We start from the raw sequence: 55,443 nt of genomic DNA, 5'->3' as shown, positions 1-55,443 counted from the left end.
TTGATAGCCCATAACGCGACCTTCGATATGGGATTTATCAATGCCGAGCTGAACCGCCTCGGACATCCGCCGATCCATAATGATCGCGTTGTCGATACGCTGGCATTGGCGCGTCGCAAGCACCCGATGGGTCCGAACTCGCTTGATGCTTTGTGTCGGCGTTACGGCATTGATAACAGTCATCGCACCATGCACGGGGCGCTTCTTGATTCGCAGCTGCTTGCTGAAGTTTACATTGAGCTTATTGGCGGCAAACAAACGGCGCTTGGTCTGACAGTTGCTGACCAGACAAAAAACCGGAACGAGGCAGGAGAAACCGCAGCGATCGTTGTTATGCAACGCAAGGTGGCTTTACCCTCACGGCTAAGCGAAGCAGAGAAGCTTGCACATGCTGCCCTTGTGTCCAAGCTCGGGGAAAAAGCCATCTGGAACGAGCGCATCGAGGCGCAATAAAAAACCCGGGAGCAAGCCCGGGTTCAATTATTTGTCTATCAGATTTAGCTGACTTTAGCCTTGGCCTGTTCCTCAGCCATGCGCTGCTGGAACATCTGGGCGAAATCGATCGGATCGATCATAAGTGGAGGGAAACCACCATTGCGGGTAGCTTCAGCGATGATCTGGCGTGCAAAAGGGAATAGCAGGCGAGGGCATTCGATGAAAAGCAATGGTAAAAGATGTTCTTGAGGGAAACCTTCAAGCCGGAACACGCCACCATAAACCAGCTCTGCATTGAACAGGACTTCGTTGCCCTCCGCAGCTTTCGCGGAAAGAGTCAGAACGACGTCAAAATCATTCTCAGCAATAGGATTGGCATTTACGTTAACGTTGATGCTGATGCCAGGGGCCTTGTCACGCGGGCGCAGCGACAGGGGCGAGCCTGGGCTTTCGAAGGAAAGATCCTTCACATACTGCGCCAGGATATTCAGGGTCTGTGGCTGGACAGTACCGTTGCCATTGCCGTTTTCTGCGTTCTCATCAGCCATTGTCTGGAAACCTTTTACTGTTGTATCCGCCGTAGCGGTCTAGAAAATCAATGGTGGCTGGCTAGCATGTGTTGTTTGGCGAGGCAAGCTGCCCGCCCTAATCCTATTGTCCCATATATTCTGGAGTCCTACTTATCAGGTTTCCAGGGTGACTCGGGATCAGGCTTGCTCGAATAATCTTCTGGATCGAGATCAATGACATCTTCCTTGATCCGTGTTTGTCGTGCACCGGCTGGCCGCCCGCCTCCGGAACTTACGACGACAACTCTGTCGCTGATGCAGCGCCAGCCCAAATCACGTACCGCCGGGATGAACAATAGCAGGCCAATAATATCGGTGATGAAACCGGGGATGATCAGCAGCAAGGCGGCAAAGAATAGCATCACGCCGTGGACAAGCTCTCGCTTTGGAGAACGACCAACAGCCGTTTCCTCGCGTATTTTCTGGATCAGACCAAATCCTTGCAGACGAAGCAGGAATATACCGACAAACATCGCCAGGATAATCAGACCGAGGGTTGCCAGAACGCCAATCTCGTTTCCGACGATGATGAAGCCGGCTATTTCCAGAAATGGCAGCGCCAGCAGGAACAGAGGAATAAGGGATCGCAAACTATTTTACCTTTCAAAGGGCATATCCGGCTATTATGCATAGCTCGTGTCAATTTCATGCCTATATAGGTAAGCGTGAAGAATATTTGTATGATTGCAATTGGCAATCTATATGTTTTTGATATTTCGACGAAAGATCGAAAACGGAAACGAACATCTGGATGAGTGGCAAGCGATATGGAATATCTGGACTTTGGAACAATCTTTTTCTTCGTGGCGGCTGTGGTGATCTTCCTGCAGTTGCGCAAAGTCCTTGGTCGTCGCACTGGAAGCGAACGGCCTCCCTTTAATCCATATACGCGGAATACGGAAGTCGATGACAAGGCGAAGTCGGGAGACAACGTCGTTTCGCTGCCAAGACGCGGCGAGGTCAAAGAGAATGATTTTGAGAAAATAGACGCTCTTGCAAAGCCGGGTACGCCATTAAACGATGGTTTGCGGGCAATCCAGTCAGTAGACCCGACATTCGAGCCAGGAAAATTTCTTGACGGTTCCAAGATGGCTTATGAAATGATCGTCATGTCATTCGCCGATGGTGATCGTAAAACCTTGAAATCCTTGCTGTCGAGAGAAGTTTTTGACGGCTTTGTCTCAGCCATCACCGATCGCGAGTCGCGTGGGGAGAAGGTCCAGTCCTCCTTTGTCGGTATCAATAAGGCCGAAATTATCGGCGCCGAGATGAAGGGCAATGAATCCCATATAACTGTCCGCATTATCAGCGAACTTATCTCAGCCACGCTGGATCAGGATGGCACGGTCATTGATGGCGATAAGGAAGCTGTCGTTGAAGTGAAGGATGTATGGACTTTTGCCCGAGATACAAAATCCAAAGATCCAAACTGGAAGCTCGTGGCCACTGAAGCTGAAGACTGACCTTATCTGAGATCATAGAATATGTTATCGCCCCTGCTGCAACCGGTGGACTTTGATAATTGCCCCGGTTGGGAGGCTGATAACCAGCTTGAAGCATTCACGGCCTTTAGACGCTCTGCCCATCGCGTTCTGGAAAAGCCTTATAAATCCGGGTCACTCGGCATCGCATTTGAAGCGTTGGAGCCAATTTTCGCTGATTCACGTGAAACAATTGTCGAAACAGATGCGCAAGCTCGACAGTTTTTTGCCAGATGGTTCCGACCCGCTTTTATAAAGCCCGACAATTCGCCGAAAGGTTTCGTTACCGGATTTTACGAGCCGGAAGTTGTTGCCTCACCTGTTCGCTCTCAAGAATTCGCTATTCCTTTTCTGAAGCGCCCTGCCGATCTCATCGATATCGATGATAGCAATCGGCCAGCGGGATTTGATCCGTACTTCGCTTTCGCGCGGCAGACACAGGAAGGGCCTGTTGAATACTTCGACCGCCAATCTATCGAGAGCGGTGCTCTTGATCGGCAGGGATTGGAAATTGCTTTTGTGCGCAGTTTGGTCGATGCGTTCTTTATCCACGTTCAAGGTGCAGCGCGGCTTAAAATGCTTGACGGGAGTCTTCGCCGCATAACCTATGCGGCTAAAACCGGACATCGTTTTACGGGCGTCGGCAAGATATTGCTCGATCGCGGTGAAATCGAACCCGAAAACATATCGATGCAGTCGATCCGCAAATGGCTCGCAGATAATCCCGGGCAAGCGCAGGCACTCCTGTGGAACAACCGCTCTTACATTTTTTTTCGAGAGGCGCCGGTTGACGATAAAAATCTTGGGCCCATAGCAGCAGCGAAGGTGCCGCTCATGGGTGGTCGCTCCATGGCGATCGACCGGTTGCTCCATACATTTGGCACTCCATTCTATATTCATGCGCCAGACCTGACAGCGTTTGGAGGCAATGGTTTTTCTCGTCTTATGATCGCGCAGGATACGGGCTCGGCAATTGTCGGATCCGCCCGGGGCGATCTCTTTGCCGGCTCCGGCAATGAAGCTGGCGAGATAGCCGGTGTTGTTCGTCACGATGCGGATTTCTATGCGCTGGTGCCTCGCAGCTTGGTAGGTTCAAGCCAATGAAAAAGAGGGCATCATCAGAATTTGCCACGCTTGAAGACCGGATACTTTGGGAAACAGTTGCCAAGACAGCGCGCCCTCTCAAGGGCAAAGATAGGCCGATATTCTTGGCAGATGAAGTCGATGAAGTTGGCCAGCAGCAACCTTCTGCGCCGGAAAGACCAAAACAGCAGGCACCCGTATTTCCGGTAAAACCGGCACCCAAACCGCATCTTCTTCATCCGATCGACAAGCCTACCCATAAGAAAATTGCCAAGGGGCGTGTGATCATCGAAGGTCGCATTGATCTCCATGGGCTGACGCAAAGCGAAGCTTACGGTTTGCTGCTCGGCTTTCTCCAGCGTGCTCATCTGCGCAAATTGCGCCATGTGCTGGTCATCACGGGTAAGGGTTCATCATTTGGCAGCGATGGCGTGCTTCGCCAAGCCGTGCCCTTATGGTTTACGACCCCGGCATTCCGCATTCTGGTCAATGGCTATGAGGATGCTGCCCGCAATCATGGCGGGACCGGAGCGATTTACGTCCGTCTACGGCGCGAGGCACCATGACACCTTTCGGTCAAAGGCTGCGGGAGTTGCGGCAGGAGCGCAATGTCTCGCAGAAGGACATGGCAAAGGCCATAGGTGTTTCTGCGGCCTACCTTTCGGCGCTTGAGCACGGGCGTCGTGGCCAACCCACTTGGGACAAGCTTCAGCGTATTATTCAGTACTTCAATATCATCTGGGATGAGGCGGAGGAATTGCAGAGATTGGCGTTGATTTCGCAGCCTCGGGTGATCATTGATACAGGCGGACTTGCGCCATCCACAACAGAGCTTGCAAACCTGCTGGCTATGCGGATTGAGGATATGGATTCCGAGACTGCACAATTGTTTATCGACAGGCTGAAATCGTTGCCAGATAAGCGCAAACGGTAAGCGAGGTTGCTGTAAGCTCTAGAAAAGCGCTTTAAGCTGTTTAATCTTCTCGTTGACAAGCCAGCCATAGTAGTTTTCTTCCGGCATTTGCAGGGCTTCACCATTGGCTGCACGCTGTGCATTGATATTGGCAAGCGTCCGCGCTCGCGCATCTGCGCCGCCTGTATTATAGAGCGTCGCCGTCAGCCCAGGATTCCCGGATATATCGAAATCGGCAATTCGCCGGTAGGCATCGATAGAGTGTTTCAATGTTGCAGCCATGTAGGGCAACGTCAGGTCAGGATCCATGATTGTTTTGTAAACTTCGCCGGCATTGTCTGCATCAAGACGGGGTAGCCCGGAATAACGATTGACCATATCGGTCATCTGCAATGCGACGAGCGGACTGAGCTGTCCCAGGCCGAAGCTCTGGCCGGCATAAAATGGTTGGAAGAAAACCGCGCTTAAACGATTGTTGGGGTAGCTGATTCCGCCGACATTCTTGCCACGAAAGCTACTATCCCAGACATTCTCCCGGCATTCCCAAAGGCGTAGACTGTCCTTGAACCTGTTGCATTCGGCAAACTGAGGTCGCTTGACGAAGTCGCCAATATTTTCGCCTTTATAGTCAAAGTTGAGGCCTTGTTTCAGATAGGAAACCGCCTTGACGTAATAGGTCTGCAGCCTGTCATAGGCATCAACATTGTAGGTGTGTTCGCCGATAAGGGCACCAGCGACATGAACCGGATCAATACCATAAGTTCTGGAAACGCTGGCTATCTTTGATCGCAATTTTGAGTCGCTCTTCAGCAGGCCGTAAATTTTTTGATATTTGGCCTCGTAAGTCGTGTTCATTTCGCGTGTCCGCTTGGCAGACGCGGCGGGAACGCCAGGCTGACTTGCATTGCGATTGCCCTCCGGCACCACTGTTACAGCCAGTGCGGATTGGGCAGTTGCGGAGAACAGCAGAATGCAGCTGCCTGCAAAAAGGCAAAGGGTTCGTTTCATCATCGATCCAGAAATCCAGTCAGGAGCCCGCAATAGCGGCTTGTTCAGGCGAAAGCCAGAAAAACCTCCATCCGGATGTCAAGTCTGTTCACTGTGTGGGAACTGGGCAACTCATGTCGCCTTCCTCGCACTTCAAATAGGATTTCAGATCTTCGATGCGTGAAGCAGTCAGACCGTTCAAACATATCGACTGCAACATGGGGTATACGCTGCCATCCGCACTTCCCGATGTTGAGAAATTGCACTCGGCGTCACGAAAGGCAACTCTTATTTGCAATGCTAAAGAATGAAACCGCGAAAGATCGGCGTTCTTGGCCATATCGCCGATGGTCTCGCGTACATATTTGGCATCAACCGTGTACTCGGCGCCGGATTTATCCGGCGCGTTAAACGAAATCTCGTCAAGCACGCGCTCCATGACCGTCTGAAGGCGCCGCGCTCGATATTCTCGATGGTCGAATTGAGATCAACAGCAATATCGGCCAAATGCATCAATTGCGTCATCGGTGATATCGATGTTTGACCTCCTCGGTCGCCATCAACGCAATATACTGCTTGAGCAGGCTCGCTTCGGCTCCGTCAGAATGCGGCGCATGTCATCACGGGTAAGGGCACTAAGCTCTACTCGAATAGGCGAGGCGGCCCTGCAATTCCGGCAAAAAGGTCGGAGGGTTTGGACACAATGGAACGCACCTGACGCGATAATAACAGGATGTGGTCAGTTTTGATCGGCCGTACTTGGTTGCGACCGTCGTTCCTTCCACCCAAGCCTTTTGAGCAGTCACAAGCAGTTTCGTTGTTTGCGCATCGTCTTTCAGGCGAGCAGTAATCTGTCTGTAAAGCGCATTCAACTGGGTGTCTGAGTGCTTATAGGTATTGCTGTAGCATGCGTTGAGATCCGCTTGGCTGCTATTAGGCTTGTCACAGGATTCAGCCGAAAGGGCAGCAGGCACGGGCGTGAAAAGTATGATGAGTGTCAGAAGGGATTGCAAGAAACGCATGGAATATCTCCTGTTTCGACTCGCCCATTAAACAAGAAATCGCAATGGTTTCCCATTGCGATTTCTCTTATTTGCAATGCTAAAGAATGAAACGCGAAAGATCGGCGTTCTTGGCCATATCGCCGATGGTCTCGCGTACATATTTGGCATCAACCGTGTACTCGGCGCCGGATTTATCCGGCGCGTTAAACGAAATCTCGTCAAGCACGCGCTCCATGACCGTCTGAAGGCGCCGCGCTCCGATATTCTCGATGGTCGAATTGAGATCAACAGCAATATCGGCCAATGCATCAATTGCGTCATCGGTGATATCGAGTTTGACCTCCTCGGTCGCCATCAACGCAATATACTGCTTGAGCAGGCTCGCTTCCGGCTCCGTCAGAATGCGGCGCATGTCATCACGGGTAAGGGCACTAAGCTCTACTCGAATAGGCAGGCGGCCCTGCAATTCCGGCAAAAGGTCGGAGGGTTTGGACACATGGAACGCACCTGACGCGATAAACAGGATGTGGTCAGTTTTGATCGGCCCGTACTTGGTTGCGACCGTCGTTCCTTCCACCAGCGGCAGCAGATCGCGCTGCACGCCTTCACGGGATACACCAGCCCCCATGCCGCCATCGCGCGCCGCAATCTTATCGATCTCGTCCAGAAAGACGATACCGTCATTCTCGGCTGAACGAAGTGCTTCCTGTGTGATCTGGTCTTGATCGAGCAATTTGTCAGACTCGTCATTGATCAAGACGCCGTAGGACTCCTTAACGGTGGTTTTGACTGTCTTGGTGCGTCCGCCCATGGCTTTGCCAAGCATGTCACTGAGATTGAGAACGCCGATATTTGCCCCGGGCATGCCGGGCAGTTCGAAGCTTGGCGAGCCGGAGTCTGCAATCTCGACCTCGATTTCCTTATCGTCAATCAGGCCATCACGTAGTTTTTTGCGGAAGCTGTCGCGGGTTGCAGGGCTGGCAGTCTTGCCGACCAGCGCATCGAGCACACGCTCTTCCGCATTGACATGGGCCTTGGCTTTCACATCTTCACGCTTCTTCTCACGTATAAGCCCGATGGAAACCTCGACCAGATCACGAATAATCTGTTCAACGTCACGGCCGACATAGCCGACTTCGGTAAATTTGGTTGCTTCAACCTTGATGAATGGCGCACCGGCAAGCTTGGCGAGACGGCGTGAGATTTCCGTTTTGCCAACGCCAGTCGGTCCGATCATCAAAATGTTCTTTGGCATGACCTCTTCACGCATCTGGCCTTCCAGCTGCTGGCGGCGCCAACGGTTACGTAACGCGATAGCAACGGCACGTTTGGCATCGTTCTGGCCGATAATATAGCGATCAAGTTCAGAGACGATCTCTCTTGGAGAAAATGTTGTCATTGGATTCTCGTTTCTTCCTGCCCGTCATCGGGCCATATTTCCAAATTATCCCGCGCCAGCATCAGGGCAGGACCATAAACTGATGTCCTCGTATCAAATGCCGCGAACCCAGCCTTTTCATAAACTCTGATGGCCCGCTTATTAGCCGGGTCCGGATCGACGATCACGCGGGGCACGCCTTCTTCGAAAAGCAGCGATACGAATTCATCGATCAGCCGTGCACCATGCCCTTGACCGATAAGGTCCGGTTCACCAATCATCAGGTCGATCCCAAGTGTTCCGCCCGGCTGATCCTGATAGGGATGATCGTCTTCAAGGTGCGGATCATAGGTTTGCAGATACCCGATAGGTTCTTCACCAAGCATAATGATGAATGGTTCGACCGAAACACTGTCCATATGATCCGTGATATCCGCCAGTTCCTTTTCAGGATCTTCGTTCCACCACTCAGCCACATGCGGCTGCGCCAACCATTCCGAAATCATATTCAGATGGCGCGGTTCAACCGGAATGAAGCGGTAACGAAACTTCTGTCCGGATTCTGTTTCAGGCGGCATCGAGTGTCTCAAGCGTTACGCTCGTATTTGTGTAGATGCAGATGTCTGCTGCGATCTCCATGGCACGGCGGGCAATTTCTTCCGCGCTCTTGTCTGTATCGATCAACGCCTTTGCGGCAGCCAGGGCAAAGTTGCCGCCGGAGCCAATGGCCATCACGCCATATTCAGGCTCCAACACATCGCCATTGCCGGTAAGGGCAAGTGTAACGGATTTATCGGCGACCAGCATCATGGCTTCAAGGCGGCGCAGATAACGGTCTGTGCGCCAGTCCTTGGCAAGTTCGACGCAGGCGCGCATCAATTGATCGGGATATTGTTCGAGCTTGGACTCGAGCCGCTCGAGCAATGTGAAGGCATCGGCAGTTGCACCAGCAAAACCGGCGATGACATTGCCTTTACCGATGCGGCGAACCTTGCGGGCATTGCCTTTCATTACGGTATTGCCGAGACTGACCTGACCGTCGCCAGCAATGACCACCTTTCCATCCTTGCGAACGGTTACAATGGTGGTTCCATACATGGTTGAGGGGTTGTGTTCTTGCATATTAACTCCTTAAGCGCGTTCGCCTGTACCCCAATTACAGCAGTGCAGCGAACCCCTTCTGTCCCATCTATGTATGACGCTGCCGCAGAAATGCAAATGAGTCTATAACCCTAAGCCATCAAAGCATTTGGAGATTCGGCAATCGTGTTTTAGAAGGCCACAATTAAAGGTATTTCTCCAAGCGGGATAGAGGCATGACAAGCGTCAGCACACGTGAAGCGAAGGTAGAGCGGACAACCAAGGAAACCAGCATTGCCGTGTCGGTCAATCTGGATGGCACCGGTGCGTTCAATATTGCAACGGGCGTCGGTTTCTTTGACCATATGCTGGAGCAGCTTTCGCGGCATTCGTTGATTGACATGGATATCAAGGCCAATGGCGATCTGCATATCGATGATCATCATACTGTTGAGGATACAGGCATTGCCATCGGCCAGGCCATCGCCAAGGCTCTGGGCGAGCGAAGGGGCATTAACCGTTACGCGTCACTCGATCTTGCCATGGACGAAACTTTGACGCGTGCAGCGCTGGATGTGTCGGGTCGTCCCTACCTGGTTTGGCATGTAAAATTCTCGGCACCCAAGATCGGTACGTTTGATACCGAACTGGTTCGGGAGTTTTTCCATGCTTTGGCGCAAAATGCCGGCATTACATTGCATGTCGCCAATCTTTACGGCGAAAACAATCACCATATTGCCGAGACCTGCTTCAAAGCCGTGGCTCGTACGTTACGGCACGCAATAGAAACCGACCCGCGCCAGAAGGATGCTATTCCTTCAACGAAGGGCAGTTTGAAAGGCTGAGTCATGGCCAGCTTTGTTGTGCTGACGCCGCAGTTACGTAACGGTCAACCGGACGACGACCGCACAGTTTTCATCCGTGACGGGTTTGCCTGGTTGGGGTTCATTTTCCCCGTGCCGTGGCTCCTCCTGCAGCGCTTGTGGTTTGAGGCCGCATTGGTATTCGTGGCAACCATCATTATCTCGCTGGTAGGCAATTATACTGAACATGCAGGTCTCGCGGCCATCATTACAGCGCTGCTTTCCCTGTTTGTTGGGCTGGAGGCGAGCCGTTGGCGTTATGCAAAGCTTGAACGCAAGGGTTTCGAGCAACGTGCGGTTATTGATGCAGCGAGCGCAGATGATGCTGAGATTGCTTATTTTTATGGCGATGATTTTGTTGCCGAGCCATTGAGCGAAGCGGCGCCAAAGACCGATCAATTGACCTTCCGTTCAAGCACTGCACCAGCGCTTGGCGGAATGGTCGGGCTCGTCAGCCATCGCGGAGAGAACTGAACATGCGCGTTGCGATCATCGATTATGGTTCGGGCAATTTGCGCTCGGCCACAAAGGCCTTTGAGCGTGCGGCTTATGAGAACAGTATCAATGCGACCATTGATTTGACGGCAGACGCGGAACGTGTGCGAGCAGCCGATCGCATTGTGCTCCCCGGTGTTGGTGCCTATGCTGATTGTCGCCGCGGGCTTCATGCTGTGGAGGGCATGGTTGAGGCCATTCATGAGGTGGCCATTGAAAAAGCCCGCCCTTTTCTCGGTATCTGTGTTGGCATGCAATTAATGTCGTCACGCGGACTGGAAAAGACCATTTCCACCGGGTTTGACTGGATCAAGGGTGATGTCCGCGAGATGGTGCCGTCCGATCCAGCTTTGAAAATCCCGCAGATCGGCTGGAATACCATTCGTTTGACGCGCCCGCATCCATTGTTCGACGGCATTGAAACCGGGCCGAAGGGGCTGCATGCCTATTTCGTCCACTCCTATTTCCTCGACGCAGAAATAGAAAATGATGTTCTCGCGGTCACTGATTATGGTGGGCCAGTCACCGCAGCAGTTGCCAATGACAACATGGCCGGAACGCAGTTTCATCCGGAAAAGAGCCAGGCGCTCGGCCTTGCCCTTATCGGTAATTTCTTGAGGTGGAATCCATGATCCTTTTTCCGGCGATTGATCTGAAAGACGGAACATGCGTTCGGCTGAAGCTTGGCGATATGGATCAGGCAACGGTCTACAATACCGATCCCGGGGCGCAGGCGAAGGCATTTGAGGATCAGGGCTTTGAGTGGCTGCACGTCGTTGACCTCAATGGTGCTTTTGCCGGCGAGTCGGTTAATGGCGCGGCTGTTGAAGCAATTCTCAAGGCAACAAAAAATCCGGTGCAGCTTGGCGGTGGTATCCGTACGCTCGAACATATCGAAGCCTGGCTGGCAAAAGGCCTTTCCCGCGTCATTCTGGGCACGATTGCCGTGCGTGATCCGGCGCTGGTTATTGAGGCTTGCAAGCGTTTCCCGGGCAAAGTGGCTGTTGGTATTGATGCCAAGGGTGGCAAGGTTGCGGTTGAAGGTTGGGCGGAGGCGTCAACGCTTGGCGTCATTGAGCTTGCAAAAAAGTTTGAGGGCGCTGGAGTAGCGGCGATCATCTACACGGATATCGACCGGGACGGCATTCTGGCTGGAATCAACTGGGAATCGACATTGCAACTTGCAGAGGCCGTTTCCATTCCGGTCATTGCATCGGGTGGTTTGGCATCAATAGCCGATATTGTCCGTATGACCATGCCCGATGCCCGCAAGCTCGAAGGGGCTATTTCGGGCCGCGCACTTTATGACGGCCGTATTGATCCTGAAGAGGCGCTGGATGTGCTCCGGCAGGCACGGGAGCGCGCCGCATGACCCTGAAAGCACGCGTTATTCCCTGTCTGGATGTGAAGGATGGGCGTGTCGTAAAAGGCGTCAATTTCGTTGATCTTATCGATGCCGGTGATCCTGTTGAGGCAGCAAAAGCCTATGATGCCGCAGGAGCGGATGAACTCTGCTTCCTCGATATTACGGCTTCGTCAGACAATCGCGAGACAATCTTCGACGTTGTTGCCCGCACGGCTGAGCAATGTTTTATGCCGCTAACGGTTGGAGGCGGTGTGCGTACCGTCGCTGATATCCGTAAATTGCTGCTGGCGGGAGCCGACAAAGTATCGATAAACACGGCTGCGGTGATCAATCCTAACTTTATCGCTGAAGCCGCTGACAAATTCGGCAATCAGTGTATCGTCGTGGCAATCGACGCCAAAAAAGTATCGACTGCGAATGAGCCGGATCGCTGGGAAATTTTTACCCATGGCGGACGTCAGGCAACCGGTATTGATGCCGTCGAATTTGCCCGCAAGGTTGTTGACCTGGGCGCGGGCGAAATCCTGCTGACTTCCATGGATCGTGATGGCTCAAAGATTGGCTACGACATACCTGTTACTCGCGCCATTGCCGATGCCGTTCGCGTGCCGGTCATTGCGTCCGGAGGTGTGGGCAATCTCGATCATCTGGTTGAGGGCGTCAAGGAAGGCCATGCATCGGCAGTCCTCGCTGCATCCATCTTTCACTTTGGAACCTATACGATAGCGGAAGCGAAAGCGCATATGGCGGCGGCGGGAATCCCTATGCGGCTCGACCCTGTGCGTTAATTGGAGAGTTTTGATGAGCGCATTCACCTTGGCGGACCTGGAACGAATTATTGCCACGCGCGCCAGCTCAACGGATATCAAATCTTACACGGCCAGTCTCTATGCCAAAGGCATCGGCAAAGCCAGCCAGAAGCTTGGTGAAGAGGCGGTAGAAACGGTCATTGCCGCCGTTTCCGGCGATAGGGACGGTGTTGTTTCCGAGAGCGCGGATTTGCTTTATCATCTGCTGGTGGTCCTTGGAATTTCCGGGATCAGGCTAGATGAGGTTCTGCAGGAGTTGCAGCATCGGACAAGCCAGACCGGACTTGAGGAGAAAGCCGCGCGGGGGCAGGGCTGATCATGTTCAAGGGCGCGGCAAGCGGAAGGTATGCGGCCATAGCTGTGGAGGGCGACGTCGTGGATCAATTGGCACCCAGCGAGTTCTCTCCCTACCGCTTTTTCAGCGCGGACCGTTGGGCCGAGTTTCGCGCCGACACGCCGATTACCCTGACCTATGAAGAAATCAAGCGTCTGCGTTCATTGAACGATCCGATCGATCTTGATGAGGTCCGCCGGATTTATCTTTCGCTCTCTCGTCTGCTTTCGGCTCATGTCGAGGCAAGTCAGTTGTTGTTCTATCAGCGCCGCCAGTTTCTCAACACGGGCGATGCATTCAAAACCCCCTTCATCATTGGTATTGCGGGATCGGTTGCAGTGGGCAAATCAACCACTGCACGTGTGCTGAAGGAGCTTCTGGCACGCTGGCCCTCAAGCCCGAAGGTCGATCTCGTTACGACGGACGGGTTCCTTTACCCAAATGATGTTCTGCGTGCCAAAGGTCTGATGGAACGCAAGGGGTTTCCGGAGAGCTATGATGTCGGCATGGTGTTGCGGTTCCTCTCGCAGATCAAGGCGGGCCAGCGCAACGTCAACGCTCCGCTCTATTCGCACCTGACCTATGACGTGTTGCCGGGTCAGTTTCAGACTGTTGATGCGCCGGATATCCTGATTTTTGAGGGTATTAATGTACTCCAGGTGCGCGACTTGCCGGAGGACGGCAAGATGGTCCCATTCGTTTCAGACTTCTTCGACTTCTCGATCTATATTGATGCGGATGAAGAGCAAATTCACAAATGGTACATTGATCGTTTCATGCGCCTGCGTGAAACGGCGTTCAAGAACCCTAGCTCGTTCTTCCATCGCTATTCGACAATTTCCGATGATTCTGCCAGAGCAATCGGTGAGAGTCTGTGGGCAAACATCAACCTGAAAAACTTGCGCGAGAATATCCTGCCGACAAGGCCGCGCGCGGACCTTATCCTGCGCAAGGGCGACAATCATCTTGTGGAAGAAGTGGCGCTCAGGAAGCTGTGACGCGCCTGAGCGTTAGATTGATCCGGCCAGTGCTTTTCAGCAAAGTGGACGTTCCCGGATAAATGCGATCTACCCCATGAAATGCCAGTCGACCCTCGCCACCCAGCACTACAACGTCGCCACTTGAAAGCTTGATGGATTGCGTTGCGTCTTTGCGGTTGGTGCCACCAAAGCGAAAGAGACATGCGTCTCCCATGGAAACCGAAACAACGGGTGCCTCAAGATTCTGCTCATCGCGATCCTGATGAAGGCCCATTTTAGCGGCTTCAGAATAGAAATTGATCAAGCAGGCCTCAGGAGGTTGCGGATAGTTGCCGACGCTTTGCCATAGTTCGAGTAGCTGTTGCGGGATCACGGGCCAAGGCTGCTGCGTGACCGGGTGCACGGCTTGATAACGATAGCCTCGGTCTTTATCGGTAACCCAGCCGAGAGGGCCGCAATTGGTCATGCGCACGCTCATTTCCTTGCCCGTCCGTGGCATTGCCGGGACATAAAGCGGAGCTGCGGCTACGACCGCACGAATTTCTTCCAGCAATGCAATCTGCTGCTGCTGGCTGAAATAGTCGGGAAAGTAGCGAATGCCCGGTGCGAGCAGTAGCATTGGCTTGCAACCTTAAAAACAAACCCGGCACCATGCACCGGGTTTGCGGGTTATAAAGCTTAGCTTAGCTCAGTTCAGGGATACGCAGGACCTGGCCTGGATAAATCTTGTCCGGATGGCTGAGCATAGGTTTGTTGGCTTCAAAAATGAGCGTGTTCTTCGCGCCCTTGCCCTTTCCATACTGGGACTCGGCGATTTTCCAAAGATTATCGCCCTTTTTCACCGTATAGAAGACAGGTTCCTTTGCGACAGAGCCCGTTGTGGTTTGATCAACCGTCAGGCCGCCTGTATCCACTTTGGAAACACCGAGCGAGTTGCCGACCGCAATGATCGCTTTTTCGAGGATTTCCTGGTTGGTCACATTGCCCTTGAGTACGGCCTTGTCACCTTCTACTACCACCTCGACATTATCAGTACCGAGCTTGTGGGAATCGAGTTCTTTCTTGAGTGCTTCAGCGCTTGGCTCTTCATCGCCAATACCGATTTTCTTGCCTACGGATTTTACGAAATCAAATAGTCCCATGACTGGCTCCTTGCTGATCGTTCAAATCGACAGGCAATGTTGTGACATTTCATGCCTGTTTTGGAAAGGATGATTTGAACCCGAACCATAACGCAGCTTTGAGCGAATTGATCCCAGTTAATCGCCCTGAACCTTGCCGCGCATTTTTTTCACACCGGAACGGCCTGATTTTTCTTTCAGGCGGCGCTCTATCGAACCCTTTGTGGGCCGAGTTTTTCTGCGTGGCGGCGGCGGTGGTTCTGCAGCTTTTGCAATCAGCGCCACCATACGCTCGCGTGCGTCCTGACGGTTGCGCTCCTGTGTGCGAAAGCGGTTTGCTTCGATCAATATTTCGCTGTCTTTGGTTGCCCGCTGACCAGCAAGGGCGATGAGCCGTGCCAGTACCTCTTCCGGCAAGCCGGCCCTCACTGCGTAGAAGCGCAGTTGAACGGCGGTGGAGACCTTGTTGACATTCTGGCCGCCGGGACCTGCCGAGCGAATAAAATTCTCTTCCAGATCGCTCTCGTCGATCCAGATTCGGTTGTTGATTTTTATGCGGCTACGGCTTTCTTCCATTTTTACAGACCAATCAAATGCTTGTCGGTTTGGTGAGTACTACATATGATATCAGTCAGATACTTATGTTTTTTGAACTGCTGGATAGATATAATGATACATTCTTATGTTGCTTATATTGATGAGTCTGGAGATGATGGTCTCGATAAATTTCGTAGCCCCGGAGGTAAAGGCGGGGCGTCAAGCTGGCTTGTAATTTCAGCGTGTATATTTAGACAGGCACACAGCCTTGAAGCGGTGAAATGGCGTGACGAAATATCCTCCAAGATACCTGAAAAGAAAAGCAGATCACTTCACTTTGCAGAACTAAACCACAATCAGAAAGTTGTTGTGACTGAGGTGCTTGCGACGAAACCTATCCGCGTATTAAGTGTACTTACTGCCAAAAAAACCATACCAAAGGGTATTTATACAGAGAAAAATCAGCTCTATTTCTATATGACTCGTTATCTCATTGAGCGAATGTCATGGATGTGCCGAGATTTAAGGCCTCAAGTTCCAGAAGGCGATGGTAGGGTAGCAATTACCTTTTCAAGGCGTGGTGGAATGTCTTATCAGAACTTTAGAAGTTATCTGGGAAAACTTCGGGAAGCAAAATCAGACGACGTAAAAATTCACTGGCCTGTCATCGATATTGATTCAGTCGATGCACAGGATCACGCTAAAAGCGCCAGTTTGCAGCTAGTGGATGTCGCCGCCTCAGCGTTTGCCTCGGCTGTTGAGCCCAATATCTATGGTAATTGTGAAATGCGATATGCCAGAAATTTGAAACCGATAACTTATCATAGAAAGGGGAACTACCTGAGCTATGGCATCAAGCTAGTTCCCAAATATGAAGACTGTAGCTTAAATGGGGAGCAGATGAACTTCATCGCGCAATTTCAATAAAAATGGCAGCCCCCCGGCCCATAATTGCGATTTCTCGCCTGCAATCTCGCGAATGCTTTGGGTTTTTCCGGCGCATGACTGCCAAAAGAAATATAGCAGGTCGATAACTTGTTTTCAAGTAGGGTGTAAAAAATAGACATATGAATCAAATAGTTATGAGAAGAACGACTAACTCATTGTTTTGAATCGTTTTTTATATTCATGTCTGACTATGTAAGATAGGATGCTGCCATTAGAATATTAGCATCCTATCTCAATTTATAAGGAAGCTTACTCTGCTGCAACTGGTGTGTGCGGGGCAGCTGCCTTGATATCACTGTCGACATGGCTCTCGAACTTGTCGAAGTTGCGGATGAACATGTCGACAAGCTTGTTCGCCTGGGCGTCGTAGCCCGCCTTGTCTGCCCAGGTTGAGCGCGGATCGAGTATGGCGTTGTCGACACCGTTTACCGAAACGGGTACTGCAAAACCGAAGTTTGGATCCGTGCGGAATTCAACATTCTTCAAGGAACCATCCAAAGCGGCGGACAAAAGTGCTCGCGTTGCCTTGATCGGCATGCGCTTGCCAACACCATAGGCCCCGCCGGTCCAACCCGTATTCACCAGCCAGCAATCAACGTTGTGATCCGCTATGAGTTGGCGCAGCAGATTGCCATACTCCGAAGGGTGCCGGGGCATGAATGGTGCACCGAAGCAGGTCGAGAATGTCGCTTCCGGTTCCGTTACACCACGCTCGGTACCGGCAACCTTCGCGGTGTAACCGGAAAGAAAGTGATACATTGCCTGCGCAGGCGTGAGCTTGGCAATGGGTGGCATAACGCCAAAAGCATCGGCCGTGAGCATGATGATATTCTTCGGATGGCCCGCCTTGCCGGTCTTCGAAGCATTGGGAATGAAATCGAGTGGATAAGCGCAGCGTGTATTCTCGGTCAACGAGCCATCATTGAAGTCGGGCTGGCGTTTGTCATCCAGAACGACATTTTCCAGAACTGTGCCAAAACGTTGTGTTGTTGCGAAAATTTCCGGCTCGGCTTCTGCGGAAAGACGAATGGTCTTGGCGTAGCAGCCGCCTTCAAAATTAAAAACGCCGTGCTCGCCCCAGCCATGCTCGTCATCGCCGATCAGTGTGCGTGTGGGATCGGCTGAAAGTGTCGTCTTGCCGGTACCGGAAAGGCCAAAGAACACCGCGGTATCGCCATCAGGGCCCTCATTGGCCGAGCAATGCATAGGCATGACGCCTTTTGCCGGCAGAATATAGTTGAGCGCTGTAAATACGGACTTTTTCATTTCGCCGGCATAGGCCGAGCCGCCGATCAAAACGATAAGGCGCTTGAGGTCGACAGCAATGACCGTCTCTGTCCGCGTACCATGACGCGCCGGGTCGGCGCGGAAGGATGGCAGGTCGATAATTGTCATCTGCGGAACAAAATCCGCTAAAGCCTCGCGTTCCGGACGAATGAGGAGATTGCGGATGAATAGGGAGTGCCACGCAAACTCGGTGATGACACGCGTATTAAGCTTGTAGTCTTCATCAGCCCCGCCAACGAGGTCCTGAACAAAGAGCTCCTTGCCCTTTGCCTGCTCCATGAAATCGGCATAGAGCAAGTCGAAAGCCTCCGGTGACATAGCCGAGTTATTGTCCCACCAGACATTGCCTTCCGTTGATGCGTCGCGAACAACGAATTTGTCCTTGGGGGAGCGGCCTGTATGCTGACCCGTGCGGGCGACAAGCGCACCTTGAGCCGTTAATACAGCTTCGCCGCGGCGCAATGTTTCCTCATAGAGTTCGGCAGTCCCAAGATTGTAATAGGCCGTCGAAACGCCCTTTAAACCTGAGTTGCCGAGCGCGATTGCCGCGTTGTGGATGCCGATCTCTCTAGTCATCTGTCCGCCATTGTTTAAGAAGGTGCATGGGTCAAACTTTTGGTTAATCTCATTCCATATGTTCAATGTAGAATGCGACTGGAATTGGTCAAAAGCAGAAAAATCAAACAGTTTCAAATGTTTAATCGATTTAAAGATTTTAATTTTTTTTAAATCGGTTTAATTGAAGTCGCTTTCAGTCGCCTTATTTACCTGCAAAAATCACCTGTAAAAGTGATTGGATGACAAGGTTTGCGATCTGTGCCACATTTTGTACCTAATTTGTCCGGCACAAGCGCACAGGTTTGTAGCACACAGGAAGGCAGGGCATGAGGGAAGTACCCGCAATGCAGACTATTGCGCTCGTCGATGACGATCGCAACATTCTGACATCCGTATCCATCGCACTGGAATCGGAAGGCTATCGCGTAGAGACCTATACAGATGGTGCCTCGGCGCTGGATGGACTGACCGCACGTCCGCCCAACCTCGCGATTTTCGATATCAAGATGCCGCGTATGGATGGCATGGAACTTTTACGCCGCTTGCGTCAGAAATCAGATCTTCCGGTTATCTTTCTCACGTCGAAGGATGACGAGATTGACGAACTGTTCGGTTTGAAGATGGGCGCGGACGATTTTATTACCAAGCCGTTTTCACAGCGCCTTCTCGTCGAGCGCGTGAAGGCAGTTTTACGCAGGGTTGCCGCGCGGGAAAGCACCGCCAAGCCGGGCAGCGTACAGGCCAAGTCACTGGAGCGTGGCCAGTTGGTCATGGATCAGGAGCGTCATACCTGCACGTGGATGGGTGAGCCTGTAACACTGACAGTTACCGAATTCCTCATTCTGCATTCTCTGGCACAGCGCCCCGGCGTTGTGAAAAGTCGTGATGCCTTGATGGATGCTGCTTATGACGAGCAGGTCTATGTTGATGATCGTACGATCGACAGTCACATCAAGCGACTGCGCAAGAAGTTCAAGGTCGTTGACGACGATTTCGACATGATTGAAACGCTGTATGGCGTGGGTTATCGCTTCCGCGAAACCTGAAAGAAGGCGCAGCCTGCTTTCAAAGCCGCGTGATCGGCTGTAAATTGGGTTGTCTCGACGTGATATGAGTGCGATGAGACAACCTGATCCGGATGTTTTGAGGCAAAAATGGTAGCCGAACTGCGACGCGGCAATATTACGCGCAAGAGCGCCGTCATGCGCCGGAAGCGTTCGCTTGCCCTGCGTCGGCTGTTCAAGCCGCTCAATCGTGTTTTCGGCAACTACCTTTTCTCAAGCCTGACACGGCGCATCCTTTTCTTGAACCTTGCCGGTTTGGCAGTGCTGCTCTCCGGCATCATGTACCTCAATCAATTCCGCGACGGGCTGATTGATGCGCGTGTCGAGAGCTTGATGACACAGGGCGAAATTATCGCTGGTGCAATCGCTTCATCGGCCACGGTAGACACAAACTCCATTGCGATTGATCCGGAAAAACTGCTGGAACTCCAAGCCGGGCAAAGCATCACACCTTCCCCCGATGTGCTCGATAATCTCGATTTTCCCATAAATCCAGAGCGCGTGGCGCCTGTCTTGCGCCGGCTGATTTCACCCACGCGCACCCGCGCCCGCATTTATGACAGGGATTCGAATCTCTTGCTCGATTCGCGTCATCTTTACTCGCGCGGACAGGTTCTTCGTTATGACCTGCCACCCATTGACGGGGAAGAGCCCAGTTTTTTCGAGCGCCTTACCAATCGCATGACACGGCTTTTGCGCCGAAGCGATTTGCCAATCTACCAGGAATTACCCGGCGGTAATGGCTCATCCTATCCGGAAATCGTCAAAGCCTTGACAGGACAGCCGGCAACTGTCGTGCGCATGACGGAAAAAGGTGAGCAGATTGTATCTGTTGCTGTGCCGATCCAACGTTTTCGCGCCGTGCTCGGCGTTTTGCTTTTGTCGACCGAAGGCGGTGACATTGACAAGATCGTTCAGGGCGAGCGTTACGCAATCATCCGTGTGTTCACGGTCGCTGCGCTGGTCATGGCCATCCTTTCCCTGTTTCTGGCCTCGACAATTGCCAATCCGCTGCGCCGTCTTGCTGCCGCGGCAGATCGCGTCCGCCATGGTGTGAAAAACCGCGAAGAAATTCCTGATTTTTCCGAACGACAGGACGAAATCGGGCACCTTTCCACCTCGATACGTGACATGACCAATGCGCTCTATGCGCGGATTGAATCGATCGAGAGCTTTGCTGCCGACGTCAGTCACGAGTTGAAGAATCCGCTCACATCCTTGCGCAGCGCCGTTGAAACCTTGCCATTGGCGAAGAATGACGATTCTCGCAAACGGTTGATGGATGTCATTCAGCATGATGTCCGCCGCCTTGATCGCTTGATAACGGACATCTCCGATGCATCAAGACTTGATGCCGAGCTCGCCCGCGAAGATTCCGAGCATGTGGACCTCAAGTTCCTGCTGGGCAACCTGGTTGTCGCTGCGCGCGAGGTCCGCCGAAACAAGAAAGACACACGCATTGAGTTCGTGGTGGACAAGCTACCAAATAACCGAAAGGGATTTTTTGTCGTCGGCCATGATTTGCGCCTGGGCCAGGTTGTATCAAATCTTATTGAAAACGCGCGCTCGTTTGTTCCAGTTGAAAGCGGTGTCATCACGGTCACGCTACAACATTTGGGCGACAGAATTCGTATACTTGTTGAAGATAACGGTCCAGGTATTCGCGTCGAACAGATCGACCGCATTTTCGAACGCTTCTATACGGACAGGCCCGCAGGCGAAGCTTTTGGACAGAATTCCGGTCTCGGCCTGTCGATCAGCCGCCAGATCATCGAAGCCCATGGTGGCACCTTGAATGCCGAGAATATTGTCGATCCGAACAATCCGGAGAATTACCTCGGCGCACGGTTTATAGCTGTTTTGCCGGTTGAGGCATAAAATGGCTTGTGAATTGATCCATGCCACTGCTGTCGTGGTTGGTGATCGGGGTATCATAATCATGGGGGCCTCCGGTTCCGGCAAATCTTCGGTTGCCAATGCCCTTTTGCAAAGAGCTTCTGCCGAGGGTCGATATGCAGCATTGGTTAGTGATGACCAATGCTTTGTGCGCGCAGTTTCCGGACGACTGATTTGCTCTGCTCCTGATACACTGCGTGGCGGAATGGAAGTGCGCGGCTCAGGACTGCATGTGTTTGCCTATGAACCATGTGCAGTGATTCACCTTGTGGTGCGTCTGGTTGAGACCGCGCATGTCGTGCGATTGCATGAGAACACCCATATGCAACTACAAGGTGTCGCAATTGCCCATCTGGACCTACCTGCGGGTGAAGTTGAATCTGCCTGCCGTTCGATTGAAGCGTGGTTATTCAGACCAGAATGGAAAAATAAGCTGGTTGATTCAGCGGGTTAACCAGTTATCCTGCGATAAAATGACTGACTGCCATGTGGATGACATTTTCTGCTTGCCTTCGCGATTCGTCCTGCCAGAATGCGACACCTGCCAAACGGGGCATTTTAGGGCGCAGAAAAAGCCTACTCTTAAACGGGCTGGCGCGACAGGAGCAGTTTCAGAATGATCGGACTCGTGCTTGTGACGCACGGAAGACTGGCCGAAGAGTTTCATCATGCGGTAGAGCATGTGGTCGGACAGCAGGAGTATCTGGAGACCGTCTCGATCGGTGCAGATGATGATATGGAGCAGCGTCGGCGTGACATCGTTGATGCGGTTGTTCGAGCTGACAATGGTTCCGGCGTCATTATCCTCACTGACATGTTCGGCGGAACACCGTCCAACCTTGCAATCTCGGTAATGGAGGCTGGACGCGTGGAAGTTATCGCTGGCGTTAATCTCCCAATGCTGATCAAGCTTTCCAGCGTCCGGCTTACGAACGACATGGCGGCCTCCTTGAAGGAAAGTCAGGACGCGGGACGCAAATACATCAATGTCGCCAGCCAGGTGCTGACAGCCAAATAGAGGTCGTAAATGCGTCTGACTGCGGAAACGACTGGCACCTTTAATGCGGAAAATGCGCTCGTTGAATTGTTTGAAATCGTTAACAGGCGTGGGCTGCATGCGCGTGCATCTGCAAAGTTCGTTCAACTGGTTGACGGTTATGATGCCCATGTGCGTGTCGAAAAAGACGGAATGACCGTTGGCGGCACCTCAATCATGGGGCTGATGATGCTGGCAGCTTCGCCCGGATGCTGCATCAAGGTCAGTGCGTCCGGTCGTCAGGCGTCGGAAGTAATGAAAGCGCTTGGCGTGTTGATTGCGGATAAATTTGGCGAAGAAGCCTGATCTTCGCCCGCTCAAGCTTTTCTCATAATTGTACAGGACACTTATGCTTGCATATGCACGCATAAGGATTTCTTTATATCCCATTGTGTGCGGATTGCATATCTGCTAGTCAAGCGCATCTCCGGCGGTCTGAAAACTTGGGCCTTGCCGATCCAAATAACAAAGACGGAGCTGAAAAAAGATGGCCGATAAGCAGGATTATGTCGTCAAGGACCTTGAACTGGCCGCATGGGGCCGCAAGGAAATGGATATTGCTGAAACCGAAATGCCTGGCCTGATGGCCAGCCGTGAAGAGTTCGGCAAATCGCAGCCACTCAAAGGTGCGCGCATCACCGGCTCGCTGCACATGACAATTCAGACGGCGGTTCTGATCGAAACTTTGCAGGAACTGGGTGCGAAAGTGCGCTGGGCATCGTGCAATATCTTCTCGACCCAGGATCATGCTGCCGCAGCCATTGCTGCAACTGGCACGCCGGTTTTTGCGGTTAAAGGCGAGTCGCTCGAAGAATACTGGACTTATACGGACCAGATCTTCCAGTGGCCGGATGGCGAACCATCCAACATGATTCTTGATGATGGCGGCGACGCTACAATGTATATCCTGATCGGCGCACGTGCTGAAGCTGGCGAAGATGTTCTTTCGAAGCCGGAAAGCGAAGAAGAGGAAATCCTTTTCGCACAGATCAAGAAGCGCATGAAAGAAACTCCGGGTTTCTTCACCAAGCAGCGCGATGCGATCAAGGGTGTAACCGAAGAGACCACCACCGGCGTCAACCGTCTCTATCAGTTGCAGAAGAAGGGCTTGCTGCCTTTCCCGGCAATCAACGTTAATGACAGCGTTACCAAGTCGAAGTTCGACAACAAATATGGCTGCAAGGAATCGCTGGTTGACGGTATTCGTCGCGCAACCGACGTGATGATGGCAGGCAAGGTCGCTGTCGTGTGCGGTTACGGCGATGTCGGCAAAGGTTCAGCTCAGTCGCTGCTGGGCGCTGGTGCCCGCGTCAAGGTTACGGAGGTCGATCCGATCTGTGCATTGCAGGCTGCCATGGATGGATTTGAAGTTGTGACGCTCGAAGATGCAGCGCCGACGGCAGATATCATCATTACCACAACCGGCAATAAGGATGTTATCACCATCGACCATATGCGCCTGATGAAGGATATGGTCATTGTTGGCAATATCGGTCACTTCGACAACGAGATTCAGGTTTCGGCGCTGCGCAATCTCAAGTGGAACAACATCAAGCCACAAGTTGACATGATCTCATTCCCGGATGGCAAGCGCCTTTTGCTTTTGTCAGAAGGCCGTCTGCTAAACTTGGGTAACGCTACCGGTCATCCAAGCTTCGTCATGTCCGCTTCCTTCACCAATCAGGTTCTGGCCCAGATCGAGCTTTATAGCCGTGGTGATCAGTACAAGAATGAAGTCTATGTCCTGCCGAAACATCTCGACGAAAAGGTTGCGCGCCTGCATCTCGACAAGCTCGGAGCGAAATTGTCGGTCCTTTCAGAAGAACAGGCTGCCTATATCGGTGTGACTCCCAAGGGTCCATTCAAGTCTGACCACTACAGATATTGATATAGTCTGAATATACCTACAATATATAGAAGCCGGAGAATCGACAAATTCTCCGGCTTTCTTTTTTGCGCATAGTTCTTCCCGTCGATTCCCTCAAGGTTTATTGTAGTGATTCGGGGTGACGTTGCTCTTGATGGGCCAAATGGCGACAAGCCGGATGGAAAAGAGCAATTGGCATTCGTCTGGATGGGGCTGCGACGGTTGATATGAGAATGAGAGCGGATGTCCGCAGTGAAGATGCAGCGCACAAACGATCGGTGCTGAGCAGGCTGCAAACCCGGGCATTGAGCGCAGTTTCCGCGCTGCCGATCCTTTTGACTGCTTCTTTCTCCGCTCGCGCTGAAGATGTACTTGGCCTCATTGATGCTCCCTTCGGAATGAAAGTCGGCACATTTGAAGTTGTGCAATTCGCCATGTTTCTCGGCGCCATGGGCGCGGCATTGCTTTCCGCTGGTTGGCTCATTCGCGAACGCAGCCGCATTGCCCATGAGAACCGCCATTTGCGCGATAAAGTCGCTGACCTCAATGTTACGGTTCAGCGCAATGAGGCTCTGCTCAATCTGAAAGATCAGCGTGTGATTGTCTGGGAAGGCAATTCTCCAACCCCAGCACTCATCGGAAGCTTGCCGCCTGAAATCGGCGTGCCGGAAAGCCGCTCGCTTTTTCTGGCATTTGGACGCTGGTTGCGCGTGGAATCCGTTACACTTCTGGACCGATCAGTATCGGCATTGCGCGAGAAAGCGCGCCCTTTCGACATCGCAATCGAAACATCGAAGGGCGCACCGCTCGAGGTACAGGGCCGCACGTCCGGCGGCTATGCCATTGTGCGCTTTATCAATCCCGGTGAAGTTCGTGCCGCGCAGGCGCTCCTTAAAACCGAGAATTATCATTTGAGCGAAGCCGTTGCGACGCTACGTGGTTTGCTGGATGCAATCGATATGCCGGCTTGGAGCCGGAGCAGCGAAGGTCAGTTGAACTGGGTCAATCTGGCCTACGCCAAGGCTGTCGACGAGCGTGATCCCAACAGCGCGGTTCGCGAAGGGCGTGAGCTTTTCGGCGTTCAGGCGCGCGAGCGGATAGAGCGCGACAAGGCGTTGAATCGTAAATTCCACGATCAGCTATCGACCGTGGTCGGTGGCGACAGGCACGTTTTCAGCGTTACTGACATTGCCGCAAGCACTGGATCTGCCGGTATGGCAATCGACATCAGTGAAGCCGAATTGATCCGAGAGGAATTCAAGCGAACTGTTCTCAATCATTCGGATACGTTGGATCAGTTGAATTCCGCCGTGGCAATGTTTGATGCCAATCGCAAGCTGCAATTCTTCAATCAGGCCTTCGCCAAGCTGTGGGGGCTCGAAACGCCATTCCTTGAAAGCAATCCTGACAATGCCATGTTGCTCGACCGTTTCCGCAGTGATGGGATACTTCCCGAACAGCCGGACTGGCGTCGCTGGAAGGAGCAGGTTCTTACCGCCTATCATTCAATCGAATCGCAAGAATATGTCTGGCATCTGACCGATGGCCGCACGCTGCGCGTCATCGTCAATCCCCAGCCGAAAGGTGGCGTTACCTGGGTCTTCGAGAATCTCACCGAAAAACTTGAGCTGGAAAGCCGTTATAATACGCTGATCAAAGTGCAGGGACAGACGCTGGATTATCTTGCAGAAGGCGTTGCGGTGTTCGGATCAGATGGAAAAGTGCGCCTTGCCAATCCGGCATTTGCATCCCTGTGGTCACTCAAGAGCGAGCAGGTAGCAGAAGGCACGCATATTTCTGCGATCCGCCGTGTATGTGAACCCGTTTCCGATGCGGAAAACTGGGAGTCCTTCGTAACCACAGTCACCGGCTTTGATGATGAGCGCCGCTCGCTCTCCGGCCAGATAGAGCTGACAACCGGCAAAATACTGTCCTACGCAACGGCACCCCTGCCCAATGGTCAGACCATGTTGACCTTTGTTGATGTGACCGATTCTGTTCAGGTCGAGCGCGCGCTGAAAGAAAAGAATGAGGCGCTGGAGCGTACTGACGAGCTTAAGAATGATTTTGTCCAGCATGTCTCCTATGAACTGCGTTCGCCGCTGACCAATATTATGGGCTTCACGGAGCTTCTTCAAACCCCCATGACCGGGCCGTTGAACGACCGTCAACGGGACTACCTTGATCATATCGGCACTTCGTCCTCGGTGCTGTTGACCATCGTGAATGACATTCTTGATCTGGCAACTGTGGATGCGGGGATCATGGAACTCGATATCAGTGATGTTTCCGTAACCGATGCAGTCACTGTTGCTTCGGAGAAGGTCGCGGAGCGGCTCAAGGAACATAATATCCTGCTCGACACCCGTATCGAGACCGGCACAGGCTCATTCCGAGCCGATGCGGCCCGTATCAAGCAGGTGCTCTCCAATCTTTTAAGCAATGCAGCAAACTATGCTCCCGAAGGCAGCACGATTACCCTCAAGTGCTGGCGCGAACAGACGCAAATGGTCTTTAGCGTTATGGATAATGGCCCCGGAATGCCGGATTATGTGCTCGACAGCATCTTCAAGCGCTTTCAACCTTATCCAAATGGCGGGCGCAAGCGTGGTGCAGGGCTGGGCTTGTCGATCGTGAAGGGCTTTGTCGAACTGCATGGTGGAACAGTTGATATTAGCAGTTCTGCAGGCAAGGGCACGCTGGTCACCTGTCGATTCCCGCTGGAGGCACGGACCTTCAGCATTGCTGCCGAATAGTCTGAATGACCTCGTTTTCTGTAGAGCTTGCGAGTGCTGAAGACACGGCACGCTTGGGCCAAGATGTTGGTCTGTCGCTACGCAAAGGAGATCTCGTCACATTGAGTGGCGATCTTGGCGCAGGAAAATCGACATTTGCCCGTGGTCTGATCCGTACGATTGCCGATAACGCGAATTATGATGTGCCAAGTCCAACCTTCACGATCGTGCAATCCTATCCGGAATTGCGACTGCCAATAAGCCATGTCGATCTCTATCGCCTTTCCACTGCCGATGAGATTGACGAGCTTGGCCTCGATGAGGCGCTGCTTGATGGGGCTGTGCTGGTGGAATGGCCCGAGCAAGCAGAAGGATTGTTACCCCAGGTCAGCATGAGCATTACATTGCAGGATCACGGAAGTGGCCGCAAAGCGATCATTGAAGGCCTGCCGGATGTTTTAGCGCGACTAGAGCGTTCTTTGGCCATCCGTACGTTTCTGGCCAAGTCAGGATTGGCAAAGGCCGAACGGCGATATTTGCTGGGCGATGCATCCGCTCGGGGCTATGAAACCCTGTCAACGGGAAGCGGCACGCCGCTCATCCTGATGAACTCCCCTTATAATCCGGGCGGCCCGATCCTACGCGATGGGAAAACCTATATGCAGATTGCGCATCTTTCTCAGTCAGTGAATGCTTTCGTGGCCTTGGATCGTCTCTTGGCATCGAAGGGGTTTAAGGTTCCGCAAATCCATGCAGAAGGTTTGGAGCACGGTTTTCTTGTCCTCGAAAACCTCGGCAATGAAGGTATTGTTGACGAAAGTGGAGCGCCCATCTTCGAGCGCTACGAGGCTGCTGTGCGCTCACTAGCCAGACTTCATCAACAGTCATGGCCGCAAGATATCCCTGTAGGAAATGGAGCCACGCACCGGCTGCATCATTTCGACCGGGATGCCATGATGATTGAAGTGGAGCTTTTGTCAGACTGGTACGTGCCGCGGATGAACAAAACTCCTTTAGATGCTGACCTGAAGCAGGGTTATATCGCCGCATGGGACAATGTATTTAGTCAGCTAAGTGATGTTGAGAAAACTCTGCTTCTGCGAGATTTCCATTCGCCCAACATTCTGTGGCAGGCCGATAAGTCCGGCATGAATCGCGTGGGTTTGATCGATTTTCAAGATGCGATGATCGGTCCTGCTGCCTATGATGTGGCCTCTCTCGTCATGGATGCGCGTGTGACGATTGAGCCTGAGATGCAGGATTCATTGCTTGCTGCCTATGTGGAAGAGCGTCGCGCGGGAAGCAAGGCTTTCGATCAAGCAGGCTTCAGCAAAGCTTTTGCCATTATGGCAGCGCAGCGAAACGCCAAGATTCTCGGCATATTCGTTCGGCTCGACGAGCGTGACGGCAAACCTTTTTACCTGAAGCATCTTCCGCGTATCCAGACCTATCTTGAGCGGGTTATCGATCATCCGGCTCTGGCACCGATCAAGGATTGGTGCGAGAAGAATGGAATACTTGCTCGAAGGAATAAAGCATGACGCCTCACACTGCTATGGTTCTCGCTGCTGGCCTCGGTAAGCGCATGGCACCGATAACGAATTCCATGCCTAAGCCGCTGGTAAAGGTAGCCGGCAAACCATTGATCGATTGGGGGCTGGATTCGCTGGTTAATGCTGGCGTGCCCCGCGCTGTTGTGAATGTGCACTATCTTGCCGATCAACTTGAAGCGCATCTTGTGGAGCGCACTTCGCCAGCCATTCAAATCTCTGATGAACGAGAGCAATTGCTCGACTCCGCCGGGGGCATCATCAAGGCGCTGCCACAAATCGGATCTGAACCTTTCTACGTTCTGAATGCTGACACCTTCTGGACCGATGGCGACAAACCCAATCTTGTTCTGCTCTCCGAAGGATGGGATGATGCGCGCATGGATATTCTTTTGATGATCGCACATATGGATCAGGCTGTCGGGCGTGAAGGCGGCGACGATTTCAGCATGAGCGATAGCGGTCAATTGCGCCGTTTGAAGCCGGGTGAAACATCGCCTTATATTTATGCCGGAGCGGCGATCATCCATCCGCGCATTTTCGCAAATGCTCCGTCCGGCAAAGTATCGTTGAACCGCTATTTCGATGAAGCGATTGCAGCTGATCGACTTTTTGGGCAGTCAATGGATGGCATTTGGCTGACAGTGGGTACGCCTGATGCAATAGAGGAGGCGGATGCCGCTATTGCCAAGCAGGGGATTCATGGCTGAGCGCCAGAATCCGAACATCTTTTCCATAGCGCCGGGCACCCCCTTTCTTCCGGCGCTTGTCGATGCATTGCAATCGGGAACCTTGATACCGGGCTATCCTGCCGACCCGAATGATCCGATGGCATTGGCCCAAGCGACTATCTACGTGCCGACCCGGCGTGCTGCCCGTACACTGCGTTCGCTGCTCGTCGAGAAAAGCCCCGTTAAATCGGCGATCCTTCCGGTTATCCGTCCGCTCGGCGATGTCGATGAAGATGCAGCCATGCTCGACATGGGCTCTGACGCCTTCTTCGATCTTCTGCCGCCCATAGGCGGCGTTGAGAGGCTTTTGCTTCTAGCTCGGCTCGTGCGGCCTTGGCGTGAACGCCTGCCGGAGCATGTGCGTGCTTTGTTCGGAAATGAAGAGATTGCTATTCCAGCAACGACAGCCGATGCGATCTGGCTCGCCCGTGATCTGGCAGGTCTTATGGATCAGGTGGAAACCGAATCTGCCGGATGGTCGACGCTTTCCAATATCGTTTCTGAAGAATTGCCGAACTGGTGGCAAGTCACACTCGATTTTCTCAACATCGTCACGAGCCTTTGGCCGGGTATTCTGGCCGAACGCAGGCGCTCCAACCCCGCTGCCCACCGCAACCGTCTGATTGAGCTTGAGGCTGAAAGGCTCTTACGCAAGGCGCCGCAAGGTCCGGTTATTGCTGCGGGTTCTACCGGTTCGATTCCAGCTACAGCAAAGCTTCTGGCCGCCATTGCGTCGCTGCCCAAGGGTGCCCTCGTTCTTCCAGGGCTCGACCGCGACATGGATGCGGTCAGCTGGAATATATTGGCAAGCACTGCCGACGATCCTTCGATCTTTGGTCATCCGCAATTTGGCTTGCGCAAATTGCTGGGGGAGCTTGGCGTCCTGCGTCAGGATGTAACCGTGCTGGGAAGTATTACGCCCGAAAAGCGTCAGCGCGAAAACCTTCTGGCCGAGGCCATGCGCCCCGCCGACACAAGCGAGGCTTGGGCGCAGATCAACCGCAATAGCGGTCAGTTCTCCGCAGCCATCGCCTCTATTGCTTTGATTGAAGCCTCAAATGAGCGCGAGGAAGCGCTGAGCATAGCCGTGGCTTTGCGTGATGCCATAGAACAATCCGGAAAGACCGCAGCGTTGATTACAGCCGACCGTGATCTTGCACGACGTGTATCGACCGAACTTGCTCGCTTCAACATTGCGGCGGATGATTCCGGTGGCCATGCCATGCGCGAGACGCAGCCTGCGGCCCTGATGCGATTGGTGCTCGATATCGTTTTCAATCCTGGCGATCCGGTTGCATTGCTGGCCTTGCTCAAACATCCTTTGACGCGGCTCGGGCTTGATCGTGTCACGGTTCGGCAGGCTGCAGAAACCATTGAACTGATCGCATTGCGTGGCGGCACAGGGCGAGCCACTCTGGCAGAGTTCCAGCAGCATTTCGAAAAACGCCTCGCTGATAGCGGCAATACACCGTTTGAGCCCGTCTGGCTTCGCCAGATAAGCGTTGCCAGAATTGAATCTGCGCGCATCGTCTGCAATGTGCTCAACCAATCAATGGAACCGTTGATACGCTTTACCGGCGTTACGGAAGCGGTGCAGCTCCCGCAGATCATTCAGGCCGTTGTTTCCAGTCTGGAAAATCTGGCGCGGGACGATCAGGGTGATATTGCTGCACTTTATAACGGCGCTGCCGGAGAACAATTTGCTGCCTTCCTGCGCAATCTGGTTTCGGCGGATTCGGAACTTGATTTCTCTGTCTCCGAATTCCCGGCAATGATCGAAGCCTTGATTGCAGGTGAGGTTGTAAAGCCCAAGGCTGGTGCGCATCCGCGCCTGTTTATCTGGGGCGCGCTGGAAGCACGATTGCAAACGGTCGATACGATGATTATCGGCGGCCTCAATGAGGGATCATGGCCCGGCAAAACGCGTAATGATCCTTTCATGTCGCGGCCCATGAAATCCATTATAAATCTTGATCCGCCGGAGCGGCGCACCGGCCTTGCCGCCCATGATTTTCAAATGGCGCTGGGGATGGATCAGGTCGTTCTTACACGCGCACAGCGCTCAGCCAATGCGCCAACGGTTGCATCGCGCTGGTTGCAAAGGCTGGAGACAGTTCTTGGCAAGGACGCTACTGGAGAGCTGCGCAGGCGCGGGGCAAAGTATCTTGGATGGGCGCGGGAAATCGACCATGCGCCGGATGAGGATTTTGTCAAACGACCAGAGCCGAAGCCGCCTTTGACAGCCCGCCCAAAACATTTTTCGGTCACGGAAATCGAGATGCTCCGGCGCGACCCCTATGCCATCTTTGCCAAGCGCATATTGCGCTTGCGGCCCATTGAGCCGCTGATCCGCGATCCTGATGTGGCAGAGCGCGGTTCGCTCTTTCACAACATTCTTGCGCACTTTACCGAGCAGGGCATTGATCCTGTCCATGCGGACGCCTCAAGGCGTCTTCTAGAAATCGGCAGACAGTATTTTGATGATATCGCCTTGCCGGAAGAAATCGATGCAGTCTGGTGGCCGCGCTTTCAGTCGCTTGTGCCCGAATATCTGAATTGGGAGCGGCAACGTGACCATTTGATTGCCGAACGTCATCCCGAAATTGCTTCAAAAAAGATTGTGGTTGAAGCAACGGGCGTTACACTTTCAGGCCGGGCAGACCGGCTGGATTTGCGCCGCGATGGGACGGTTGACATCATTGATTACAAGACCGGCTCAACGCCATCCAAACGGCAGGCCCACGTTCTTTTGTCGCCGCAGCTGGCGCTGGAAGCCGCATTGCTGGCGCGAGGCGCGTTTCATGAGGTTGGTGCACGCAAAGCTGCCGATCTTCTCTATGTGCGTTTGCGTCCAAACGGAAAAGTCGATCCCGAGTCGATCTTGAGGATCGGCACAGTGGCCAATGGCAGTGAAAAAACTGCACCGGAGCTGGGCGAATTGTCGTGGCTGCGCCTCAACGAATTGCTGACCGCCTATCAGGATTCCCAAAAGGGTTATCTGTCCCGTGCGCTCCCATTCCGGGAAAGTGATCTGACCGGCGACTATGACCATTTGGCCCGCGTTTTGGAGTGGTCGGCTGGCGGTGCGGAAGATGGAGGCGAGGGCGAATGAGAAAGCCACGCATCATTCCGCCGGAAACCACACGCAACCAGAGCAAGGCGGCCAATCCCCGCGATTCTGTCTGGGTGTCGGCAAATGCCGGTTCCGGCAAAACCTATGTCTTGACGGATCGCGTCATCCGTTTGCTGCTGGATGGAACCGATCCATCGAAAATCCTGTGCCTGACCTATACGAAAGCCGCCGCTGCTGTGATGCAAAACCGCGTCTTTGCCCGCCTTTCCGACTGGGCAACGATGGATGGCGAGGCGCTTGCCAAGATCATTGAGGAGATTGACGGCACGCGGCCTGGGCCAAAACGGCTGGCACAGGCACGCCGCCTGTTTGCGCGGGCGCTGGAGACACCCGGTGGCCTCAAGATTCAAACCATTCACGCCTTTTGCGAAGCAATCTTGCATCAGTTCCCGCTAGAGGCCAATATTGCCGGTCATTTCGAACTGATGGACGACATGATGCAGGTCGCGCTTATCGGCGAGGCGAGGCGACAGGTACTGCAAGCGGCACGTCTTGATCATAATGTCGAGCTTGCCGCAGCCTTTGCCGATGTGCTTGACGCTGCGGGAGAATTCGGCCTGCAACTGCTTCTCGACGAGGCGGTGAGCAAACGCACTGATCTGACCCGCTTTATCCGCGAGGTTGGACATGACGAGCTGCGCAGATCGGCTTTCTATTCGCATTTCGGGTTCACTGGCGATGAAACAGAAGACGATATCCTCTCGGCGCTTTGGCCCGTACAGGAATTCGAGCGTTCAATGCTGCGTTCGATCCTCGAGATTCCAAAGAGCGCCACACGGGCGCAGGAATTTGCGATGATCCTGCTTGAGGCCAAGTTCGGGCCGGAGTCAGATCAGCGCGAAGAAGCGTTGCGGGCTGCCTTTATGAAGGCAACGGGAGAGCCCAAAAGCGGTGCCTATATCGGCACCAAGGGGGTGACAGAACGCTTCCCGGATTTCATCGATCTTTTTGATCGAGCCGCCCAGCGCGCGTTCGAGGGTCTGGATAAACTAAAACAATTGCGCCTATTGCGATTGACGCTTTCTGCCTTGGTCGTGGTCGATGACCTCATTGGCCGCTATGAGCATATGAAACGCAATCGCGGCCTTCTCGATTTTGATGATCTCATTGTTCGTACAGTGGCATTGCTTGCACGGCAGGATGCGGGGCCTTGGGTGCAGTACAAGCTGGACAAGGGGATTGACCATATTCTCGTCGATGAAGCGCAAGACACCAGCCCGAGCCAGTGGAACGTCATACGGCTGCTCAGCGAGGAGTTCTTCACAGGCAGCACCGCGCGCGATGTGCGGCGAACCCTGTTTGCAGTCGGCGATGAAAAGCAATCGATCTATTCGTTCCAGGGTGCGATTCCGGAGGATTTCGCCAGACACGGCAGGGCGACGGAACAAAAAACCGGAAATGCCAAACTGAGCTTTGAACGGGTCAATCTCAACTTCTCGTTCCGCTCTGCGCCAGATGTCCTGTCCGCGGTCGATAAGGTATTTGAGCGCCCGGAGGCTCACCGTGGCTTTGGTGCCGATCACGGCCCGACAATCCATACAGCCATCCGCGACCATGATCCGGGTGAAGTGCAAATCTGGGATATGCTCACGCCGGAAACGACGCCCGAAGAAGATGACTGGCGAACACCTGTTGATAGTTTGCCAGCCCCGCCGGTGCGTCTTGCGGAGCAAATTGCCCGAACCATTGAGCACTGGTTGAAGAATGGCGAAGTCATTGAAGGGCAGAACCGGCGGCTTGAAGCACGCGACATCATGGTATTGGTGCGCAAGCGTGACCAGTTCATGCCAGCTTTGTCGCGCGAATTGAAGAAGCGCCACGTTCCGGTTGCCGGCGCGGACCGCCTGAAATTGACGGATCATATCGCAATCCAGGATCTTATGGCGCTTGGCCGGTTCATGCTTTTACCATCGGATGATCTGTCACTGGCAGCCCTGCTCAAAAGTCCACTGTTCAAATGGGATGATGATCAGCTCTTTACACTCGGCTATGAGCGGGCAGCCAATGAGACTCTCTATGAAAGGCTCCTGGTGCAGGCAAAGGATGATCTGTTGCTCGCCCCTGTCGCAGCGCGCTTGCAGGAGTGGCGCAACCGCGCCGATACCGTGCCGGTCTTCGAGTTTTATGCGGATATTCTTGGGCGTGGCGGTGCACGCCGCGAGCTTCTTGCGCGCCTTGGACATGAAGCGGGCGACGTTATTGATGAGTTCCAGAATTACGCAATCGCCACCGAAAAAACCGGACTGCCCGGCTTGCAGGCGTTTCTTGAAACGCTGGAAGCGGTAACGCCAGAAATCAAGCGGGAACTTGACCAGAGCCGTAATGAAGTGCGCATCATGACGGTACATGCTGCAAAGGGCCTTGAAGCTGCTGTAGTATTCCTCGTCGATTCCGGTAGTTCAGCTTCGTCCGGTGGGCGCTCACCCAACCTGCTTTCGTTCGACATGAAGGAGAAGGATGGATGGGAGGGCAAAGGCTTTTTGTTTGTACCCGGAAAATTCTATTCCACTGCCTTCACGGCCAACCTTTCAGACAAGCTCAAAACAAGGTCGGAAGAAGAATATCGCCGTCTACTTTATGTCGGTATGACACGCGCCGAAGACAGGCTTATTGTTTGCGGCTATCGCGGGTCGCGGCAGGCGCCGGACACATGGCATGGTTTGGTGGAAGCTGCGCTGGGTGACAAGAGCGAGCCAATGCAACACCCTGTCGAATCTGTCATCGCCAAGCGTTACCGGTTGACTGAACACACGCCCACTGTGCCCATAGAGCCTGAGCTTGCGCTCGAGCCAAGGGTTCTTCCCTTTCCCCCGACTTATCGCATACCCATGCCACGCGAGGCAGGCTTGCCAAGGCCGCTTGCACCATCGGGTGTATCCGTGCTGATTGAGCCGGATGACGAGGCGCCACTGGTGACGGGTTCGCCGGTGCTGGTCACGGATGGAAAGAATCCCTCATTCGCCATTCGCCGGGGTACGGTCATCCACGCGCTGTTGCAGACTTTGCCCGATATTCCGGATGAACAGCGCATGCAGGCAGCACAGCGCTATCTCAGCCGCGCCGCTTATGATTGGGAACCGGAGGAGATCGAGAAGGCACTGAACTCGGTCTTTGATGTGTTGAACTCAGCCGATTTTGCGCCGGTGTTCGCGGAAGGTTCTTTGGCAGAAGTAGCCATCATGGGAACGTTGCATATTCGTAGCAAAGACCATGCGGTTTCTGGCGTTATTGACAGGCTTGCCGTGAGCGAAAACCGGGTTGTCATTGTCGATTACAAGACCAATCGTCCGCCGCCACAAGATATGTCCAAGGTTCCAGATGCCTATATTGCTCAGCTTGCTCTTTACCGGAAGCTGCTTGAGCCGCTTTATCCCGGCAAGACAGTAGAAGCCGCCCTACTTTTCACGGAAGGTCCATATCTCATCAACATACCGGCTGAGGCCATGCAGAGTGCCCTTGAGCGTTTGGCTTGAAGTTCGGACAGGGGTTTGTTCCCATCTTGGAATCGGCAAGAAAACTGCTATATTGAATTTGGAGTGTGGGGTGAGCTTCGCCCACCCCACCTTTACCTTAAGTTATCAATTGAACCCGGATTGTCAGTGTCCAGCTGGTCCGGGTTCTTTTGAGTTCAAAGGTAATAGACATTGGCAGATACCACATATCTATTGCTCCAAGGTTTGAGGGCATATGGCCGTATGCCTCAGCCAGGGAGGCCATCTCCCTGGTGCACTGGCTGGATCAGTGCTGCTGCTTCGCCCTCAAATTGCTTGGTCGAAATACGACTGAAGCAGTCCATGGGCAACAAACGCAGGGTTGAAAGCCGTCAGGTGACAGATTGCACTGAATCGTGAGATGAGTCGGCTTGACTAGGCGCAGTAGACTCACCACATGATTGGCAACACATTCACAGGTTAAGGAAGAGCTTCATGGCTACCACCGTCAAAATTGACACCAGCAATTTCCAGTCCGACGTAATACAGGCCAGCCAGCCTGTCGTTGTAGATTTTTGGGCAGAGTGGTGCGGCCCATGCAAAATGATCGCTCCAGCGCTTGAGGAAATCGCTGCGGAAATGGACGGCAAAGTTACAATCGCCAAGGTCAATATCGATGAGAATCCCGAATTGGCTGCTCAGTTTGGTGTACGCTCGATTCCAACTTTGCTGATGTTCAAGGATGGTGAGCTTGCTGCAAATCTGGTCGGCGCTGCTCCAAAGAGCAAGCTTTCCGACTGGATCAAAAACTCAGTTGCTTGATCAGCTCTGCAATACTTATCAAAAAGCCCGCTGCGAAGCGGGCTTTTTGATAAGTGAGTTATTGCGGCGGCGTTCCATTTTCCGATAGCACATCGCCTGCCAGATAGAGCGATCCGCCAATCAATATCCGCGGAGCGGGCTCGGACTGATCCCAGCTATCACGCAGGATTTTCAGGGCGTTTTCCACCGAATGAACAGGTTCGGCCGAAAGTCCGGCTTCTTGCGCTGCCAGAGCGAGTTCTTCATGGGGAATGCCCGCATCGCTGGATTGAATCGGCACAGTGTAAACATGCCGTGCCATGCCGGTAAAAGCCTCAAAATATCCCACAGGGTCCTTGGTATTAATCATTCCGATAATCAGAAATAGAGGGCGCTGGCTGCGATCTTCCAACGTGGCGATAGCTTCCGCGATCACCATGCCAGCCCCCGGATTATGTCCGCCATCAAGCCAGATTTCTGAACCGGGCACTGCCATCTCAACCAGATTACCCTTGGTCAGCCGCTGCATCCGTGCCGGCCATTCGACTGTTCCCATCGCTGTTTCAACGGCATGGTCTGGAATGGTGAAACCCGCTGCCGTTACCGCCTGAATGGCTGCGGCGGCATTTGCCAACTGATGGCGGCCGGGCAGGCTCGGCAGAGGAAGATCCATCAAGCCTGTATTGTCCTGATAGACCATGCGTCCGCGCTCCTCAAAGCTAAGGAAATCCTGGCCATAAACACTATAAGGGCAGTCACGGCGCTCGGCGGTCTCGATCAGCACTGTGCGTGCCGCATCATGCTCCTGCGCGCCGATAACGACCGGGCAACCTGCCTTGATGATCCCGGCTTTTTCAGCAGCAATCAGTTCAACGCGATCTCCGAGATAGGACTGGTGATCCAGCGAAATGGGCATGATGACGCTGACGGCTGGTTCCGGAATGACGTTGGTTGCATCGAAACGTCCTCCCAGCCCAACCTCAAGGATAACCGCATCAGCGGGATGCTCGGCGAAAAGCACGAAAGTAACGGCCGTCAGAATTTCGAAAACTGTTATCTGCTGTCCGGCATTGGCATCGGCTACCCGCCGAACCGCATTAAACAGCGTATCGTCATCGACAATTTTACCTCTGCCGGGCGCGCCAAGACGATAGCGCTCATGCCAGCGAACAAGATGCGGGGAGGTGTGAACATGAACCGTATAGCCCGCAGCTTCCAGCAATGCGCGGGAAAAGGCTGTAGCGGAACCCTTTCCGTTTGTGCCAGCCACGTGAATGACTGGCGGCAGTTTCAAATGTGGATTACCAAGCGTATCCAAAAGCCGGGTAATCCGACCCAACGAAAGGTCAAACCCCTTGGGGTGCAGGCCGAGAAGCCGCTCTATTTCCTGTGTCGCACGTGATGACATCAAAATGCGGCTTCCAATAAACCGAAACCCGTCAAGATTGCGCTTCAGCTATTGCAGGAACAGTTGGCGTCTCCACGTCAGGCTCAACAACCTTCTCGGTGGCTGGTTCACCCATCAACATCTTCAACAGCCTTGCGATTGTTGTTTTCAGCTCCGTGCGTGGAACGACCATATCGACCATGCCATGCGTTTTGAGATATTCCGCACGCTGAAAGCCTTCAGGAAGCTTCTCGCGAACAGTCTGCTCAATAACGCGTTGCCCGGCAAAGCCGATTAGCGCACCAGGCTCGGCAATGTGAATGTCGCCCAGCATGGCATAGGAGGCTGTAACACCGCCTGTTGTCGGGTTGGTGAGGACAACAATGTAAGGCAGACCGGCTTCTTTCAGCATTTCCACGGCTACTGTCGTGCGTGGCAATTGCATTAGCGAAAGAATGCCTTCCTGCATGCGCGCGCCGCCTGAAGCAGCAAACAGCACGAGCGGCTTCTTTTGGGCGATGGCCGTTTCGAAGCCTTTGATGATGGCTTCACCAGCGGCCATACCGAGCGAGCCGCCAATGAAGTTGAAATCGTGGATTGTGACGACAACCGGCAGACCTTCAATCGTGCCAAGCGCATTGATGATCGTGTCTTCCTGCCCGGTCTTGGAGCGATGCTCCTTCAGGCGGTCGACATAACGCTTTTCGTCACGGAATTTCAGCGGATCAGTCGCAACTTTCGGCTGTTCCAATGTTTCATAGACGCCATTGTCAAAGAAGAACTTGAGACGATCCTTGGCTGGAATACGCATGTGGTGGCCGGACGATGGCACAACCCACTGGTTCTTTTCCAAATCCGTATGAAAGACCATTTCGCCGGACTCAGGATCCTTGATCCAGAGGTTTTCCGGCATTTCACGACGCCCAAGCATCGAATTGATCTTTGGCCGGACGTAGTTCGTGATCCAGTTCATGATCGGTCCTGTTTTTTATCTATCGGAATGTTTGATTTAAAACTTCTATTCGGCTGCTGCAAGTCGCATGGCACGAACGCCGCTCGACAGGCCCTGAACCATCGTCGCTACAGCTTCGGCAGGATCGGCGACCAGAGAACCATCCGGATTGATCGTATTGGCAACTGCATTGACGATTGCGGTACCGACGACAACGCCATCAGCAGACGCGCCCATGACCTTGGCCTGCTCGGCAGTCTTGACGCCGAAACCAACCACAACGGGCAGATCCGTATGCTGCTTGATCCGGTGAACGGCAGCTGCAATCTTTGTCGTGTCCGGCAAAGCTGAGCCGGTAATACCGTTCATTGAGACGTAGTAAACGAAGCCGGATGTGTTCTGCAAAACCTTTGGCAGGCGCTTTTCATCGGTCGTCGGCGTCGCCAGACGGATGAAATTGATACCGGCTTTGATTGCGGGAATGCAAAGTTCGTCATCCATTTCCGGTGGAAGGTCAACAATGATCAGACCATCGATACCTGACGCAACTGCATCTTTCAAAAAGCGGTCAACCCCGTAAATATAGATCGGATTGTAATAACCCATCATGACGATTGGCGTTGTATTGTCCGTTTTCCGGAACTGCGCCGCCATATCGAGCGTCCTGGTCAGGGACATGCCCTTTTTAAGGGCGCGCAGACCGGCAGCTTGAATAGCCGGTCCATCTGCCATCGGATCGGAGAAAGGCACGCCAAGCTCGATAATGTCAGAGCCGGAGCCCGGCAAAGCCTTCATGATCTTGAGTGAGGTTTCAAAGTCCGGGTCACCGCCCATGAAATAGGTGACAAGAGCGGGACGACCCTCTGCCTTCAAAGCCGCAAATTTTGCATCGATACGTGTCGCCATTGTCAGATATCCATTCCAAGCAATTGGCCGACAGTATGCACGTCCTTATCGCCGCGGCCCGAAAGATTGACGATCATGATTTTATCCTGAGCCATTTTGGGTGCAATCTTCACCGCATGGGCAATCGCATGCGCCGATTCCAGCGCAGGAATAATGCCTTCGGTGCGCGTTGTCAGCGTAAAGGCGTCCAGCGCTTCATTGTCGAGGATCGGCACATAGGAAACGCGGCCTGTGTCGCGCAGCCATGAATGTTCAGGACCAACGCCCGGATAATCGAGACCCGCGGAAACCGAATGGCCATCGAGAATCTGGCCATCGGCGTTTTGCAACAAATAGGTGCGATTGCCATGCAGTACACCTGGCCGGCCAGCGCTCATTGAAGCGCAATGTTCTTCACCATCCAAGCCGCGACCACCTGCTTCAATGCCAATGATCTCGACACTCTTGTCATCGAGGAATGAATGGAACAGTCCGATTGCATTGGAACCACCACCAACGGCGGCGATAATTGTGTCGGGAAGGCGACCTTCACGCTCCAAGATCTGCTCGCGTGCTTCCGATCCGATAACAGATTGGAAGTCGCGTACAAGTTCCGGATAGGGATGAGGGCCTGCGGCAGTGCCAATCAGGTAATAGGTGTCATCAACATTTGAAACCCAGTCACGCAGGGCTTCGTTCATCGCATCTTTCAACGTGCCATGGCCTGATGAAACGGGTTTCACTTCGGCACCGAGCAGCTTCATGCGGAAGACATTTGGTTTCTGACGCTCAACATCGGTCGCGCCCATATAAACCACACAAGGCAGGCCGAACCGCGCGGCCACGGTCGCCGAAGCAACGCCGTGCTGACCAGCGCCGGTCTCGGCAATGATACGGGTCTTGCCCATACGCTTGGCGAGAAGAATCTGGCCGAGGCAATTATTGATCTTGTGGCTGCCCGTGTGGTTCAGGTCTTCGCGCTTGAAGTAAATCTTCGCGCCGCCATCAAGACCCTGATCTTTGGCCAGCTGACGCACATGCTTGGTCAGACCTTCCGCATAATAGAGCTTTGAAGGCCGTCCGGCATAGTGGGTCGAGAGTTCCTGCAATTCCGCCTTGAAGGAAGGATCATTCTTGGCATCGTCATAGGCCTGCTGAAGTTCAAGAATAAGCGGCATCAGGGTTTCGGCAACGAACCGTCCGCCGAATATACCAAACATACCCTCTTCATCGGGGCCTGTTTTAAATGAATTGGGTTCCACCACCTTGTCCACCACTATACTCCTGTCATACCGCATTCGCGCTCAGAGCGGCGCGCACCGCCTGAAAAAACTCTTTGATCAGGCTAACATCTTTGACGCCTGGAGCAGACTCAACACCCGATGAAATATCGATACCGCGCGCATTGGTCGCTTGCAGCGCCGCGCCGATATTACCCGCGTTCAGCCCGCCGGAAAGCATGTAAGGAACCTGTCCGTCAAGTGCGCTCAGGAGCTGCCAGTCAAATGAAACACCATTTCCGCCCGGAAGCTCGGAGCCTTTGGGCGGCTTGGCGTCAAAAAGGAACATATCCGCTACGCCACTGTAAGGTTTGATCTGATCCAGATCATTGCGCTCGCGTAAGGCAAAAGCCTTGATGACAGGCAACCCGAAACGCGCCTTTACCTCGGCAACACGCTCTACAGTTTCGTGCCCGTGCAATTGCAGCAAATCAGGCTTCATCGCCGCAACGATGGCATCAAGTGTTGCGTCATCGGCGTCAACAGTAACGGCAACTGCCTTGGCCCTGCCAATTGCCGCTTTGCGCAACTGTCCGGCTTCAACCGGATCGATATTGCGCGGGCTCTTGGCAAAGAAGATAAAGCCGATATGCGATGCTCCGCCATCCAGCACCGCAGCAACTGCATCGTCGGTTTTCAACCCGCATATTTTGATATCAAGGTCCATAGGTCGCAACTCGCATGAAAATGCGTCAAAGTCGAGGATTTTGGTGCAAAGTCCGGTTTGCAGTCATTATAGTGCGTGGTTCGACAAGCTCACCATGAGGAAAGAAATTGATTGCAGAGAACGAATTCTGCAATGTTGGTGATTTTCTTGCAGACTGAAAAGCTTCCTCATGGTGAGCTTGTCGAACCACGCACTATACTGATGCAATGTTATAGATGGTTGTCGTAACCGGCTTTCACAAGAAAATCGAACGCGTCCACGACATGCGCCGGAATGGATTGCGGAATTTGATAGCCCTTGGCCGGATAATCGATGAGACGCTTCACATCGCCAACCATTTCATGGATCAGTTTTTCCACCGGATAGGCTTTGGTGGGCTGCTGTTCAAATGAAGTGGGCGGCGCCGTCACCATTGTTTCGACATTCGGCCATTGCGCACGGGCTGTTGCAAAAGCGCGGCGCTGCGTCTGTGGTTTTGTGACGATGATAATGCGCTTGACCGCATCGCCTGCCATGGCACGGGCATAGCGGATATTTTCCCCGATATTTGTGGCATTCGGCTCGATCAATATCGCTTCTTCACAAACACCAAGCTCTATGGCGCGTGCGGCAAAGGCTTCCGCCTCCGATGTCTGGTAAAGCCCGCCCGTCCAGTTACCCGATTTTCCAGTGAACAAAATCCGACTGGCCAAACCTTGATGGAATAGCTGAACGCAATGGTCCGCAACGCGCAGATCATAACTGCCAAGCCCGATAATCAGATCCGCTGGCCGCAAATCATCATAGATAAGATGAAAGTTCCAAAGCGTGCGGCTTGCCTCAAGCACAGCGGGTGAAACAAGGGCAGACATCAGGTGAAATCGATCGCCTGCAGGGAGCCGCCATTGCGTTTCAGCCACGCCTTGCAGCGTTCCGTATCCGGGCAAAGCTCGCCGCAAAGTTTCCAGAATTTCGGGCCGTGATTCATTTCTTTCAAATGAGCCACTTCATGCGCGACCAGATAGTCAATAATCGGCGGCGGAGCCATCATGATGCGCCAGGAAAATGCCAGCGTGCCATCCGATGTGCAGGAACCCCAGCGGCTCTTTGTGTCCTTGATGCGGATGACTTTGGCACGTCGTCCTACTGTTGCCGTGTGCCGTGCCACAAGAATGTCGAGGTCGCGCTTGGCTTCACGCTTGAGAAAATCACCGACACGCCGGGCCAGATGAGGCCTGTCGCCATAAACGATGAGGCGTGGACCTTCAGCGCCGTTCTCCTGCCGCACGGTTCCGCGCGCAGCCGGCTCGTGAACAATCAGATGTGGCACGCCGCGCACGGGAATCTTCACGCCGGGGCGAACCTTCGGCTGGTCCGGCATTTTGGCGATGCGCGTTTCGATCCAGCCTTCGTGGCGTACAAGAAACTTGTCGATCTCGCGGGATGGAACGCCCGGAGGTACAGTCATCCGCAAGCCCTTGCCACCAGCATCGATACGCAGCGTCAGGCGCGTTGCCCGTGCATTTTCCACCACGCGCAAAGGCAGGATTCGCCCCGCAACCTCATAGCTCCGCTCAGCCCTCAAAGTGGCTGATTTCTTGACTGGCTTGGGAGGCGAAGCCCGAAACAAGGATAGGATCATGATGGCGATATTAAATGATTCGGTGGCAAAATCATCGTGCGTCCTTCGACAAGCTCAGGATGAGGGATAGTGTGGATTGCGGAAAACAGGAATCGCAATGTCGGCGATTGAAATGCAGCCACTCATTGCCCTCATCCTGAGCTTGTCGAAGGACGCACATGGATAATGCAGGACAAAACAAAAGCGGCGGCGGATGGTCTCCGTCGCCGCTTTGCGGATTTGAATAAGGCGAAGATTATTGCTTGTCTTCATTCACATCCGGAACAGTGCCGGATGACTTTTTGGCAACGGCACTCCGTTCTGCCATGAAGCGATCGAACTCTTCGCGATCCTTGGCGCGGCGAAGCTCATTTGCATAATCTTCAAATTCAGCACGCATTTCGTCAAGTTTGCGGCGCTCTTCGTCAAGACGTTCCAATTCCTTGTCACGCCATTCGTCGAAAGCAGCATTGCCTGTGCCAAACGGAGCGCGACCGAAATGTGCCGAGCGCTTGTTACGCCGGAACGCACCGCAGAAACTGTCGGTCTTGCGGTTTACATCCTGCTTGAAACCTTCAAGGCGATCACCCCAAAGAATATAGGCAAGCATGGCAAAACCCAGCGGCCAGAATAACATGAACCCGATAATCATCAGAGCGATGGTCGCGGGAGTCCAACCCGGCCGGATCAAAGCAGCATTGTTCATATTGAGCCCTTCCTTCTTAAGAACCCCGACCCCAATTGGTCGATTATGAACGACATGGGAAAAACTTTGCGGCTTTTCAAGAAAACCTGATTTCAATACGCGTAAGAGGTTGAAATCAGGCGCGTTTCTTTGCGTACTCCAGACCAGCGACGAGTAGTCCAGCCACCAAAGCCCAAAAGGCTGCACCAATTCCGGCAATGCTAATGCCTGATGCAGTTACAGCAAAAGTGACAATTGCCGCCAACTTCTCATTCTCGATTTTCAACGAAAGCGCCAGCGCATTGACGAATGCGCCAATGAGCGCAAGACCGGCGACAAGGGCAATCAAAGGTGCAGGAAGGACCGCGAAAAGTGCCACAAGCGACGCTCCAAAAATCGCAAATACAAGGTAGCTCAGCGCGTAGAATGGCCCTGTCAGCCAGCGTTTCGCCGGATCAGGATGAGCGTCCGGCCCTGTACAGATCGCTGCCGAAATTGCAGCCATGTTGCTGGTATGCGCCCCAAAAGGCGCCGTGAGCAGCGATACCAGCCCGGTCACTTGCAGTGCAGCAGCCGTTGGCGGCTCGTAACCAGCGGCCCGCATCACCGCAAATCCCGGCAGGTTCTGCGAGGCCATTGTCACAAGGTAAAGCGGCAGGGCAAGGCCGATCATAGCCTGCATGTCGAAGACCGGCATGATCAGTGTAAGCGTCGATAGTTCAATCGCCGGAACGCTGGCCACGCGCCCGCTAAGGAAAGCAAAGATCACGCCGCCGAAGAGAACGGCAAGAACCGCCATTGCAGGGTTGAAAAGTCTGATGACGAAAAACAGCAAAATAAGCGGCAATACAAATAGGGGATCGATAGGAATTGTTCGTGCAGCACCCGTCAGGAAGGCAAAGAGCACGCCTGCCAGCATTCCGGAAGCAATCGATGCGGGTATCTTCGAGACAAAGACGGATATGGGCTTGATCAGTCCGGTGAGAATGATAGCGATCGCCGTGACGATGAATGCGCCAACAGCTTGCGGCATAGTAAAGCCGATCGAACTGCCGATCAGCGCCAGGCCCGGCGTTGACCAGGCGCTGATGATCGGCATTTTGTAGCGCCAGCTCAAATAGCCCGTGGCAACAAACATCGCCAGGCAGTTTGCTGTAACCCAGCTTGCCGTTTCGGCCTGGCTTGCACCCAGGGCATTGGCTGCGGCAATGACAAGCGCCAATGTTCCGCCAAATCCGACCACGGCGGCAACGACAGCGGAGGCGACGACGGAAAAACGCATGGCGGACCTTAATTATTGAACGGAGGGATAGGCTGGGTACTGCCCGCCATTGAAGACACTGTACGGCCCAAAAGTTCAAGGTCCTGTGGCCGTGAAAGCCGGTGATCTCCATCGCGAACGAGCGTAATCGTCACATCATCAACCGGAAGGTGATCCACGAGCTTCATCGCATGACGATAGGGAACATCTTCATCCTGCATGCCCTGAAGTATGTGCACCGGGCAGTCAGTCTGGATGACGCCCTTCAAAACCTGATTGATCCTGCCATCTTCAAGCAAAGCCTTTGTATAGATATAGGGCTGATCCGAATATTCAGACGGCTCTTCCATATAGCCTCTATCGGCAATCTGACGGCGCTGGTCATTGGTCAGTTTCGGCTCGACCAGTTCCGATGTGAAGTCCGGCGCCGGTGCAATCAATATCAGACCGGCAACGCGGCCACCTTCTCCAAGCCTTTGCAATTCTGCCAGCAAGCGCAGGGCGATCCAGCCGCCCATGGAGGAGCCGACGATGATTTGCGGGCCAGATGAGAATTGCCGGAAGACGGTAAGGCTTTGTTCGAGCCAGAGCGAGATGGTTCCCTCACGGAATTCGCCGCCCGACTCGCCATGGCCGGAATAATCATGGCGCAGGAATGCAGACCCATGTTCCGCAGCCCATTCATCCAGAAAGTTTGCCTTGCTGCCAAGCATATCCGAGCGATACCCGCCCAGCCAGACTATGCCGGGGTTCGCGCCTGCACGCTTTCGCAAGGCAATATTGATTCCGTTCAGCTCAAGAAATTCGGGCGGGGATTGTGTCATGGGCGGGACTCACTCTCGATATTCTTCTTCTTGCATGGGAAAACAGAACGATAAAGCCCGCCACATTGCATAAAACTGAAATATTCTTATCTCTAATTTGAGTGATTTATCCTGAAAATGGTAAGATTGATGCCTGCCAGCACAGCATAAGCATTGCGGCGAAGGCCGTGTGATGCTATTTGCGGGTCCGAAATAATTCAAGGAGACTACTGCCATTCGCCGACCCTTTAGAGCCCAGGTGGTCCAGAAAGATGGACCACGTTCCAACCGTGATATCCGGGTACCCCAGGTACAGCTCATTGATGCCGAAGGTGAAAACCACGGTATCGTAACGATTCAGGCAGCGTTGGCGATGGCCGACGAGGCGGGACTCGACCTTGTCGAGATCGTGCCGAATGCTGAGCCGCCGGTCTGCAAGATCGTTGATCTTGGCAAGCTGAAGTACCAGGGCCAGAAAAAGGCTGCGGAAGCGCGCAAGAAGCAGAAGACAGTTGAAATCAAAGAAATCAAAATGCGCCCGAACATCGACACGCATGATTATGACGTGAAGATGCGCGCAATTAAGCGCTTCTTTGAAGAAGGCGATAAGGTCAAGGTAACCCTGCGTTTCCGTGGCCGTGAAATGGCCCACCAGGAACTCGGCATGCGTCTCCTCGACAAGGTCAAGGAAGACACTGTGGAGATTTCCAAAGTGGAAGCAGAGCCTAAGCTTGAAGGCCGCCAGATGATGATGGTTCTGGCACCTCGCTAAAATCGGCCTACTGCCTTTGAAAAGCCGCCTTCGGGCGGCTTTTTCTTTAAACCGGCCGTTTTCTGTATCGCTTGCACGATTCAACAGTTGCGCTTTTGCCGTCTTCTGGTATGAAGCACCCGTTCAAACCGCCCGGCAGGGCATGCCGTGGCGGTTTTACATGCTTTCAGGCTTTGGTCGGCCTGAAGTCAAACCAAGAGGTGGTCGTTTCTTTGAAATGATCAAAGCCTCATAAAATCAGGAGTAGCAAAATGCCCAAGATGAAGACCAAATCTGCTGCCAAGAAACGGTTCAAGATTACCGGAACTGGCAAAGTTAAAGCCGCCGCCGCTGGCAAACGCCATGGCATGATCAAACGTTCGAACAAATTCATTCGTGACGCTCGCGGAACCATGGTTCTTGCTGATGCCGATGCGAAAATCGTGAAGAAGTTCCTGCCTAACGGTCTCTGATCCGGGCAACGTTATCCATCCTCAAGTAAGGAGATCATATCATGGCACGTGTAAAACGGGGCGTTACGTCCCACGCCAAGCATAAAAAAGTTCTGAAGCAGGCCGAAGGTTTCCGTGGTCGCCGCAAGAATACAATCAAGACCGCCAAGGCTGCTGTCGATCGTTCGAAGCAATATGCCTATCGCGATCGCAAGAACAAGAAGCGCACATTCCGCGCTCTGTGGACACAGCGCATCAATGCTGCTGTTCGTGAGCATGGTTTGACCTATAGCCGCTTCATCGATGGTCTGACAAAGTCGGGCATCGAAGTTGACCGCAAGGTTCTTTCGGATCTCGCGATCCACGAGCCGGAAGCATTCGGTGCAATCGTGGCTTCTGCCAAGAAGGCGCTCGAATACCTCAAAGACACGACACCGAACGCTTTTGAAGGCGCTGTCCGCTAAGCCAGCCGCCGCTCCCAAAGCATTCGAAAATTTAAGTTTGGGAAACCCGCGCTGGCTCGGCTGGCGCGGGTTTTTCGATTTTCTAACGGCGTCCTGTCTCCGCAGGGAAGATACGACACTTAACTATCGCCATCATGAACAGGTGAAAAGTCATGGACGAGCTTACACAACTGGAAAGCGCCCTTGCCGCGCAGATCGATGCTGCTAACGATGAAGCCGCAATTGAAGCCGTTCGCGTAGCGGCGCTGGGCAAGAAAGGGTCTATCTCCGAAAAGCTGAAATCGCTTGGTTCCATGTCGCCGGAAGAGCGCCAGAGCCAAGGCCCGGCGATCAACGGCTTGAAGAATCGCATTACCGAAGCGCTTGGCGCTCGCAAGACAATGCTCAAGGATGCAGCGATCACCGAGCGCCTTGCCAAGGAAAAGCTTGATGTCACGCTTCCCTTGCGCGCCTCTCCGGCGGAACGCGGGCGCATCCATCCGATCAGTCAGGTCATTGACGAAATCACGGCGATCTTTGCCGATATGGGCTTTGCCATTGCAGAAGGTCCGGATATCGAAACCGACCATTACAATTTCACGGCTCTGAATTTTCCCGACGGCCATCCGGCACGCGAAATGCACGATACGTTTTTCTTCAATCCTGACGAGAAGAATGATCGGCGTGTGTTGCGTACCCATACCAGCCCTGTGCAGATTCGCACCATGGAAACGCAGAAGCCGCCGATCCGCATCGTCATTCCGGGCAAAACATATCGCATGGATTCCGATGCCACCCATTCGCCGATGTTCCATCAGGTCGAGGGGCTGGTCATCGACAAGACGGCCAACGTTGCCAATATGAAATGGGTGCTTGAAGAGTTCTGCAAAGCCTTCTTCGAAGTCCCATCCTTGAAGATGCGCTTCCGCCCGTCCTACTTCCCCTTCACCGAGCCATCGCTGGAAGTTGATATCCAGTGTGATCGCTCCGGCAAGGAAGTGAAATTCGGCGAAGGCAATGACTGGATGGAGATTCTTGGCTGCGGCATGGTGCACCCGAATGTACTGCGCCATGGCGGACTTGATCCGGACGAGTATCAGGGCTTTGCCTGGGGTATGGGCATCGATCGCATTGCCATGCTCAAATATGGCATGCCCGATCTTCGCGCCTTCTTCGATGCCGATGTTCGCTGGCTGTCGCATTACGGCTTCCGCCCGCTCGATATGCCAACCCTGTTTGGGGGGCTGAGTGCCTAAGGCGCGGCAGACCTTCCGAGATATTGGGCCAAGTCCCAAAATAATATTGAGAAACGAGTGAAATCATGAAATTCACACTCTCCTGGCTGAAAGATCATCTTGAGACGCAGGCCTCGCTGGATGAGATCGTCGAAACCCTGACCATGATCGGTCTTGAGGTTGAATCGCTCGACGACAAAGCAGCGCTGAAGCCATTTGTCATCGCCAAAGTTCTGACTGCTTCACGGCATCCGGATGCGGACAAGTTGCAGGTTCTCAGCGTCGATACGGGCGATGGCAAGCCGCTTCAGGTCGTCTGCGGTGCACCCAATGCGCGTGCTGGCTTGATCGGCGCTTTTGCAGCGCCGGGCGCCTATGTGCCAGGTATCGATATCACGCTTTCGGTCGGCAAGATCAGGGGCGTGGAAAGCCACGGCATGATGTGCTCGGAGCGCGAGCTGGAAATGTCTGACGAGCATAATGGCATTATCGACCTGCCTGCCGATGCTCCGGTCGGCACGAGCTTTGCCGCCTATGCTGGCCTTGATGATCCGGTCATCGAGATCAACCTCACGCCAAACCGTCCGGATTGCACCAGCGTCTATGGCATTGCCCGTGATCTGGCCGCCGCAGGTATAGGCACGCTGAAAACGCCCGTGATTGAACCCGTAGCGGGCACGGGTGCGCCACAAGTCGAGGTTGCACTGGACCTTAAAGGTGAAGATTATCTCTGCCCGGGCTTTGCGTGGCGCACCGTCAAGGGTGTCAAGAATGGCCCAAGCCCGAAATGGTTGCAGCAGCGTCTTATCGCTATCGGCTTACGCCCCATCAATGCGCTGGTTGATATCACCAATTACGTCACCTTTGATCGTGGCCGCCCGCTGCATGTTTTCGATGCGGATAAGGTCAAAGGTCAACTGACCGTTCGCCGCGCACGCGATGGCGAAATGATCCTTGGCCTCAATGGCAAAGACTACACGCTCGGCATGGAAAATCTCGTGATTGCTGATGAGAATGGCGTCGAATCCATTGCCGGCATCATGGGCGGCGAGCATTCCGGTTGCGATGAAAATACGGTCAATGTCGTCATTGAGTCGGCGCTATGGGATGCGATGAACGTTGCCCGTACTGGCCGCACGCTCGGCATTATCACCGATGCGCGCTATCGCTTTGAGCGCGGTGTTGATCCTGAGCAGATGATTCCGGGTGTTGAACTTGCTGCGCAACTGGTTCTTGAGTTCTGCGGCGGTACGCCATCTGATACCAAGGTCGTGGGCTACAAGGGCCATACGCCAAAGACGGTCAAATTCCCCTCATCCGAAGTCAAGCGCCTGACAGGCATCGACGTGCCGACTGAGACCAGTCTTAATATCTTGTCCCGTCTGGGTTTTGAGCCACAGGGCAAGGGCGAGCTGGTTGATGTGGTTGTGCCATCATGGCGTCCTGATGTGGATGGCAAGGCCGATCTGGTTGAAGAAGTCATGCGCATTCATGGCATCAATCTGATTGATCCGCAGCCTCTGCTCAGCCATGCAGCCGTTAACGGCAAGATTCTGACCACGCTACAGATTCGCACGCGTAACGCCAAGCGGGCGCTTGCTTCGCGCGGCATGATGGAAGCCGTCACCTGGTCATTCATTTCGGAAAGCGCGGCCAAAGCCTTTGGCGGCGGAAAGCCGGAACTCAAATTGAGCAATCCGATTGCTGCCGATATGTCTGATATGCGCCCGTCCCTGTTGCCTGGCTTGCTTGCCGCCGCTCAGCGCAATGCGGATCGCGGTTTCAATGATCTTGCTCTATTCGAGGTTTCCGGCACCTATGAAGGCAATGCCCCGGAAGACCAGCGCCGCGTTGCGGCCGGTGTCCGCCGTGGCACGGCACGTTTTGAAGGAATTGGCCGCCACTGGTCGGGCAATACTTCGCCCGTGGGGGTATTCGATGCCAAGGCTGACGCTATCGCGGCTCTGGAAGCGTGCGGTGCACCGATAGACAAGCTGCAGATCGAGGCGGGTGGTCCGGCATGGTATCATCCGGGCCGTTCCGGCACGATCAAGCTTGGCCCGAAAGTCATTCTTGGCACCTTCGGCGAGTTCCATCCGAAAACTCTGGAAACATTGGATGTCGGCGGCAATCTTTGCGGCTTCGAAATCTTCATCGATGCGATACCGGAGCCGAAGCAAAAAGCCACCCGCACGAAGCCTGCCCTCAATCTTTCCGACTTACAGCTTCTGCGCCGCGACTTTGCTTTTGTGGTCGACAAATCTGTTGAAGCGGGAACCATCGTCCGTGCTGCACTGAGCAGTGACAAGAAGCTGATTGTCGGCGTGCAGGTCTTCGATCTGTTCGAAGGCGCGTCCCTCGGCGAGGACAAGAAATCCGTTGCCATCGAAGTGGCAATCCAGCCGCAGGAGCGCACCTTGAACGATGAGGATCTCGACGCCTTGACCAAACGCGTTGTTGAAAGCGTTGCCAAGCAGACTGGCGGCGTATTGCGGGGATAAAGCCTGCATTGCGCAAACATTTGTTAAATACACAAAAGGGCGCGCTGCGCCCTTTTTCATTGATCAGTCCGGCAATTATGCCGCCTGCAAACGCTTCAACCCCTCCCATTCAATCAGGGCAAAGACGGCGACCACAGCAGTGACCGCAAGGCTGGCGGCCACGCCAAGCAGCGTAAAGGCCGAAGGTATCAACAGAAGAATTGCAGGCACGCAAATTACCCAGAGCAGGTCGGCTGCAAAAACAAATCCAACAAGAGGTCGTGACTGCACTTTCCATTGAGCAATCAGCGCGACATCGAGGGCGAAGAGCACAAGTGCTATGCCCAGTCCCATGATTAGCCAGGCGGGCGCTCCGGGCATCAAATATTGAGTGGCAAGCTGGGAAAACATAGCAAGCCCAAGACCAGTGACGCCGGTCAAAATCGCGTTGATCATCATGCCATCCTTCAGATTGATCTGTATCATGTCGCTCTCCTTTGTTGCGCTGATGGGGCAAGCATGTCGATTTGACGTAAGCAAAACAATTACCTTAGAGGTAATGGGTTTTGCGGTGTATTTGATTCAGATTGACTGAAAGGAGAATCCCATGGAGTTTGGCGATCAGTTGAAGCAATGGCGCTCGCACAGGCATCTGAGCCAGATGGATCTTGCGCTTGAGGCGGGCATCTCCTCACGTCATTTGTCATTTCTTGAAACCGGACGTGCCCGACCATCGGAAGGCATGATCATCCGCATTTGTGAGGCGCTTGAGCTGCCCTACAAAATACAAAATGAGATGTTCAGCGCTGCCGGTTTTGCACCGCGTTATTTTTCGGCAGAACGGGAGGGGTTGGCAGGCTTGCCTGTTCTGATCCGCGATACGCTGCATCTGATCCTTGAAAAACATGAGCCTTGGCCTGCGGTCGCCTTCGATGCTGACTATGACATTCTCGCTGCCAATACCGGGTTTGCTGCTTTGGCGGGTGGGCTCGGCATATCAGTAGCCCCGGGAATAAATATTCTGGCGCTGGTGCTTGAGCCGGGTCCCGTACGGCAGGCAATTACAAACTGGCCCGAAGTTGCCCTGCTGTTCTTGAAAAGGGCGCGGAATGAGGCCCGCCTTTACGGGCCTAAAAGCGGTTTGGCGCAGCGCCTGGCGGCCTATGAAAATGATGCGGAGATTTCCGCCCTGTTACGCAATGATGAAGGCGAGAGAAATCCACCGCCCGTCATCACTGCCCGCTTGCGGCTTGGCGATATGGTGACAAACTGGATCACGACGCTCACGGCATTCGGTTCCGCACAGGAGGTTTTGACCGAGGGCATTTTCATCGAGCAGTATTTTCCTGCGGATGATGCAACACGCGCCATTGCCGAAAGTGCGGGCCGCTGATCGTTCAGCGCATTGTCAGCTTGCCGATGCAGGTTCAAGCCTGAAATCAGGAGTGAGTTGATGCAGGTTTTGCTGTTCGTGTTAGCAGTTACCACGGTTCTCGGCAGTATGATTGGCGCAATCCAGACAGGTGCGAAGATCTGGCAGGGTGGTTTGGTCGCTGTGTTTGGGCTGTCTGCCATTGGGCTGTTTTATATTATAATGTCGCTCATTTACCCCGGCCTTGCCTCGGACCCTGTCCTCGCAATGATCGTGTTTCTTGTCGCTGTCGAATTTGCAGCATCTCATGTGTTTTTGGACAGGCGACAGATGGCAGGCGTTGCTGGCGGTGCATTGATGCTCACAACCATTTCCGGTGTGTTTCTCGCGGTATAGACGGGCCTTCAAATCGCGCTGTCTGTCGCTGGACTTGATTGTGACACAAGGTTCGGAAAAGCTCAGCTGCAAATGCTAAAGCAAGGACTTGGTGACATGCGTATCCGCGAATTGCAGGAAATCCGGTATGACGAAAGGACAGCGACATTAAAGCTCTCTGGCCTGAATCCGTTCAAGAAACACAAGAGCGTCAGGGTGGTTATTGACGATCCCGAGATGTTCCTCAACGCCATAAAGAAAGCACTGCTTGATCCGAATGGCAACAGCATTCCACTTGATCCGACAGAGGTTCGGAAATGAACAGGGGCGCTGATGGTTCAGCGCCCCGCATTTATCGTTTAACCGTTCACAAGAGCCAGTGCTGCTTCCGTGTAGCGGCTTCCGGCCACCTGATCCGGCGTTAAAGCATCGCCGATGCGGGTCAGTTCAGCTTCTGTCAGCTTGATATCGGCAGCAGCCGCATTTTCCTCCAGATGCTTGATCTTGCGAGCGCCGGGAATGGGCACGATAAAGTCACCCTGATGCAGGGCCCAGGCGAGCGCCAATTGCGCCGCTGTCACACCCTTACCGGCAGCCAGCCCTTTCAATGTTGCGATCAGTACAGCATTGGCATCCATATTCTCCGCCTGAAAGCGCGGCAAAGTCTTGCGCCAATCATCAGTACCAAGTTCGTCAGGCTTGCTGATTGTGCCGGTCAGGAGGCCGCGGCCAAGCGGACTATAGGGCACAAAGCCGATCCCAAGTTCCCGGCAAACGGCAAATACTTCATCTTCCGGCTCGCGGCTCCACAAGGAGTACTCGCTCTGAACCGCGGCAATGGGATGCACCTTGTGCGCGCGGCGGATCGTGGCGGCGCTTGCCTCTGAAAGGCCCAGCGCTTTCACTTTGCCTTGCTGGACCAGATCGGCCATGGCCCCAACTGTTTCCTCGATAGGAACATTGGGATCGACGCGATGTTGGTAGAACAGATCAATCTGTTCGATCCCCAAGCGGCCCAGAGACGATTCAGCAACTGCCTTCAAATGTTCCGGGCGGCTATCGACACCGACCATGCGTGACGGGCCTTCGCCTTCATCGGCAATCTTGAATCCAAATTTGGTCGCGATCACAACCTCGTCGCGGCGACCCTTGAAAGCCTTGCCGAGCAGAATCTCATTGTCGAATGGGCCATAGACTTCGGCAGTATCGAAGAAGGTCACGCCGATATCGATGGCGCGGTGAAGTGTGCGGATCGCATCTGCTTCGTCCTGTCCGCCATAGGCAAAAGTCATGCCCATGCAGCCGAGGCCGACAGCCGATACATTGAGGTTGGTTCCAAGTTTGCGCTTTTCCATCACTGGTCTCCTTTGGTGTGATGGAGTAAACATAGGTCGCAAATCGCTGTTCGATAATTCGCTTAAAATTTCACAGCTTGTTCTATATTATAGATCAATGGATCGTTCTCATCTTCCCCAACTTGCCATTTTTGCCACGGTCGCCGCCTGCGGTGGTTTTCGCGGTGCTGCCAAAGAACTGCGCATTGCACCTTCAGCGGTGAGCCACGCCATATCCTCGCTGGAGCAGTCGCTGGGTGTCAGATTGTTGACCCGCACCACGCGCAGCGTCGCCGTGACGGATGAGGGGGCGATACTGTTGAAGCGTCTCAAACCCGCGCTTGGCGAGATCGACCTGGCACTGGATGCAGTCAAGGAAGCCAATAATCGTGTCGCTGGTAATCTTCGGCTCAGCGTACCGCCCTTTGCCGCGCACTGGTTGCTTGGTCCGAGACTTGCAGACTTCAGCCAGACCTATCCCGGCATCACGCTGGAACTGCGGGTCGAGGAAAAGTTCAACGATATTGTTGCCGCGGGTATGGATGCGGGAATGCGGCTTGGTGAAAGTCTGGAATCAGACATGATCGCCGTCCGCATGAGCGATACGATATGCGGCAGTGTTGTCGCCACGCCGGACTATTTCAAGCGCAATCCCGTTCCCCTGCATCCGCGTGATTTGCTCAATCATCGCTGTATCCGCCGCCGGTTTGCCAGCGGCCAGATTTATCGCTGGGAGTTTGAAAAAGGAGTTGAGGAGATCGTTCTCGACGTCGATGGACCGCTTGTTCTGGGCGATGACAGGCTGGTTTTGGAAGCCGTGCTTGGCGGCGTGGGCATTGCGTTTCTTTTGGAGCACATGGTGCCTGAAGCAATAGCCGACGGGCGCCTGCGCCGCGTATTGGAGGATTGGTGCCCGCCATTTCCCGGCGTCTATCTTTACTATCCAAGCCGCAGGCAGATGCGCCCCGCAATGCGCGCATTTATCGATTTCTTCAAATATACCGGTTGA

General features: G+C 53.6%; 57 protein-coding genes and 2 pseudogenes (1 of these 59 only partly in view). 34 read left to right on the top strand and 25 right to left on the bottom strand.

What is annotated here, in order from left to right; all coding sequences use genetic code 11:
- Nucleotides 1-453 carry the 3' portion of a DNA polymerase III subunit epsilon gene (gene dnaQ / locus ACYJL1_RS02460; protein ID WP_460896870.1) on the top strand. The gene continues 255 nt to the left of window position 1, outside the view, so the window shows 453 of its 708 coding nt (coding positions 256-708); its start codon lies beyond the left edge, outside the window; its stop codon occupies nt 451-453.
- A 44-nt stretch (nt 454-497) separates the two neighbouring features.
- Here dnaQ and secB read toward each other — a convergent pair whose 3' ends face one another.
- The gene (gene secB, locus ACYJL1_RS02455; protein WP_460896869.1) at nt 498-983 is read right to left on the bottom strand and encodes a protein-export chaperone SecB; all 486 of its coding nucleotides are present in this window, start codon (nt 981-983) and stop codon (nt 498-500) included.
- A gap of 128 nt (nt 984-1,111) precedes the next feature.
- A complete protein-coding gene (locus ACYJL1_RS02450; RefSeq protein ID WP_460896868.1) occupies nt 1,112-1,594 on the bottom strand; it encodes an FxsA family protein in 483 nt (160 codons plus the stop codon).
- A gap of 177 nt (nt 1,595-1,771) precedes the next feature.
- Between ACYJL1_RS02450 and ACYJL1_RS02445 the strand changes: the two genes are divergently transcribed.
- Genes ACYJL1_RS02445 through ACYJL1_RS02430 form a run of 4 tightly spaced genes read left to right on the top strand, consistent with a single transcriptional unit; the run spans nt 1,772 to nt 4,502 of the window.
- Entirely contained in the window at nt 1,772-2,467 is a 696-nt protein-coding gene (locus ACYJL1_RS02445) for a Tim44/TimA family putative adaptor protein (protein WP_460896867.1), read from the top strand.
- 21 nt (nt 2,468-2,488) lie between these two features.
- Nucleotides 2,489-3,589 (top strand): murein transglycosylase A, encoded by a 1,101-nt coding sequence (gene mltA, locus ACYJL1_RS02440; protein WP_460896866.1) that lies wholly within the window; start codon nt 2,489-2,491, stop codon nt 3,587-3,589.
- Complete coding sequence (locus tag ACYJL1_RS02435) at nt 3,586-4,134, top strand: Smr/MutS family protein (RefSeq protein ID WP_460896865.1); 549 nt, start codon at nt 3,586-3,588, stop codon at nt 4,132-4,134. Before mltA ends, ACYJL1_RS02435 begins: the two co-directional genes overlap by 4 nt.
- Nucleotides 4,131-4,502, top strand: coding sequence for a helix-turn-helix domain-containing protein (locus ACYJL1_RS02430; RefSeq protein WP_460896864.1), 372 nt, complete (start codon nt 4,131-4,133; stop codon nt 4,500-4,502). The genes ACYJL1_RS02435 and ACYJL1_RS02430 overlap by 4 nt, the downstream gene beginning before the upstream one ends.
- A gap of 18 nt (nt 4,503-4,520) precedes the next feature.
- Here ACYJL1_RS02430 and ACYJL1_RS02425 read toward each other — a convergent pair whose 3' ends face one another.
- From ACYJL1_RS02425 to hslV, 7 genes and pseudogenes are all read right to left on the bottom strand, one after another.
- Nucleotides 4,521-5,489 (bottom strand): DUF1402 family protein, encoded by a 969-nt coding sequence (locus tag ACYJL1_RS02425; RefSeq protein ID WP_460897910.1) that lies wholly within the window; start codon nt 5,487-5,489, stop codon nt 4,521-4,523.
- An 88-nt stretch (nt 5,490-5,577) separates the two neighbouring features.
- Complete coding sequence (locus ACYJL1_RS02420) at nt 5,578-5,766, bottom strand: lysozyme inhibitor LprI family protein (RefSeq protein ID WP_460897909.1); 189 nt, start codon at nt 5,764-5,766, stop codon at nt 5,578-5,580.
- A gap of 12 nt (nt 5,767-5,778) precedes the next feature.
- Nucleotides 5,779-6,253 (bottom strand): annotated as a pseudogene (locus tag ACYJL1_RS02415) (AAA family ATPase); the annotation flags it as partial.
- A 54-nt stretch (nt 6,254-6,307) separates the two neighbouring features.
- A pseudogene (locus tag ACYJL1_RS02410) lies at nt 6,308-6,490 on the bottom strand (lysozyme inhibitor LprI family protein); the annotation flags it as partial.
- Between the two features lie 79 nt (nt 6,491-6,569).
- Nucleotides 6,570-7,871 carry an ATP-dependent protease ATPase subunit HslU gene (hslU, locus tag ACYJL1_RS02405; RefSeq protein WP_460896863.1) on the bottom strand — a complete coding sequence of 434 codons (1,302 nt, stop codon included), beginning with the start codon at nt 7,869-7,871 and terminating at the stop codon, nt 6,570-6,572.
- Entirely contained in the window at nt 7,868-8,428 is a 561-nt protein-coding gene (locus ACYJL1_RS02400) for a GNAT family N-acetyltransferase (RefSeq protein ID WP_460896862.1), read from the bottom strand. Before ACYJL1_RS02400 ends, hslU begins: the two co-directional genes overlap by 4 nt.
- Entirely contained in the window at nt 8,418-8,972 is a 555-nt protein-coding gene (gene hslV, locus ACYJL1_RS02395) for an ATP-dependent protease subunit HslV (RefSeq protein WP_460896861.1), read from the bottom strand. The genes ACYJL1_RS02400 and hslV overlap by 11 nt, the downstream gene beginning before the upstream one ends.
- A gap of 194 nt (nt 8,973-9,166) precedes the next feature.
- Between hslV and hisB the strand changes: the two genes are divergently transcribed.
- From hisB to coaA, 7 genes are read left to right on the top strand one after another with little or no spacing between them, the layout of a single operon-like run.
- Nucleotides 9,167-9,775, top strand: a complete 609-nt coding sequence (hisB, locus tag ACYJL1_RS02390) for an imidazoleglycerol-phosphate dehydratase HisB (protein WP_115054513.1) — start codon at nt 9,167-9,169, stop codon at nt 9,773-9,775.
- A gap of 3 nt (nt 9,776-9,778) precedes the next feature.
- Nucleotides 9,779-10,267 carry a DUF2628 domain-containing protein gene (locus ACYJL1_RS02385; protein WP_460896860.1) on the top strand — a complete coding sequence of 163 codons (489 nt, stop codon included), beginning with the start codon at nt 9,779-9,781 and terminating at the stop codon, nt 10,265-10,267.
- Nucleotides 10,268-10,269: 2 nt separating this feature from the next.
- The gene (gene hisH / locus ACYJL1_RS02380; protein WP_460896859.1) at nt 10,270-10,920 is read left to right on the top strand and encodes an imidazole glycerol phosphate synthase subunit HisH; all 651 of its coding nucleotides are present in this window, start codon (nt 10,270-10,272) and stop codon (nt 10,918-10,920) included.
- Nucleotides 10,917-11,660 carry a 1-(5-phosphoribosyl)-5-[(5-phosphoribosylamino)methylideneamino]imidazole-4-carboxamide isomerase gene (gene hisA / locus ACYJL1_RS02375; RefSeq protein WP_460896858.1) on the top strand — a complete coding sequence of 248 codons (744 nt, stop codon included), beginning with the start codon at nt 10,917-10,919 and terminating at the stop codon, nt 11,658-11,660. The genes hisH and hisA overlap by 4 nt, the downstream gene beginning before the upstream one ends.
- Complete coding sequence (gene hisF / locus ACYJL1_RS02370; RefSeq protein WP_460896857.1) at nt 11,657-12,442, top strand: imidazole glycerol phosphate synthase subunit HisF; 786 nt, start codon at nt 11,657-11,659, stop codon at nt 12,440-12,442. Before hisA ends, hisF begins: the two co-directional genes overlap by 4 nt.
- A gap of 13 nt (nt 12,443-12,455) precedes the next feature.
- Nucleotides 12,456-12,779 carry a phosphoribosyl-ATP diphosphatase gene (locus ACYJL1_RS02365; RefSeq protein WP_460896856.1) on the top strand — a complete coding sequence of 108 codons (324 nt, stop codon included), beginning with the start codon at nt 12,456-12,458 and terminating at the stop codon, nt 12,777-12,779.
- 2 nt (nt 12,780-12,781) lie between these two features.
- Nucleotides 12,782-13,795, top strand: coding sequence for a type I pantothenate kinase (gene coaA, locus ACYJL1_RS02360; protein WP_460896855.1), 1,014 nt, complete (start codon nt 12,782-12,784; stop codon nt 13,793-13,795).
- Here coaA and ACYJL1_RS02355 read toward each other — a convergent pair.
- The 3 genes from ACYJL1_RS02355 to arfB form a co-directional block, all read right to left on the bottom strand.
- The gene (locus tag ACYJL1_RS02355) at nt 13,782-14,396 is read right to left on the bottom strand and encodes an alpha-ketoglutarate-dependent dioxygenase AlkB family protein (RefSeq protein ID WP_460896854.1); all 615 of its coding nucleotides are present in this window, start codon (nt 14,394-14,396) and stop codon (nt 13,782-13,784) included. The two genes, coaA and ACYJL1_RS02355, sit on opposite strands and share 14 nt — an antisense overlap.
- 64 nt (nt 14,397-14,460) lie before the next feature.
- Nucleotides 14,461-14,919 carry a peptidoglycan-binding protein LysM gene (gene lysM / locus ACYJL1_RS02350; RefSeq protein WP_460896853.1) on the bottom strand — a complete coding sequence of 153 codons (459 nt, stop codon included), beginning with the start codon at nt 14,917-14,919 and terminating at the stop codon, nt 14,461-14,463.
- 117 nt (nt 14,920-15,036) lie between these two features.
- Nucleotides 15,037-15,474: an alternative ribosome rescue aminoacyl-tRNA hydrolase ArfB gene (gene arfB, locus ACYJL1_RS02345; RefSeq protein ID WP_460896852.1), complete on the bottom strand. Its 438-nt coding sequence runs from the start codon at nt 15,472-15,474 to the stop codon at nt 15,037-15,039.
- A gap of 93 nt (nt 15,475-15,567) precedes the next feature.
- Here arfB and ACYJL1_RS02340 point away from each other — a divergent pair, with 93 nt between their 5' ends.
- A complete protein-coding gene (locus ACYJL1_RS02340; RefSeq protein ID WP_460896851.1) occupies nt 15,568-16,362 on the top strand; it encodes a DUF3800 domain-containing protein in 795 nt (264 codons plus the stop codon).
- 270 nt (nt 16,363-16,632) lie between these two features.
- On the opposite strand, the gene ACYJL1_RS02335 is transcribed toward ACYJL1_RS02340, so the two are convergent.
- Nucleotides 16,633-18,246, bottom strand: a complete 1,614-nt coding sequence (locus tag ACYJL1_RS02335; RefSeq protein WP_460896850.1) for a phosphoenolpyruvate carboxykinase — start codon at nt 18,244-18,246, stop codon at nt 16,633-16,635.
- A 308-nt stretch (nt 18,247-18,554) separates the two neighbouring features.
- Between ACYJL1_RS02335 and ACYJL1_RS02330 the strand changes: the two genes are divergently transcribed.
- The 12 genes from ACYJL1_RS02330 (at nt 18,555) to trxA (ending at nt 36,493) form a co-directional block, all read left to right on the top strand.
- Entirely contained in the window at nt 18,555-19,274 is a 720-nt protein-coding gene (locus ACYJL1_RS02330; RefSeq protein ID WP_460896849.1) for a response regulator transcription factor, read from the top strand.
- Nucleotides 19,275-19,382: 108 nt separating this feature from the next.
- Nucleotides 19,383-21,170: a stimulus-sensing domain-containing protein gene (locus ACYJL1_RS02325; RefSeq protein WP_460896848.1), complete on the top strand. Its 1,788-nt coding sequence runs from the start codon at nt 19,383-19,385 to the stop codon at nt 21,168-21,170.
- A gap of 1 nt (nt 21,171) precedes the next feature.
- Nucleotides 21,172-21,642: an HPr kinase/phosphorylase gene (locus ACYJL1_RS02320; RefSeq protein WP_460896847.1), complete on the top strand. Its 471-nt coding sequence runs from the start codon at nt 21,172-21,174 to the stop codon at nt 21,640-21,642.
- A 162-nt stretch (nt 21,643-21,804) separates the two neighbouring features.
- Nucleotides 21,805-22,206, top strand: a complete 402-nt coding sequence (locus tag ACYJL1_RS02315; protein WP_460896846.1) for a PTS sugar transporter subunit IIA — start codon at nt 21,805-21,807, stop codon at nt 22,204-22,206.
- A gap of 9 nt (nt 22,207-22,215) precedes the next feature.
- Entirely contained in the window at nt 22,216-22,530 is a 315-nt protein-coding gene (locus ACYJL1_RS02310; RefSeq protein WP_115054525.1) for an HPr family phosphocarrier protein, read from the top strand.
- A gap of 181 nt (nt 22,531-22,711) precedes the next feature.
- Nucleotides 22,712-24,112: an adenosylhomocysteinase gene (gene ahcY, locus ACYJL1_RS02305; RefSeq protein WP_460896845.1), complete on the top strand. Its 1,401-nt coding sequence runs from the start codon at nt 22,712-22,714 to the stop codon at nt 24,110-24,112.
- Between the two features lie 206 nt (nt 24,113-24,318).
- The gene (locus tag ACYJL1_RS02300) at nt 24,319-26,847 is read left to right on the top strand and encodes a sensor histidine kinase (RefSeq protein WP_460896844.1); all 2,529 of its coding nucleotides are present in this window, start codon (nt 24,319-24,321) and stop codon (nt 26,845-26,847) included.
- A 5-nt stretch (nt 26,848-26,852) separates the two neighbouring features.
- A complete protein-coding gene (gene tsaE / locus ACYJL1_RS02295; RefSeq protein WP_460896843.1) occupies nt 26,853-28,367 on the top strand; it encodes a tRNA (adenosine(37)-N6)-threonylcarbamoyltransferase complex ATPase subunit type 1 TsaE in 1,515 nt (504 codons plus the stop codon).
- On the top strand, nt 28,364-29,086 hold the full coding sequence (locus ACYJL1_RS02290; protein WP_460896842.1) for a nucleotidyltransferase family protein: 723 nt from the start codon (nt 28,364-28,366) through the stop codon (nt 29,084-29,086). The genes tsaE and ACYJL1_RS02290 overlap by 4 nt, the downstream gene beginning before the upstream one ends.
- Nucleotides 29,079-32,219 carry a double-strand break repair protein AddB gene (gene addB / locus ACYJL1_RS02285; protein ID WP_460896841.1) on the top strand — a complete coding sequence of 1,047 codons (3,141 nt, stop codon included), beginning with the start codon at nt 29,079-29,081 and terminating at the stop codon, nt 32,217-32,219. The genes ACYJL1_RS02290 and addB overlap by 8 nt, the downstream gene beginning before the upstream one ends.
- Nucleotides 32,216-35,713 carry a double-strand break repair helicase AddA gene (addA, locus tag ACYJL1_RS02280; RefSeq protein ID WP_460896840.1) on the top strand — a complete coding sequence of 1,166 codons (3,498 nt, stop codon included), beginning with the start codon at nt 32,216-32,218 and terminating at the stop codon, nt 35,711-35,713. Before addB ends, addA begins: the two co-directional genes overlap by 4 nt.
- Nucleotides 35,714-36,166: 453 nt before the next feature.
- Nucleotides 36,167-36,493: a thioredoxin gene (gene trxA / locus ACYJL1_RS02275; RefSeq protein WP_460896839.1), complete on the top strand. Its 327-nt coding sequence runs from the start codon at nt 36,167-36,169 to the stop codon at nt 36,491-36,493.
- A 58-nt stretch (nt 36,494-36,551) separates the two neighbouring features.
- On the opposite strand, the gene ACYJL1_RS02270 is transcribed toward trxA, so the two are convergent.
- From ACYJL1_RS02270 to ACYJL1_RS02225, 10 genes are all read right to left on the bottom strand, one after another.
- Nucleotides 36,552-37,880, bottom strand: coding sequence for a bifunctional folylpolyglutamate synthase/dihydrofolate synthase (locus ACYJL1_RS02270; RefSeq protein ID WP_460896838.1), 1,329 nt, complete (start codon nt 37,878-37,880; stop codon nt 36,552-36,554).
- A 31-nt stretch (nt 37,881-37,911) separates the two neighbouring features.
- Nucleotides 37,912-38,832, bottom strand: coding sequence for an acetyl-CoA carboxylase, carboxyltransferase subunit beta (gene accD / locus ACYJL1_RS02265; RefSeq protein ID WP_460896837.1), 921 nt, complete (start codon nt 38,830-38,832; stop codon nt 37,912-37,914).
- 45 nt (nt 38,833-38,877) lie between these two features.
- Nucleotides 38,878-39,717: a tryptophan synthase subunit alpha gene (gene trpA / locus ACYJL1_RS02260; protein WP_460896836.1), complete on the bottom strand. Its 840-nt coding sequence runs from the start codon at nt 39,715-39,717 to the stop codon at nt 38,878-38,880.
- A 2-nt stretch (nt 39,718-39,719) separates the two neighbouring features.
- Complete coding sequence (gene trpB, locus ACYJL1_RS02255; protein ID WP_460896835.1) at nt 39,720-40,970, bottom strand: tryptophan synthase subunit beta; 1,251 nt, start codon at nt 40,968-40,970, stop codon at nt 39,720-39,722.
- Between the two features lie 13 nt (nt 40,971-40,983).
- Nucleotides 40,984-41,643 (bottom strand): phosphoribosylanthranilate isomerase, encoded by a 660-nt coding sequence (locus tag ACYJL1_RS02250; RefSeq protein ID WP_460896834.1) that lies wholly within the window; start codon nt 41,641-41,643, stop codon nt 40,984-40,986.
- A gap of 209 nt (nt 41,644-41,852) precedes the next feature.
- On the bottom strand, nt 41,853-42,494 hold the full coding sequence (locus ACYJL1_RS02245) for a YdcF family protein (RefSeq protein ID WP_460896833.1): 642 nt from the start codon (nt 42,492-42,494) through the stop codon (nt 41,853-41,855).
- The gene (locus ACYJL1_RS02240) at nt 42,494-43,264 is read right to left on the bottom strand and encodes a M48 family metallopeptidase (protein ID WP_460896832.1); all 771 of its coding nucleotides are present in this window, start codon (nt 43,262-43,264) and stop codon (nt 42,494-42,496) included. Before ACYJL1_RS02240 ends, ACYJL1_RS02245 begins: the two co-directional genes overlap by 1 nt.
- Before the next feature lie 235 nt (nt 43,265-43,499).
- A complete protein-coding gene (locus ACYJL1_RS02235; protein WP_460896831.1) occupies nt 43,500-43,949 on the bottom strand; it encodes a DUF2852 domain-containing protein in 450 nt (149 codons plus the stop codon).
- Between the two features lie 115 nt (nt 43,950-44,064).
- On the bottom strand, nt 44,065-45,210 hold the full coding sequence (locus ACYJL1_RS02230; protein WP_460896830.1) for a benzoate/H(+) symporter BenE family transporter: 1,146 nt from the start codon (nt 45,208-45,210) through the stop codon (nt 44,065-44,067).
- 8 nt (nt 45,211-45,218) lie between these two features.
- On the bottom strand, nt 45,219-46,013 hold the full coding sequence (locus ACYJL1_RS02225; RefSeq protein WP_460896829.1) for an alpha/beta hydrolase: 795 nt from the start codon (nt 46,011-46,013) through the stop codon (nt 45,219-45,221).
- Between the two features lie 214 nt (nt 46,014-46,227).
- On the opposite strand from ACYJL1_RS02225, the gene infC reads away from it, so the two are divergent.
- The 5 genes from infC to pheT all read left to right on the top strand — a co-directional run bounded on the left by infC (nt 46,228) and on the right by pheT (nt 51,374).
- The gene (infC, locus tag ACYJL1_RS02220; protein WP_040855885.1) at nt 46,228-46,764 is read left to right on the top strand and encodes a translation initiation factor IF-3; all 537 of its coding nucleotides are present in this window, start codon (nt 46,228-46,230) and stop codon (nt 46,762-46,764) included.
- Nucleotides 46,765-47,015: 251 nt separating this feature from the next.
- Nucleotides 47,016-47,216: a 50S ribosomal protein L35 gene (rpmI, locus tag ACYJL1_RS02215; protein ID WP_106662221.1), complete on the top strand. Its 201-nt coding sequence runs from the start codon at nt 47,016-47,018 to the stop codon at nt 47,214-47,216.
- Nucleotides 47,217-47,257: 41 nt separating this feature from the next.
- On the top strand, nt 47,258-47,659 hold the full coding sequence (gene rplT / locus ACYJL1_RS02210; protein WP_008127401.1) for a 50S ribosomal protein L20: 402 nt from the start codon (nt 47,258-47,260) through the stop codon (nt 47,657-47,659).
- A 152-nt stretch (nt 47,660-47,811) separates the two neighbouring features.
- Nucleotides 47,812-48,894 (top strand): phenylalanine--tRNA ligase subunit alpha, encoded by a 1,083-nt coding sequence (gene pheS, locus ACYJL1_RS02205; protein ID WP_460896828.1) that lies wholly within the window; start codon nt 47,812-47,814, stop codon nt 48,892-48,894.
- 65 nt (nt 48,895-48,959) lie between these two features.
- Nucleotides 48,960-51,374, top strand: a complete 2,415-nt coding sequence (pheT, locus tag ACYJL1_RS02200) for a phenylalanine--tRNA ligase subunit beta (RefSeq protein ID WP_460896827.1) — start codon at nt 48,960-48,962, stop codon at nt 51,372-51,374.
- Nucleotides 51,375-51,449: 75 nt separating this feature from the next.
- Here the strand turns inward: pheT and ACYJL1_RS02195 are convergent, their stop codons facing one another.
- Nucleotides 51,450-51,839: a hypothetical protein gene (locus ACYJL1_RS02195; protein WP_460896826.1), complete on the bottom strand. Its 390-nt coding sequence runs from the start codon at nt 51,837-51,839 to the stop codon at nt 51,450-51,452.
- Nucleotides 51,840-51,960: 121 nt separating this feature from the next.
- Here ACYJL1_RS02195 and ACYJL1_RS02190 point away from each other — a divergent pair, with 121 nt between their 5' ends.
- The 3 genes from ACYJL1_RS02190 to ACYJL1_RS02180 all read left to right on the top strand — a co-directional run bounded on the left by ACYJL1_RS02190 (nt 51,961) and on the right by ACYJL1_RS02180 (nt 53,421).
- Nucleotides 51,961-52,746: a helix-turn-helix domain-containing protein gene (locus tag ACYJL1_RS02190; protein ID WP_460896825.1), complete on the top strand. Its 786-nt coding sequence runs from the start codon at nt 51,961-51,963 to the stop codon at nt 52,744-52,746.
- A gap of 60 nt (nt 52,747-52,806) precedes the next feature.
- Nucleotides 52,807-53,121, top strand: a complete 315-nt coding sequence (locus ACYJL1_RS02185) for a hypothetical protein (RefSeq protein ID WP_460896824.1) — start codon at nt 52,807-52,809, stop codon at nt 53,119-53,121.
- 96 nt (nt 53,122-53,217) lie between these two features.
- Nucleotides 53,218-53,421 (top strand): hypothetical protein, encoded by a 204-nt coding sequence (locus ACYJL1_RS02180; RefSeq protein ID WP_460896823.1) that lies wholly within the window; start codon nt 53,218-53,220, stop codon nt 53,419-53,421.
- A 38-nt stretch (nt 53,422-53,459) separates the two neighbouring features.
- Here the strand turns inward: ACYJL1_RS02180 and ACYJL1_RS02175 are convergent, their stop codons facing one another.
- The gene (locus ACYJL1_RS02175) at nt 53,460-54,455 is read right to left on the bottom strand and encodes an aldo/keto reductase (protein WP_460896822.1); all 996 of its coding nucleotides are present in this window, start codon (nt 54,453-54,455) and stop codon (nt 53,460-53,462) included.
- A 97-nt stretch (nt 54,456-54,552) separates the two neighbouring features.
- On the opposite strand from ACYJL1_RS02175, the gene ACYJL1_RS02170 reads away from it, so the two are divergent.
- Complete coding sequence (locus ACYJL1_RS02170; RefSeq protein WP_460896821.1) at nt 54,553-55,443, top strand: LysR family transcriptional regulator; 891 nt, start codon at nt 54,553-54,555, stop codon at nt 55,441-55,443.

This window comes from Phyllobacterium sp. K27, assembly GCF_054796155.1.
This window is presented reverse-complemented; position numbering and strand designations above follow the sequence as displayed.

What these genes read in the sequence shown, in the direction of transcription:
- trxA (WP_460896839.1), top strand. Translation starts at nt 36,167, where the DNA reads ATGGCTACCACCGTCAAAATTGACACCAGCAATTTCCAGTCCGACGTA.
- coaA (WP_460896855.1), top strand. Translation starts at nt 12,782, where the DNA reads ATGTTCAAGGGCGCGGCAAGCGGAAGGTATGCGGCCATAGCTGTGGAG.
- trpA (WP_460896836.1), bottom strand. Translation starts at nt 39,717, where the DNA reads ATGGCGACACGTATCGATGCAAAATTTGCGGCTTTGAAGGCAGAGGGT.
- ACYJL1_RS02180 (WP_460896823.1), top strand. Translation starts at nt 53,218, where the DNA reads ATGCGTATCCGCGAATTGCAGGAAATCCGGTATGACGAAAGGACAGCG.
- lysM (WP_460896853.1), bottom strand. Translation starts at nt 14,919, where the DNA reads ATGGGACTATTTGATTTCGTAAAATCCGTAGGCAAGAAAATCGGTATT.
- ACYJL1_RS02250 (WP_460896834.1), bottom strand. Translation starts at nt 41,643, where the DNA reads ATGGACCTTGATATCAAAATATGCGGGTTGAAAACCGACGATGCAGTT.
- ACYJL1_RS02400 (WP_460896862.1), bottom strand. Translation starts at nt 8,428, where the DNA reads ATGCCGCCTGAAACAGAATCCGGACAGAAGTTTCGTTACCGCTTCATT.
- ACYJL1_RS02310 (WP_115054525.1), top strand. Translation starts at nt 22,216, where the DNA reads ATGCGTCTGACTGCGGAAACGACTGGCACCTTTAATGCGGAAAATGCG.
- ACYJL1_RS02335 (WP_460896850.1), bottom strand. Translation starts at nt 18,246, where the DNA reads ATGACTAGAGAGATCGGCATCCACAACGCGGCAATCGCGCTCGGCAAC.
- ACYJL1_RS02385 (WP_460896860.1), top strand. Translation starts at nt 9,779, where the DNA reads ATGGCCAGCTTTGTTGTGCTGACGCCGCAGTTACGTAACGGTCAACCG.
- pheS (WP_460896828.1), top strand. Translation starts at nt 47,812, where the DNA reads ATGGACGAGCTTACACAACTGGAAAGCGCCCTTGCCGCGCAGATCGAT.
- hisB (WP_115054513.1), top strand. Translation starts at nt 9,167, where the DNA reads ATGACAAGCGTCAGCACACGTGAAGCGAAGGTAGAGCGGACAACCAAG.
- ACYJL1_RS02425 (WP_460897910.1), bottom strand. Translation starts at nt 5,489, where the DNA reads ATGAAACGAACCCTTTGCCTTTTTGCAGGCAGCTGCATTCTGCTGTTC.
- ACYJL1_RS02195 (WP_460896826.1), bottom strand. Translation starts at nt 51,839, where the DNA reads ATGATACAGATCAATCTGAAGGATGGCATGATGATCAACGCGATTTTG.
- ACYJL1_RS02320 (WP_460896847.1), top strand. Translation starts at nt 21,172, where the DNA reads ATGGCTTGTGAATTGATCCATGCCACTGCTGTCGTGGTTGGTGATCGG.
- hslV (WP_460896861.1), bottom strand. Translation starts at nt 8,972, where the DNA reads ATGCAAGAACACAACCCCTCAACCATGTATGGAACCACCATTGTAACC.
- mltA (WP_460896866.1), top strand. Translation starts at nt 2,489, where the DNA reads ATGTTATCGCCCCTGCTGCAACCGGTGGACTTTGATAATTGCCCCGGT.
- ACYJL1_RS02330 (WP_460896849.1), top strand. Translation starts at nt 18,555, where the DNA reads ATGAGGGAAGTACCCGCAATGCAGACTATTGCGCTCGTCGATGACGAT.
- ACYJL1_RS02245 (WP_460896833.1), bottom strand. Translation starts at nt 42,494, where the DNA reads ATGTCTGCCCTTGTTTCACCCGCTGTGCTTGAGGCAAGCCGCACGCTT.
- ahcY (WP_460896845.1), top strand. Translation starts at nt 22,712, where the DNA reads ATGGCCGATAAGCAGGATTATGTCGTCAAGGACCTTGAACTGGCCGCA.
- hisF (WP_460896857.1), top strand. Translation starts at nt 11,657, where the DNA reads ATGACCCTGAAAGCACGCGTTATTCCCTGTCTGGATGTGAAGGATGGG.
- accD (WP_460896837.1), bottom strand. Translation starts at nt 38,832, where the DNA reads ATGAACTGGATCACGAACTACGTCCGGCCAAAGATCAATTCGATGCTT.
- secB (WP_460896869.1), bottom strand. Translation starts at nt 983, where the DNA reads ATGGCTGATGAGAACGCAGAAAACGGCAATGGCAACGGTACTGTCCAG.
- rplT (WP_008127401.1), top strand. Translation starts at nt 47,258, where the DNA reads ATGGCACGTGTAAAACGGGGCGTTACGTCCCACGCCAAGCATAAAAAA.
- ACYJL1_RS02325 (WP_460896848.1), top strand. Translation starts at nt 19,383, where the DNA reads ATGGTAGCCGAACTGCGACGCGGCAATATTACGCGCAAGAGCGCCGTC.
- ACYJL1_RS02340 (WP_460896851.1), top strand. Translation starts at nt 15,568, where the DNA reads ATGATACATTCTTATGTTGCTTATATTGATGAGTCTGGAGATGATGGT.
- ACYJL1_RS02435 (WP_460896865.1), top strand. Translation starts at nt 3,586, where the DNA reads ATGAAAAAGAGGGCATCATCAGAATTTGCCACGCTTGAAGACCGGATA.
- ACYJL1_RS02170 (WP_460896821.1), top strand. Translation starts at nt 54,553, where the DNA reads ATGGATCGTTCTCATCTTCCCCAACTTGCCATTTTTGCCACGGTCGCC.
- ACYJL1_RS02225 (WP_460896829.1), bottom strand. Translation starts at nt 46,013, where the DNA reads ATGACACAATCCCCGCCCGAATTTCTTGAGCTGAACGGAATCAATATT.
- arfB (WP_460896852.1), bottom strand. Translation starts at nt 15,474, where the DNA reads ATGGAAGAAAGCCGTAGCCGCATAAAAATCAACAACCGAATCTGGATC.
- ACYJL1_RS02365 (WP_460896856.1), top strand. Translation starts at nt 12,456, where the DNA reads ATGAGCGCATTCACCTTGGCGGACCTGGAACGAATTATTGCCACGCGC.
- hisA (WP_460896858.1), top strand. Translation starts at nt 10,917, where the DNA reads ATGATCCTTTTTCCGGCGATTGATCTGAAAGACGGAACATGCGTTCGG.
- ACYJL1_RS02235 (WP_460896831.1), bottom strand. Translation starts at nt 43,949, where the DNA reads ATGAACAATGCTGCTTTGATCCGGCCGGGTTGGACTCCCGCGACCATC.
- pheT (WP_460896827.1), top strand. Translation starts at nt 48,960, where the DNA reads ATGAAATTCACACTCTCCTGGCTGAAAGATCATCTTGAGACGCAGGCC.
- ACYJL1_RS02355 (WP_460896854.1), bottom strand. Translation starts at nt 14,396, where the DNA reads ATGCTACTGCTCGCACCGGGCATTCGCTACTTTCCCGACTATTTCAGC.
- ACYJL1_RS02315 (WP_460896846.1), top strand. Translation starts at nt 21,805, where the DNA reads ATGATCGGACTCGTGCTTGTGACGCACGGAAGACTGGCCGAAGAGTTT.
- ACYJL1_RS02290 (WP_460896842.1), top strand. Translation starts at nt 28,364, where the DNA reads ATGACGCCTCACACTGCTATGGTTCTCGCTGCTGGCCTCGGTAAGCGC.
- rpmI (WP_106662221.1), top strand. Translation starts at nt 47,016, where the DNA reads ATGCCCAAGATGAAGACCAAATCTGCTGCCAAGAAACGGTTCAAGATT.
- ACYJL1_RS02190 (WP_460896825.1), top strand. Translation starts at nt 51,961, where the DNA reads ATGGAGTTTGGCGATCAGTTGAAGCAATGGCGCTCGCACAGGCATCTG.
- hslU (WP_460896863.1), bottom strand. Translation starts at nt 7,871, where the DNA reads ATGACAACATTTTCTCCAAGAGAGATCGTCTCTGAACTTGATCGCTAT.
- ACYJL1_RS02240 (WP_460896832.1), bottom strand. Translation starts at nt 43,264, where the DNA reads ATGATCCTATCCTTGTTTCGGGCTTCGCCTCCCAAGCCAGTCAAGAAA.
- ACYJL1_RS02300 (WP_460896844.1), top strand. Translation starts at nt 24,319, where the DNA reads ATGAGAATGAGAGCGGATGTCCGCAGTGAAGATGCAGCGCACAAACGA.
- ACYJL1_RS02175 (WP_460896822.1), bottom strand. Translation starts at nt 54,455, where the DNA reads ATGGAAAAGCGCAAACTTGGAACCAACCTCAATGTATCGGCTGTCGGC.
- ACYJL1_RS02185 (WP_460896824.1), top strand. Translation starts at nt 52,807, where the DNA reads ATGCAGGTTTTGCTGTTCGTGTTAGCAGTTACCACGGTTCTCGGCAGT.
- ACYJL1_RS02430 (WP_460896864.1), top strand. Translation starts at nt 4,131, where the DNA reads ATGACACCTTTCGGTCAAAGGCTGCGGGAGTTGCGGCAGGAGCGCAAT.
- hisH (WP_460896859.1), top strand. Translation starts at nt 10,270, where the DNA reads ATGCGCGTTGCGATCATCGATTATGGTTCGGGCAATTTGCGCTCGGCC.
- addA (WP_460896840.1), top strand. Translation starts at nt 32,216, where the DNA reads ATGAGAAAGCCACGCATCATTCCGCCGGAAACCACACGCAACCAGAGC.
- tsaE (WP_460896843.1), top strand. Translation starts at nt 26,853, where the DNA reads ATGACCTCGTTTTCTGTAGAGCTTGCGAGTGCTGAAGACACGGCACGC.
- ACYJL1_RS02445 (WP_460896867.1), top strand. Translation starts at nt 1,772, where the DNA reads ATGGAATATCTGGACTTTGGAACAATCTTTTTCTTCGTGGCGGCTGTG.
- addB (WP_460896841.1), top strand. Translation starts at nt 29,079, where the DNA reads ATGGCTGAGCGCCAGAATCCGAACATCTTTTCCATAGCGCCGGGCACC.
- ACYJL1_RS02230 (WP_460896830.1), bottom strand. Translation starts at nt 45,210, where the DNA reads ATGCGTTTTTCCGTCGTCGCCTCCGCTGTCGTTGCCGCCGTGGTCGGA.
- ACYJL1_RS02270 (WP_460896838.1), bottom strand. Translation starts at nt 37,880, where the DNA reads ATGTCATCACGTGCGACACAGGAAATAGAGCGGCTTCTCGGCCTGCAC.